Here is a 57,671-nt window from a genome sequence, read left to right on the forward strand (position 1 = left end):
GGGCGATCGATGTGGACACGGTGCAGAATCCGTACATCTCCGGTAGTGGTGCGGTGTATCCGCCCAATGGTGCGCCGTATGTCGATCGGTCGCAGGCGTTGCCGGGGATGATCCATGCGGGTGATGTGGCGGAGCGGGCGTTCACCACTCGGGGTTGGACGTGGGGTGGGTCTTGGGACACCCCGATCGATTACCAGCACTTCGAGAAGCCCTGACACCAGCGGGCGACGCGCCCGGGATCGCCGGCGGCGGTTCCGGGCGTGGTGTCCGCGCGGGTGGGGTGCCGCCGTGTCAGACTGCCCGGCGATGCACACCCCAGCCGATCTCGCCGACCTGCTCGAATGTGAACACCGCAGCGTCCTCAAGCAGGCCGCGGACCTGCCCGGCGCGCCTCGTCCCGTGCAGGACCCGGCCGCCGGACGGCGGGGCCGTGCGGCCGCCCGGGTGATGCTCGCGCGCCTGCGTGCCGAAGGCCGCGACGTCTTCGAGATCGACACCCGGGACCCCGTCGCCGCCGCCGAGACCACCGCCGCGGCGCTGTGGTCGGGCGCGGCGGTGATCCACCAGGCCGTCCTCCACGACGCGGACTTCTCCGGCGTCGCGGACTTCCTGATCCAGGACGGCGAAGGCCGCTACGAGGTTCATGACGCGGAGCCGGCCCGGCAGGCGAAACCCGCGGCCGTGGTCCGGCTGGTCGCGTTCGCGGACGCGCTGCGGCGGGCCGGCTGGCCGACCGGTCCGCACGTGCACCTGCGGCTGGGCGACGGCGGCACCCGGACGCTGCGGGTCGAGGACTTCCGGCCCCTGGTCGACCGGCTGCGCGCCCGGCTGCGCGACCGTCCGACGGTGCTGCCGGTGCCGGTGTGGGCCGACGAACGCCCGGCCTGCGCCGGCTGCGGGTACGCCCGCCACTGCGCGTCGGCCCGCGAGGCCGACCGCGATCTCCTGCTCGTGGCCGGGATGCGCGGCGACCAGCGCCGCAAGCTGACCGCGGCCGGGCTGGGCACCATCGAGGCACTCGCGGCGGCGACCCCCGGCGACCGGCCGCGGGACCTCTCCGCCACCGCGTTCACGACGCTGCGGGCACAGGCCGCGCTCCAGGTGCGGCAGGACACCACCGGCGAGGTCAGCTACGAGATCGTCGACCCCGACGCCCTGGCGGCCCTGCCGGCGCCCGCGCCGGGCGACGTCTTCGCCGATCTCGCGGGTGATCCGCACGCGCTGGCCGGCGAAGGGCTGGAGTTCCTCTTCGGCGCGCTCACCCCGGGCGGCGAGCAGCGGTTCACCCCGTTCTGGGCGCACAGCCGCGCCGAGGAGAAGCGGGCCTTCGAGGAGTTCGTGGACTTCGCCGCGGCGCGGGTCGCCGAGCACCCCGGCTCGCACGTCTACCACTACGGGCCGTACGAGGTCACCGCGATCAAGCGGCTCGCCGCCGTGCACGGGACCCGCGAGGAGACCGTCGACCAGCTGCTGCGCGGGGGCGCGCTGGTGGACCTGCACACGGTGGTCCGCAAGGCGTTGCGCGTTTCGCAGCGGTCCTACTCGATCCGGCACCTCGAGCCGCTCTACCGTCCCGGCACCCGCGAGGGCGACGTGAAGACCGCGCTGTCGGACGTGGAGGCCTACGAGGAGTACCTGGTGCTCGCGCGGTCGGCCGAGCCCGGCCGGGCCGAGGAGGTCCTGCGCGGCATCGCCGGGGACAGCGAGGAGGACTGCGTCTCGGCGCTGCGGCTGGTCGAGTTCCTCCACCAGGTCCGGGCGGACGCCGGCATCGAGCTCGCGGCGCCGGCCGAGGAGTCCGCCGAAGACGCGCTGCTGCGCGAGGCGGAGGAGGACGTCGCCGCCGAGCGCCGGGCCGAACGCGCCGAGCGGCTGGCCGCGCTGGTCGACCCGCTGCTCGACGGGCTGCCGGACGACCCGGCCGAGTTCACCGGCGACGAGCGGGCCCGCGCGCTGCTGGCGGCGGCGGTCGGTTACCACCGCCGCGAGACCAACCCCGCGTGGTGGGAGTACTTCCGCCAGCTGGCCGCCCCGCTCGGCGACCTCGAGGTCGACACCTCGTGCACCGTGCCGGTTTCGCTGGAGGCGGGGGAGTGGGTCCCGCCGGCCGGGCGCGTCCGCACCGCGAAGCGGACCCTGGTCCTGGCGTGCGACCCGGACCGGCCGCACCCGTTCGCGCCGGGCGACGAGGTGCGGCTGCGCTACGCCGGAACCACGCGGGACGCCAAGGTCGCGGCCGCGTCGGCGGTGGAGCTGACCCTGGAGGAGAGCTGCCCGCCCGACGCGACCACCGCCGACCGGCCGGTCGCGGTGCTGCCCGGCAGCCCCGTGCGGCCCTCGCCCAAGGACGAGGCGGTCGCCGACCTCGCGCAGCTGGTCGGCGACGCCCTCCCGGCGCTGCCGCGGCACCCCGGTGTCGACCTGCTCCGGCGGACCCCGCCGCGGCTGCGTGGCGGAGCGGACCTGCCGGAGCCGGGGGCGGACCCGATCGCCGCGGTGATCGACGCGGTCGAGGCACTCGACGGCTCGACGCTCGCGGTCCAGGGGCCGCCGGGGGCGGGCAAGACGTTCCTGGCCGGCAAGCTGATCGCCCGCCTCGTGCGGGCCGGGCGCACCGTCGCCGTCACCTCCACCAGCCACAAGGCCGTGGAGAACGTGCTGAGCGCGGCGAAGAAGAGCGCGCCGGAGCTGCCCTGCGCGAAGCGCGCGAAGCGGACCCCGGACCCGGCCGCGCCGTGGGACCAGCCGAAGAGCAACCCGGCGCTGGTGAAGTGGCGGGAGGAGCACGACACCGGGCACCTGGTCGGCGGCACGGCGTGGACGTTCGCCAACGCCGCGGTCCGCGAGGAGCCGTTCGACCTGCTGATCATCGACGAGGCCGGCCAGTTCGCCCTGGCCGACGCGCTGGCGGTGTCGATGTGCGCGAAGAACCTGCTGCTGCTGGGCGACCCGCAGCAGCTCCCGCAGGTGGTGCAGGGAACCCACCCGGCGGGCGCGGAGGCGTCGGCGCTGGGTCACCTGATCGGCGAGGCCGACATCATGCCGGCGGCGCTGGGTTACTTCCTCGACGAGACGCGGCGCATGCATCCCGCGGTGTGCGAGCCGGTGTCGAACCTGTCCTACGCCGGGCGCCTGCACGCCCACCCGTCGGCCGCCGAGCGTGCTCTCGAGGACGTCCCCGCCGGGCTCTACCTGGCCGAGGTCGACCACCACGGCAACACCACCCGCTCGGTGGAGGAGGCCGCGGCGGTCGTCGACATCGTCGCTTCGCTGGTCGGTCGCCGGTGGACGGACCACGCCCCCGGCCGCCCGCTGGCGGACACCGACATCGTCGTGGTGGCCCCGTACAACCTGCAGGCGCGGACGGTGACGCGGGCGCTGGCGGACGCCGGTTTCCCGGGCGTGCGGGTGGGCACGGTCGACCGCTTCCAGGGCCAGGAGGCCCCGGTGGTGATCACGACCATGACGTCGTCCTCGGCGGTCGACCTGCCCCGCGGCCTCGACTTCCTGTTGTCCCGCAATCGTTTGAACGTCGCGTTGTCGCGGGCTCAGGTCCTGGCGGTCCTGGTGTGCTCGCCGAGGCTGGTGGAGGCGGACATCCGCACGGTGGAGCAGATGCGGCTGGTGGCGGGCATGATCGGCTTGCTGGCCGGGGCCCGGCCCTGGCCAGGTGATCTCCCGCCCGCCGGACAATGACCGGGCACCCCGGTGCTCAACCGGCGGCGGTCAGGGTGCGCAGCTGCTCGAACGACTGGCGAATGGCGTCGCGCAGGTCGAGGTCGTCGTCGGCGGCCCACCGTTCGAACGCGACCCGGTACACCGCGGCGCCGGCTTCGGCGGCCAGGACCGCTTCGGTGTCGTCGACCCCTCGACGTCGAAGCCCGTCGGCGAGGGCGGCCGACATGTGGGCGAGCTTGATCAGTTCCCGTTCGCGGAGGTCGGCGTTGGCCATGATCACCGCGTGCCGCTGCCGCGCGCGCTCACGATCCCGCCCGACCAGGTCGGCCGCGGCGTCCAGCGCGGCCGCGACGACCGCCAGCGTCGACGCCGTGGCGGGCGCGGCTTCCAAGGCGGCCAGCGACTTCTCCGCCATCTCGCCCGCTTTGTCGAAGAGGACCTCGCGCTTGTCGGCGAAGTAACGGAAGAAGGTCCGGGCGGTCACGCCGGCGCGGTCGGCGATGTCGGCCACCATGGTCTGGTCGAAGCCGTGTTCGAGGTACAGGGCCAGAGCGGCCTCGCGCAGCCGGTCATCGGCTCCCGGCTCCCATCGTCCCATGCCGGGAGTGTAGTTCCGGCGCTCAGTGATGTCATCTGATGACATCGCCGTGCTAGAGTCATGTCATCAGATGACATCACTGCTGGAGGACGGATCATGTCGGCTACATCCACGTTCATGGTGTTCGCGACCCTTCGGGACGACACGGACTTCGCCGAGTTCGCCGCGCTGAGAGACGACGAGCAGAAGCAGCTGGAAGTCCTGCGCGCGGAGGGCAAGATCGGCGCCCACTACGTTTCCCCCGCCCGGCGCGCGACGTTCGTCGAGGTCATCGCCGCCGACGAGCAGCAGGTCGCGCAGACGCTGGCGACGCTGCCGTTCGCCCGGTTCTTCGACGCCGACGTCTACCCGACCACGCCTCCGGACGCGGCCGAGGCCGCCCACCGGGCGCGATCCTGAGCCCGCGGGCTCACCGGCGCACGAGTTCGCGGCCCAGGTCGTCCCGCAGGTGGACCTCGATGAACACCCGCAGGTAGCGGTCCTTCGCCAGCTCGTCGAAGGCGTCCACCAGGGACCGGTCCGGTTCGCCGGTCAGGTGCACGATGCGCCAGAGGTTGAGCGGAGCGTCCTCCGGGCCGGCGACGGAGTGCTCGACGTGGAAGATCGGCTGGCCGGCGCCGGCGGTGAAGACGCGGCCGTCCGGGGCTTCGAAGCGTTCTGCGCCGATGAAGAACGCGCGCCGGTTCTCGTGGTCGAGGCGCACGTGCTCGATGATCGTGGCGAACCGGGCGGGGTCGGCCCACCGGCGCTGGTCCGACACACGCGTGAAGTCCTCGAAACGGCCGTGGCGCACGCTCGGGAACTTCTCGGCGCTGCCGGCCTTCACGACCGTCGGGATGTACTTGTCCGGTGCCGCGGCCTTGCGGACCTCCATGTCCCACAGCTGCGCTCCGGTGTAGGCGAACGGTGGCCGCACGTCGTAGCGCTCGCGCAGGACGTCGTTCACCGGGATCGCCGGCAGCTCGACCGAAGTCGTTTCCGGCGCCGCCCACGCCTGCTCGAAGATCTCTTCGTGGTTCACGCCTTCTCCTGTCCGGTAACGGTTTCGTGGATCCAGCCGGTGACTTCCGCCCAGACCGGGTGGCCCGGCCGGACGACGTCGAAGTGGGTGCCGCCCTCGACCTCGACGTAGCGGGCGGCCCCGCCCTCGTCGGTGACCTGCCTGGTGTAGCGACGGCTCCACTCGGCGGGCACGGCTTCGTCGGCGGTGCCGTGCACGGCGAGGACCGGGACACCCGCGCCCGCCAGTTCCAGCGGGGAGGTCCAGGCGTAGTGCCCGGCCACCAGCAGCGGCACGATCCCTTCGCCGACGGCCTCCGCGACTCCCGCCCACGCTTCGGGGCGCGCGGGCTCGGGGGCGTCCTTCGGCGGCTCGGCGTCCGGGTCGGCCAGGACCTTCCCGAAGCCGGCCGCGTCGGCCGCTTTCAGGTCGAGCGCGCCGGCCAGCGAGACCAGGCCGATCGGCGTGATCTTCGGGCGGGCACCGGGAGCTTCGGGCGGAAGCGCGCCGCGGTGGGCGGCCCACGCGGCGAGGTGCCCGCCCGCGGAGTGACCGAGGAGCACGACGCGGGCGGTGTCGAGCGCCGGGTCCATGCTGTCGAGGGCGTCGACGGCCGCGGCGACGTCGAGGAAGGTGCCCGGCCGGCCGCCGCCGGGCTCGCCGATCCGGCGGTACTCGACGTTCCACACCGCGTAGCCCCGGGCGACGAGGTCGTCGGCGACGCCGGTGATCTGGCGGCGGTCCCAGACGGCCGTCCAGTAACCCCCGTGGATGAGGGCCACGACGGGGAACGGGCCGTCGCCCTCGGGCAGGTACAGCTCGCCGACCTGCGACGGCTCGGGACCGTAGGCGACGGTGCGGACCCGGCGGGAGCTGTCTTCGGCGTCGTCGTAGCGCACGCCGCGCTCGGCGCCGACGAGGCCGCCGATCGTGGCGAAGAAGGCCGCGATCGCGGGCCGGTTCCCGCCCTTGGCCTTCGACTCGTCCCACGCGGCGTCGTCGGTCCACTCGACGAAGTCCAGCCACGTCCGCTCGTCGAGACGGACCAGGCGGGCGGCGAGGAAGCCGCGCCGGTCCTCGCGGAACGCCGCCACCATGCCCGGGCGGGCGGCCAGCATCGCCGCGGTGTTCTCCGGTGCCACGGTGAAGGTGGTCAGCTCGATGACCGACATCGTCAGCTCCTCGTGCTCGGTCGATTGGTCCAGATTTATGATAGTCACAAAACTTGACTAAGTCTGCCGCTGTGGCCCGCGACACGCTAGGTTCGGCGTGTCCCTGACGCCTGCCCGGACGGAGATGCCGATGCCCACCATCACGACCCCCGACGGTGTGGAGATCTTCTACAAGGACTGGGGAACGGGTCAGCCGATCGTCTTCAGCCACGGCTGGCCGCTGACCTCCGACGACTGGGACACCCAGATGCTGTTCTTCGCCGGGCAGGGCTACCGCGTCATCGCCCACGACCGGCGGGGCCACGGCCGCTCGTCCGACGTCGCCGACGGCCACGACATGGACCACTACGCCGACGACCTGGCCGCGCTGACCGCCCACCTCGACCTGCGCGACGCGGTCCACATCGGACACTCGACCGGCGGCGGCGAGGTCGTGCACTACCTCGGCCGGCACGGCGAGGACCGGGTCGCCAAGGCCGCCATCCTCGCCGCGGTCCCGCCGCTGATGGTGCAGACCGACGCCAACCCGGGCGGCCTGCCCCGGAGCGTCTTCGACGACCTGCAGGCCCAGCTGCTGGCGAACCGGTCCGAGTTCTACCTGTCGCTGGCGGCCGGCCCGTTCTACGGCTACAACCGGCCCGGCGCCGAGCCGTCCGAGGCGATCATCCGCAACTGGTGGCGCCAGGGCATGATGGGCGGCGCGAAGGCGCACTACGACGGCGTCGTCGCGTTCTCCCAGACCGACTTCACCGCCGACCTCGAGAAGATCACCGTGCCGGTGCTGGTCATGCACGGCGACGACGACCAGATCGTCCCGTACGCCGACTCGGCGCCGCTGTCGGCGAAGCTCCTGCGCAACGGCACGCTCAAGACGTACGCGGGCTTCCCGCACGGCATGCCGACCACCCACGCGGACACCGTCAACGCCGACCTGCTGGAGTTCATCCGTTCTTGATCACGCGGAACGCACGCGGCGACCGTCAGAGCAGCCCGGCGGTGGCCGCGTGCGCGGCGGCCGCCGCGCGCGACGACACCCCGAGCTTGCCGCGGATGTTCGACACGTGGCGGTGCGCCGTGTGGGCGCTGATCCCGAGCCGGCGGGCGATCTCCTGGTCGCTCAACCCTTGCGCGACCAGGCGAAGCACGTCGAGCTCGCGTTCGGAGAGCTCGGGGCGCGTCGAGTCCGCCCGGCGGGCTCGACGCCCGGCGCCGAGGAACTCCCGCACCGGGCGGACGAGCGACTCCACGTCCCCGCGCCACGGCAGGTGGTCGGTTCCGTCGAGCGGGACGAAGCCGGCGCCCGGTATGCGGGCGGCGACGTCCTGGCCCAGGGTGAACGGGATCGCGCGGTCGTCGCGGCGGTGCAGCACGAGGGTCGGGACCTCGATCGCGCCCAGCCGGTCCCGGACGTCGAACTCGTACACGGCCGCGAGCGAGCGCACCGCTTTCTCCGGGGTCAGGCCGGCGCGCTGGAACCGGACGAAGTCGTCGCGCTCGGCCGCGGTCGCGGTCGGCAGGAACAGGTCGGCGAGGATGCGGGAGCCCACGCCCCAATGCCGTCCGACGAGCGCAAGCAAGGAATCCCGAGCTTCCGCCGGAGCGATCTCGGCGCCGCGCGCGTAGCTGCCGTACAGGACGAGCCGCTCCACGCGGTCCGGGTGGGCCGCCGCGTACGCCATCGCGGCGCAGCCCCCCGACGATCCACCGAACAGGCTCACCTTCTCGCCGGTCGCGTCGACGACGGCGCTCAGCGCGGCCACCTCGTCGGCGAGCGAGGTGACCAGCGGCCCGGCGGGGTCGGACATGCCGACGCCGGGCCGGTCGTAGCGGACGAGCGTGAACCGGTCGCCGAGCAGCCCGGCGAACCGCCGGAACAACGGGTCCCGCCAGTCCAGCTCGAGGTGCCCGCTCCACCAGCCGCCGACGACGAGGGGCGGGCCCTCGCCCACGGTGGCCCAGGCGATCGCGCGATCGTCCGGGCCACCGGTGAACCGCACGACTTGGTCCTGCCCCGGCATTCCCCGAGCGTAGGCGGTTTCGCGGGCCGGCGTGGCCGGTTCGGGCCAGTGCCCGGAATGGCACGAGCGGGTGATGCGGCGGGCGGGCCGTGGCTGGTGTGCTGTGGCCCATCGGCGGTGCGAAGGAGGCTCGATGACCGGAGGGGACAGCGTGGGGGTACGGGACGGGCTCGGCGAACGGTTCGGGGCGGCGCTGTACGAACCGTTCCTGCGCCGGGGGGAGCGGCTGGGGCTGGCCGGGCGGCGCGCGGAGCTGCTGCGGCGCGTGCGCGGGCAGGTGGTCGAGATCGGCGCGGGGACCGGTCTCAACGTCCGGCACTACCCGCCGGCGGCCGAGGTCGTGCTGACCGAGCCCGTCCCGGCGATGTACCGGCGGCTCGAAAAGAGCGTCCGGGGCCGGGCCGGGATGCGGCCGGTGCGGGCGTCCGCCGACGCGCTGCCGATGGCGGACGCCAGCGTCGACACGGTCGTGTCGACGCTGGTCCTCTGCACGGTGCCCGACGTCGATCGCGTGCTGGCCGAGCTGGTGCGGGTACTGCGGCCCGGCGGGCGCCTGCTGTTCTGCGAGCACGTCCGCGCCGAGGACCCGAAGCTCGCGCGGAGGCAGGCGCGGTTCGCGGGGCCGTGGGCGGCGTTCGCGCAGGGCTGCCGGTGCGACCGCGACACCGTCGCGCTCGTCAAGCAGCGGTTCGACATCGAGGACCTGAGCACGGCGCACTGGCGCGGGATGCCTTCGGTGGTCCACCCGCTGATCATCGGGACGGCGACGCCGGCCCGGTGACGCCGGGCAGGCCCGGTGACGGCTCGACGGCGCGATCGCGATGGCCCGGACCGCCGCCGACCTCGTCGGCCTCTCCGGCCTTCGAACGGGCGCCGCGGCTCCGGCGAACTAGTGTGGTGGGCATGGCACGGCATGAGGTAGCCCGCCGTGGATGAGCGGACCGCGACGGAGCTGATCGAGCGAGCCCGGGCCGAGACGGCGCGCTTGGCGGAGGCGCTGGCGAGGCAGCGGGACGAGATCGTGGCGGCATCGGAGTTCACCAGCGCCGACGACGAACACGACCCGGAAGGCGCGACGATCGCCTTCGAGCGGGCGCAGGTCCAGGCCCTGCTGCGGCAGGCCCAGGACGAGCTGGCAGCGCTCGCCCAGGCCGCCGACCGGGTGCGCGCGGGAACCTACGAGGTGTGCGAGCGCTGCGGCGGCCCGATCGCCGAGGGCCGGCTGATGGCCCTTCCGGCGACGCGGAGGTGCATCAAGTGCGCTGACCGGAGGTGACGGCGAGCGCGGCGGTCGGCCCTATCTCCGACGCTCGCGGCTCTGCCGGCGCCATCAGCCGGGACCCTCGCCGGTGGGGGAGGGCGCGCCGAGCATGCGGGCGGCCAGCTCGGCGTACGACTCGCCGAGAGCCTCGGGGGAGTCCGCGCCGTCGAGGCGGTACCAGCGGACCAGGTCGATGCCGAGCGACAGGATCGCGCGCACCGCGCGGTCGATGTCGGGCACGTCGAAGACGCCCTCCCGGGCTCCGCGTTCCACGGCCGTCCGCAGCATCGCCGAGAACTGCTGGCGGAGGTCGAGAACCTCGCCGAGGTGCTCCGGGGCGAGCGCCGCCAGCTCGTACTGGCAGACCCTCGCCACGGTGTGGTGGCGGGCGTGCCACGACACGTGCCCGGCGACCAGCCGCCGGACGTGGCTCCGGGCGTCGCCGTCGTCCTGCTGGGCCGCCAGCACCGCGAGCGCGCGCTCGTGACCGGTGCGCGCGATGTGGAACAGCACCGCCTCCTTCGAGGCGAAGTGCACGTACAGCGAACCGGGACTGAGGCCGACGACGGCCGTGATGTCGCGGGTCGTGGTGGCGTGGAAACCCTTGCGGGCGAAGCACTGCACGGCCGAGGACAGCAGCGCGCGGGCCACCGGGGAGGTGTGCTCACCCCAGAACTCGCCGGGGATCGACTCGGGGCCGAGGTCGGTCGTCAGCTCCATCGCGGCCGCCACCGGATATCTCCCGCCGCCGCGACGGCGCTCTGTCCCTGACATCCCGGACCCCTCCCGATGCCGGACTTGACACGTCCCGGCCCCGCGGTCATGGTAACTGTGCGCTCAGTTAGCGAAAGGGTGAGGCCGGGATGGGACGAGCACAACCCGCCGTGGTGGTCGAGGGCTTCTCCTACCTCGAATGCCCGAGGTGGCACGACGGCCGGCTCTGGGTGTCGGACTTCTACACCGAGCGGGTCGTGGCGATCGACGGCCGCGGCGGCACCGAAGTCGTCGCCGAGGTCCCCGGGCAGCCGTCGGGGCTCGGCTTCCTGCCAGACGGACGCCTGCTCGTCGTGTCGATGCGCGACCACCGCGTCCTCGTGCGCGACGGATCGGGGCGGCTGACCGAGAACGCCGACCTGTCCGGCGTCGTGTCCGGGGTGCTCAACGACATGGTCGTCGACGACCGCGGCCGCGCCTGGGTGGGCAACTTCGGCTTCGACCTCATGGGCGGCGCGCCTCTGCGCTACACGACGCTCACCCGCGTCGACCCCGACGGGAGCGTCTCCGTCGCCGCCGAGGACCTCGGGTTCCCCAACGGCATGGTGATCCTGCCCGGCGGCGTACTGGTCGTCGCCGAGACCTTCGCCGGGCGGCTGACCGCCTTCGACATCGGCGAGGACGGCGAGCTGAGCGGGCGCCTTGTCTGGGCGCAGTTCGGCGAGACGCCGCGGACCGACGACGTCGGCGAGGCGGTACAGCGGCTCGAAGTGGCCCCAGACGGCATCTGCGCCGACGCCGAAGGCGCGATCTGGGTGGCCGACGCCGTCCACAACCGCGTCCTGCGGGTCGAGGAGGGCGGCCGGATCCTCGACGAGGTCGACGCCGGCACCGGGGTCTTCGCCTGCATGCTCGGCGGCGACGACGGGCGGACGTTGTTCCTCTGCGCCGCACCGTCTTTCGCCGAGCACGAACGCCGTCCCGTGCGCGAAGCCCAGCTCCTCGCGGTCGACGTCGAGGTCCCGCACGCCGGCCTGCCCTGATCCGCCGAGCCGAACGGAGGACCTCATGGAGGTCTCCTGCGCTTTCCCGACGGCACTGGACTCGCCGGAAAACATCGTCGTGGCCGAAGAACTGGGCTACGCGCGGGCGTGGGTCTACGACACGCCGCAGCAGAGTCCCGACGTGTGGATGACCCTCGCGCTGGCCGCCGAACGGACCGAGCGGATCGGGCTCGCCCCCGGCGTGCTGGTGCCCAGCCTGCGGCACCCGATGGTCAACGCCGCGGCGACCGCCACCCTCGCCGCGCTGGCACCCGGCCGCGTCGCGGTTTCCTTCGGCACCGGGTTCACCGGCCGCCGCGCCATGGGGTACCGCGCGATCCCGTGGTCCTACATGGAGTCCTACATCCGGGCCTACCGCGGTCTCCTGCGGGGCGACGTCGTCGAGTGGGAAGGGGCGCGGATGCAGATGCTGCACCCCGGCGGGCACGCGCCGGCCCGGCCCGTCGACGTCCCCGTCCTGATCGGGGCGCTGGGCCCGAAGGGGCACCGGGTGGCCAAGGAGCTCGGCGACGGGCTGTACGTCACGCTGCAGCTGCCCGGGTTCGCGACCGAGTACTCGTGGGTGCCCTACCTCGTGTGGGGCACGGTCCTCGACGAAGAAGAGACGACCGAAACCGAGCACGCGCGCCAGGCCGCCGGACCCGGCTGGGCCCTGGCCTACCACGGCGCGTACGAGTTCGGCGGCCCCGACGCCGTGCGCGCGCTCCCGGGCGGTCCGGAGTGGATGGACGTCGTGGAGCGGACGCCGCCGGAGCGGCGGCACCTGGCGGTCCACACCGGTCACTGCGTGGAGCTGGGGGAGGCCGACCAGGCGGCCTGGAACGCCGGCGGCCACCGCATGGTGCGGGACGTGACGATGAGCGGAACGCGCGAGCAGATCCGGCACCGGCTGGACGAAGCCGCCGCCCGGGGCGTCACGGAAATCGTGTTCCAGCCCTGCGGGCCCGACATCCGGGGCGAGCTGGAGCGGTTCTTCGACGCCGCGAAGAGCTAGCTAAGCGGCGTTGTACCGGCGCGCCGCGGGGGTTTCTTCGAGGGTGACCCGGCCGAGGTGGGCCAGGACGTCCAAGTGGGCCTCGATCTCCATGACCGCGGACAGCTGGTGTTCCAGCTGCAGCGCGTCGAGCTGCCTGCGGTGCCGGGTCCACGGCAGCCGCCGCGCGACCTCGTAGGCCGTCGTCGCGCCGGCCACCAGCAGCTCGTTGACTTCGTCGAGCCGCTCGCGGTGGTGGTCGAGCAGCTCCCGCACGCGCGCGTGGGTGCTCGGGCCGACCGCGCCGTGGGCCGGCAGCAGGACCTGGTCGGGCCGGCCGAGCAGGAGCTTCAGGGACGAGATGTACGAGCGCAGCGGCGCCGGCTCGGGCGCGACTTCGAAGCCCAGCGACGGCGTGATCCTCGGCAGCACGTGGTCGCCGGCGAACAGCACGCCGGCCGGGGAGTGGGCGTAGACGACGTGCCCGCGCGTGTGCCCCGGGGTCGCGATCGCTTCCAGCTCGCCGGCGGCCAGCGGGATCCGGTCGTTGTCGCGGAGCCAGCCGTCGGGTGGGCCGTAGGGCGTCTCGGCGCCGGACATGTCGATCGCGAGGACCCGCTCGGCCAGCTCGTCGGCGCCGCAGCGGGCCAGCAGCTCCGGGTGGTTGGGGAACGGGTTGGTGGTGTCGAAGCCGTCGATGCTGAACCGCTCGTTCTCACCGATCAGCAGCCGGACGCCCAGCGGCTCACGCCACGCGAAGGCCTGCGTGTAGTGGTCCCAGTGGTGGTGCGTCGCGAGGCAGGTCCGCACGTCGCCGAGCCGGTGGCCCAGCTCGGCCAGCGCCGCCGTGACGGCGTGCTCGTTGGCGGGGCTCGCCCAGCCCGGGTCGATCAGCACCAGGCCGTCCGGGCCTTCGAGCACGTAGGCGTTCACCGTGGACAGGCCGGCGATCGGCAGCGGCAACGGGATGCGGTGGATGCCGGGCGCGACCGCGTGCGCCCCGGGCGTGGTCCAGTCGTCCGGCTGGTCGATCGCGTTCGCGGGCATGCGCCTGTCCTGGTCGGTTGTGAAGCGTACGCAATGACTTTAGTGGCTGATCCCGCCCGCGCACCTGTGACATATCTCGTCGGGAATCGCCCGATCAGGGTGCGTCGTAGCGCGGGACGACGGCGAACACCTCGAGGTCGCCGGGCGCGCCCTTCGCGCGGAACTTGCGCCGCCGCCGGACGGTGAACCGGGCGGTGTCGACCTTCGCCAGCACGTCACCGGTGACGAGGACTTCGCCGCCGGCCGCCGCGTCGGCGACCCGGGACGCGATGTTCACGTCGACGCCGAAGTAGTCGCGGCCGACCTTGCGCGGGTGCCCGGTGTGCAGGCCCGCCCGCAGCCGGGGCCGGTAGCCGCCGAGGTCGATCGCGCTGACCGCGCCACACGTCTCGTACGCCGCCTCGACCGCGGCCGCCGGATCGCCGAAGACGGCCATCAAGCCGTCGCCGAGGCCCTTGACGACCCGGCCGCGGTGGCGGGCGATCGTCGCCTCGCTCGCCGTCGACACGGCGCGCAGCAGCTCGAGCGCCCGCGCGTCGCCGACGTCGAGGGCCCAGCTGGAGAAGCCGACCAGGTCGGTGAACACGATCGTCGTCTCGCCGGTGTCGCCGTCGCGGCCCTGGGCGACGGCCTGCCAGACCTGGACGGCCGCGAGCCCGAGCTCACGCATCGCGCTCGGCTGCTCGGCCTTCGCTTCGGCCAGCAGCCGGGCGACCCGGTCCGACGGGTGGCCCGCGGTCGTCGACAGCGCGTCACCGAGGTCGCGGTCGCCGGGGATCAGGCGCCGCACCGCCCGCGCGGAGCGGACCAGGCCCGGGCGCTGGTCGGCCGCCCGCAGCCGGTCGACGAAGCGGGACACCTTCCGGGCACGGTCCGGCCGGTCGTCGTGGCTGTCGGTCACCGGCCGCATGCTACCGGCCGGTGTGGACCACGGACCCGCGAAGGCAACGCGGGTCACGTGCCCGGTGGGGCGTCCACAGTGGAGGAATCCGCCGGCTCCCGAACCGGCGGCGGGTATGAGCGGGGACGGTCCGCGAGACCGGATATTCCACGGAAAACGCCGGACGGCCGCCGGGCGGGCATCCCAGCGGTGTCCCACGGGGGTGGCGTTCCCGCTGGTCCGGCGGGGTGGGACTGTCCCGGCGTCCCGAGTCGGGCGTCGACCCGAGACCGGCCGGGCGACCACTGCCAGCCTCCTCGCCATGCGAAAACTCGCTCTGGCCGTCGCGGCGCTGCTGGTGTTCCCCACCGCGTCCGCGGTCGCGGCCGAACCCGTCGCGGTGTGCGGACACACCACCGCCCAGCCCACCCTGAAGCAAGGGTCTTCCGGCGCCGAAGTAGCCGAGGCCCAGTGCGAACTGAACCTGGCCACCAAGGCCGGCCGGTACACGCCGATCGGCGCGGACGGCTCCTTCGGCCCGGCCACCGACGCCCGCGTGCGCGTGTTCCAGCGGTGCGCCGCGCTGAGCGTGGACGGCCAGATCGGGCCGAACACCTGGGCCGCGCTGAACTCGTGGTCCGCGCGGCCCCGGAAGTGCGCCACCCAGGGCACCTCCGACGCCGCGCAGAGCGTGGTGTGCGGTCTGTCCACCGCCCGCCCGACCCTGCAGAGCGGGTCCACCGGCGTGGACGTCAAGGAACTCCAGTGCCGGCTGAACCTCGCCATGGAGCCGGGCCACTACCCGCCGCTGACGGTGGACGGCAACTTCGGCGACGGCACCCGGAACCGGGTGATCCAGTTCCAGCACTGCGTCAACGCCAGTGCCGACGGCGTCGCCGGGCCCACGACCTGGGCGAAGGTGACCGACTGGTCCAGCCGCAACACCTACTGCACCCCGCCGAAGCCCGCCGGGCACCCGATCGACGGCGTGGACACGGCGAAGTACCAGCACCCCGGGGGCGCGCCGATCAACTGGGGCGCGGTGAAGGCGTCCGGGGTCGAGTTCGCGACCGTCAAGGCGACCCGCGGCCTCAACACGACCGATGAGTACCTCGCGACGGACCTGCCCGCCGCGCGTAACGCCGGCCTGGCCGTCGGGCCGTACCACTTCTACACGGGTACCGCGGCCAACACCGGCGCGGCGCAGGCGGACCGGTTCATCGCCGCGGTGAAGGCCACCGGGTACACCGGCAAGCGCGCCGGCGACCTGCCGCCCGTGTTCGACCTGGAGTGGAAGGACGACGGCTCCGGCGGCTGCCCGCCCTTCGTCACCGTCGCCGACGCCAAGGCGTGGCTGGACAAGGTGCAGGCGGCGTTCGGCCGGACCCCGATCATCTACACCCAGAAGTCGTTCCTGGACGCGTGCCTGGGCGGCACCACGGCGCTTTCCGCCTATCCGATGCAGCTCGCCGACTACCGCCAGTCCGTCACGCAGCCGGCACTGCCCGCCGGGTCGAGCACCTGGCTGATGTGGCAGTACACCGACGCGGCCATCCCCGACGGCATCCCCGCGCCCGCGACCGGGGACGTCTTCAACGGCACCCAGGCCGCTCTCGACCAGCTCGCCAACCGCTGAATCCCCGCTAGGAAAGGACGACAATGAGTCTCCCCATGAGCCGCCGCACGATGCTCCGCAGCGCGGTGGTGGTCGGCGCGGCCGCGGCGGTCAGCCCGCTGCTGCTGTCGGGCACCGCCCAGGCGTACACGTGGTCCCGCACCCTCGTGCAGGGCAACACGGGCGCCGACGTCACCGAACTCCAGATCCGCGTCGCCGGCTGGGCGGCCGACTCGGCCAGCCACAGCCGGGTTTCGATCGACGGCGAGTTCGGCCCCGGCACGGCGGCCGCGGTCCGCCGGTTCCAGGCGGCCTACGGCCTCGGGGCCGACGGCGAGGTCGGCCCGGCCACCCAGTCCGCGCTCAACGCGCTGGAGCAGAGCGACGGGTCCACCGCGCACTTCAACTTCAGCGAGTTCACCGACCGGGTGAGCGGCACCTTCAACGGCGGCAAGGTCAGCGCGGCCACCGCCAAGGAGAACGCCCGCCGCTGCATGTACAAGCTGGAGGCCGTGCGCAAGAAGCTCGGGAACAAGCCGATCACGGTGAACTCCGGGTTCCGCAGCATCGCGCACAACGCCGAGATCGGCGGCGCCAGCGACAGCATGCACATGTACGGCACCGCCGCCGACCTGGACGTGCCGGGCGTGGCCAACAAGACCGTCTACCAGAAGGCCGAGACCAGCGGCTTCTCCGGCCTGGAGACCTACAACACCGACCACCAGCACGTGGACAGCCGGGCCGACCTCGGCCGCGCGTGGTGGTGGGAGAACGGGACGGTCTGACTGGCGACTGGGGGTCTGACGCCGGAAACCCAGCCCTCGGGGGTTTCCGGCGTCAGCCGTTCCCGGACAGTGCCGCGAAGCCCGCGCCCTCGGCCCCTTCCCCGGGGCCGCCACCTCGGAGGGCGCGGGCTTCGCCCTCAGTGCGACAGCGGGTTCTCCAGCGCCGCCGAGCAGGACGGCCAGTCGTGGAAGTCGTGGTGCGCGCTCCACAGGCGGTGCGCCGCGTCGATGTTCCAGGCCGGGTCGAACGCCTGTCGCGGCGTGCCGCCGAGGTCCAGCAGGCGGGCGTCGGAGATCTGGAACACGCCCCAGTTGCGGCTGCCGTTCGTGTTCGGCAGCACCCACAGCGGATCGAGGAACGAGGCGCAGCGGGCGATCGCGACCGCGGTGTCCGGCGCTTCGGTGAACACGGCCCGGACCCGCTGTTCCACCTGGTCCGCCGACCAGCCCGCCAGGCTCGTCCGGTGGTCGTAGAGCGCGGTCTTGGTGGCCTCGTCGACGACGCCGCGCGCGGGCAGGCCGGCCAGCACCTGGAACGCGGTGACCCGGCGCAGCGTCTCCGGGCCGAACGAGCCGTCGACCGAGAGCCGCCCCTGGGCCGAGACCAGCAGGTTCTGCACTTCGGTGACGCACTCGTCGTGCTGGCCCATGCTCACCGGCGGCTGGCAGCCGGGGGAGAACAGCACCCGGTCGGCGTACCGGCCGGGTGCCTGCTCGGACCCGTCGGCGGTGACCCAGACCAGGCCGCCGGCCAGCAGGGCCGCGGTCGCGACGGCCACGGCGTACCAGCGCCGTCGCGGCGACCGGGCGACGTCTTCGCCGGTCGTCCCCGGGGTCTCGGCGTGCTCCGGCGGCGCCTCGTCGACCCGGCCGGCATCGGCCAGCGCCCACAGCTGGTGCAGCTCGCGCAGTTCCTCCGCGGACGCGCCGCAGACCTTGGCGAACGAGTGGACCACGCGGTAGTCGGCGGGCACGCTCTTGCCCGAGCAGTACCGGTGCAGGCTGGAGCCGCTGGCCCCGGCCAGCCGGCCCAGACGTTCGTAGCCTTGCCCGCTGCGGTCCTTCAACATGCGCAGATAGGCGGCGAACTTGTCCATGTGCGGTGTCACGGTGACGGGACCACCTCGCTCCGGGCAGCGGATGAGGGACGGAAGTTAACACCGTCCCGCCCCCAGCCGGGCGGAAACCGACGGATTGCTCCACTCGGCGGCTCACGGCCCGGCCGAGTGGTGGCAACGTGCCGTCACACCAACGCTTTCCCGGCGGCACCGGGGTGCGGTGGTCTCCGGTCAGCGGCGGCCGGTGGCGAGGATGACGAGGAACTGGCCGCCGCCCGGCTCGACGGCGGCGGTCACCGGCAGGTCCGGTACCAGCCGGGAGAACCGGTCCACCAGCCAGTCCGCCGCCTCCTGGGCGTCCTGGCGGGTCGGGGAGCGCGCCACCATCTCGCGGCCGCCCTTGCGCTCCAGCCTGCCGGCCACGGTGATCAGCGGCGCGGGTTCGGCGACGTGCAGGCGGTCCGGCCAGGCGATGACCACCTTGACCGCGCCCTTGCGGGTGTTGCAGCCGCGGTGCGCCAGCCGCTCGGCGACCTTGGCCTTCCGGTCGGCGGTCCGGCTGTCGACGCTGGGTCCGCGCGGGTCGTTCACCGACATGCCGGGGTCGACCGGCTCGTCGCACACCCAGCACCGCCAGCCGTCGCGCTCGGCCACGTCATCGAGGAGGCTCACCCGGGCAAACTAGCCTGCCCGGGCGCCGGCACTGTCCCCGGGCACGGTGATCCACGGAACACCCGCGGGCGTCCGGGAGTTGTGCGTGGCATGAGCCAACTCGTGGACCGCACGATCACCGCCCTCCGCTCCGAGCACGACGCGCTCGCCGCCCTCGTCCGCACCCTCACCGACGACCAGCTCGCCGTCACGAGTGGCGCGTCGGAATGGACCGTCGCCCAGGTCCTTTCCCACCTCGGCAGCGGTGCCGAGATCGGCCGTGCGCCGATCGCGCGGGCCGCCGGCGAGACCGTGGCGGCCGAAGACAACCAGACGATCTGGGCCCGCTGGGACGGGTCCACCCCGCGCGCGCAGGCCGAGGGCTTCCTGGAGCACAACGGCCGCTGGCTCGAAACGGTCGAGGCGTTCACGCCCGAGCAGCGTTCGTCGCTGACCGTCGACCTCGGCTTCCTGCCGGAGCCGGTCCCGCTGGCGACCGCCGTGGGCATGCGCCTGTCCGAGGTGGCCAACCACTCGTGGGACGTGCGCGTGGCGTTCGACCCGGACGCCGGGGTGGACGCCGGCTCGGCCGCGGTGCTCGTCGACCTCCTGGCCGGGCCGGTCGGGTTCATGCTGGGCTTCCTCGCCAAGCCGGCCGAGCTCGAGAAGCCGGTGTCCCTCGCGACCCCGGGCGGCGGACTGGTGATCGACGACGGCGTCACCGTGGTGGACCACCTCGAGGCGCCGTCCGCGACGTTCACCGGGCCGGCGGAAGCGCTGGTCCGGTTGATCAGCGGCCGGCTCAAGGCGCCGTACGACCAGGGCGTCACCGTCGAGGGCAGCGTCTCGCTCGACGACCTGCGCCGGGTGTTCCCCGGTTTCTGACCGGCCCGGGGCAGCGGTCAGGACAGCGCAGCCGCCTTGCGCAGGAGCACCGAGCGTTCCTGCTCGTTGGTGCACAACCGGGCCGCCAGCTCCAGCTCGGCACGTGCCTCCGGGTGCCGGCCGAGGCGGGTCAGCAGCTCGCCTCGCACCGTCGGGACCAGGTGCGACCCCGGGAGCCGGTCCGCGGCGATCAGCTCGTCCACGATCGCCAGGCCGTGCTCCGGACCCGACGCCATCGCCACCGCGACCGCCCTGTTGAGCTCGACCACCGGTGAGGGCGCCACCCGGCCGAGTGCCTCGTACAGCACCACGATCCGGTCCCAGGCGGTCGCCTCGACCGAGGGCGCCGACGCGTGGACGGCCGCGATCGCGGCCTGCAGGCCGTACGGGCCGAGGCCGCGAGGCGACGCCTTGGCCAGCGCGGCCAGCCCGCGGTGGATCGCCGAGAAGTCCCAGCGGCGCCGGTCCTGGTCCTCGAGCAGGACCGGCGCGCCGTCCGGGCCCGTCCGGGCCGGGAAGCGCGCGGCCGTCAGCTCGCACAACGCGAGCAGGCCGTGCACCTCCGGCTCGTCCGGCTGCAGCGCGGCCAGCGTGCGGGCCAGCCGGATCGCCTCGTACGCGACGTCGGGGCGCAGCAGCCGGTCGCCCGACGTGGCCGTCGACCCCTCGGTGAAGATCACGTAGAGCACGCTGAGGACGCCGCCCAGCCGCTCCCGGCGCTCGCCGGCCGCCGGCAGCTCGAACGGCACCCCGGCCGCCGCGATCGTCTTCTTGCCCCGGGTGATGCGAGCCTGCACCGTCGGCACGGGCACGAGGAACGCGCGCGCGATCTCCTCGCTCGACAGGCCGGCGACCACCCGCAGGGTCAGCGCCACCCGGGCCTCGGGGGAGAGCACCGGGTGGCAGCTGATGAACATCAGGGCCAGGACGTCGTCGTCGATCCGGTCGGGGTCGGCTTCCGCGCCGGCCTCGGCCTCCGGGCCGGCCGCCAGCAGGGCATAACGGTCCTGGAGGGCGGTCCGGCGGCGGATCGCGTCGATCGCCCGCCGCCGGGCGGTGGCCCGCAGCCAGCCCGCCGGGTTGGCCGGCGCGGCGACCGGCCACGACACCAGCGCTTCGGCCACCGCCTCCTGGGCCGCGTCCTCGGCCAGCCCGAAGTCGCCGGTGAACCGGGTCAGCGCGGCGACGATCCGCGCCGACTCGATCCGCCAGACGGCCTCGACATCGGCGGTGTCCATCAGCCCCGCTCGGGCATCTCGTCGTCGCCGGCCACGCGGCGGACCTCGATCTTGGACCCGCGGACGGCCGGCATCCGCTTGGCCCACTCGACCGCTTCCTCCTTCGAGGCGACGTCGAGCATGAAGTAGCCCCCGAACAGCTCCTTGGTCTCCCCGTACGGCCCGTCGGTGACCACCGGGGTCTCGGCGCCGAAATCGACCACGACGCCGCGGCTCGGCAGGTCCAGCCCCTCGGCGGCGAGCAGGACGCCGGCCTTGAGCATCTCTTCGATGTACTCGCGGGTCGCCGCCATCGACTCCTCGATGGCGTCCAGCATCGCCGCGTTCGAGTGGTCGGTGCCCCGCATGATCAGCATGTACTTCGACATCGTGTTCTCCTCGTCCGCGTGGCCGCCTCTCGGCCTTCGCCCCCTTGTGTCGAACGGGCGGCGCCCGGATCAACACGGCGGCGGAAAAACTTTTCGCCGCGGCGCCGCCGGGTCTCGCTCACCCGAGTTCGCCGAGCAGCCGGCGCGCGGCCTCGGCCGCTCCGTCGGTGCGCATCGCGGCGCCCAGCGCCGCCGCCCGGCCCCGGGTCTCGGGGGCGAGCGCCGTGTCGAACGCGGCGCTCAGGGACTCGACGGTCGCCGTCGGGCCGTCGAGGGCCGCGCCGACTTCGCGCGCCGCCACCTGCCCGGCCCAGTACGGGTTGTCCGCCAGGCGGATGGGGACCACCACCTGCGGGACGCCCGCCCGGGCGGCCGTCTGCGTCGTGCCCGCGCCGCCGTGGTGGACCACCGCGGCCAGCCTGCCGAACAGGCGCTGGTGGTTGACGTCGCCGATGGCGAAGCAGTCGGCCACGTCGAGGTCCGCCCAGCCGCGGGAGACGAGGACGCGGTGACCGCGGGCCCGGGCGGCCTCGACCGCCCAGCGGGCGATGTCCGGTGACGGGCGGATGCTGCCGAAGCCCACGTAGACCGGCGGCGCGCCGGCGTCCAGGAACGCCACCAGCTCGGCCGGCAGCGGGCGCTCGTCCTCCTGGGTCCACGCCCCGGTCTGGACCACTTCGAGGCCCGGGGTCGCCGGCCACGGTCCCAGCACCGGGTCCGCGGCCAGCCACGGCCGCTCGGAGTAGACGTGGCCGCGCACGTCGTCCACCGGCGGCAGGCCGAGCGCGGCCCGGTGACCGTTGAGCGGCTCGCGGAACTGCTCGTTGACCCGGTGGGCGTCCCGCTCCCAGCGCGTCCCGTTGTCGGCGTCCGCCGGCTCCGGCCAGCCCGGCCGCGGGGGCGGCGCGTGGTGCGGCGACGGCAGGTTGACCGCCGCATAGGTCACGTACACGTAGCGGATGCCCGCGGCTTCGGCCACGGACCGCGCGGCGACCTGTGCGAGACCGGCGGCCACCAGCGCGTCGCATCCGGCGGCCGCCGCGGGGAAGACGTCGAACTGCGTGTCGAGCAGCTCGGTCCGGTACCGGGCCAGCTCGGCCGCCGACGGCGGCGCCGTCGCGCGCATCAACGCCCGCACCGGCGGCCCGACCGGCACCGGCTCGATCCCGAGGCCGCCCAGCCGGTCCGCGAACTCTTCGTCCGGCGGGACGCACATCCGCACGTCCGCGCCGAGCGCCCGCAGCCGCACCGCGAGGGCCACCAGCGGATCGACGTCGCCCCGTGTCCCGTACGTCGACAGCAGCACTCGCATTCGCGCCCTCTTCGTTCTCTTCGCAGACGTTTCGGCCGTGCCGCGGGGAGTCTAGCGGCCGCCCCGGTGATCGACTGCCTCTCGCGCCGACCCGTCTCCGGTGACTACTGTCAAGGCGCATAAGGGCTCCTGACCGTCAACAGAACTTGAGGGCCACTCGATGCCTGTTTCGTCCGCCCCCACGCCCGATGTTTCGATCATCCTGCCCTGTGCCGGACTGGGAACGCGTTTCGGAGCGCCGTACGCGAAGGAACTGCATTGCCTGGCGCCCGGGGTCACCATCCTGGACCGCAGCCTGGAAGCCGTCGTCGAACTGGTGAAGAGCGGGCTCACCGTGCGCGTGGTCGTCGTGTTCGGGCCGCACAAGCTGGACACCGTGAAGTACCTCGCGCGCTACGCCGGGACTTTTCAGCTGGTCTTCGTCTACCAGGACGACGCGTCCGAGCCGGGGCTCGACGGGGCGATCCGGTGCGCCTTGCCCATGACGCGGGGACCGGTGGCCCTCGTGCTACCTGACATCGTTGTCAGCGGGGTGGGCAGCTTGCTCGGCGCCCTGCGCCAGACCGAGGTGGCGGGCTGGAGCGTGGTGGCCGCCGAGGAGTCGGATCCCGGCACGCTGCGGCAGATGGGCGCGCTGAGCGTGGCCGTCTCGCCGGATGCGGTCGTGACCGTCGCGGCGGCCGCGGAAAAGCCGGCGGATCCTTCGGGCTACAACGCGCTTTGGGGCATGGTGGCGGTCGCCGAGGACCAGGCCCACCGGCTGCCGGACGTGGCGCGCAGGGACGCGGACAGCCCGCTCGCCGGCGCCGTCGCCCTCATGGTGAAGCGGATCGTCAACTACAACACCACCGACGGCTGATCGTCCACAATGGACTTTGCGAGGAGAAGCATGCTCGACGACGTGATGACGGCGCTCGACACGGTCCTGCCCCGGCTGGCCGCGGTCACCGGCACCCCCGGGGTCGCCGTGGCGGTGGCGACGAGCGACGAGCTGCGGACGGCCGCGACCGGGTTCGCCGACCTGGCCGCGAGGACGCCGATGACCGCCGGGACGCCGGCGCCGGCGGGCTCGCTCACCAAGCCCGTCACGGGACTGGCCTTCATGCAGCTGGCCGAGGCGGGCGCGCTCGGCCTGGACACGCTCGTCGACCAGGTGCTGCCCGCCGGGCTGCGTGGTCCCGGCGCGGCGCCCGTCACCACCGCCATGCTCGCGGCCCACGAGGCCGGCTACTACAGCGACATCGTCACCGCCACGGCGCACACGGCGCCGGCCGAGCCGGTCCTCGACTACGTCCGGCGCCGCCACGAGATCGGGCGCGCCGTGGAGTACGGCGGGGTGCTGCCGCTGGTGACGGCGCCGGGGTCGTACTCCTATTCGAGCTTCGGCGTCGGGGTCCTGGGCGGCGTGGTCGAGCACGTGACCGGCGAACCGTACGGTGCCCGCGTCCACCGGGAAGTGTTCGCCCCGGCCGGAATGGCGGACACGAGCATCGACGACGGCACGCGGAACCCGTGGGCTCCGAGCACCGGCGGCGCGACCGGGTACCTGGCGTTCGGCGACTGGTGCCTGCCGAGCCCGCCCCTGCGCACCTCGGCGTACCCGGGGGTCGGGATGTACACGAGCGCCACGGATTTCGCGCGGTTGCTGCAATCGTTGCTGCGCACCGCCCGGGGCGACCGCGGGCTGGTCGAGCCGGAGTCGCTCGCGGCGATGGTGACCCCGCGGACGGCGCGCCCGAGCCCGCACGGCGTCCGGTCGTTCTCCGGCTTGACGCTCGAGCTCGCCGACCCGGACCTGGGCGACGACTGGTGGTGGGGGCACACGGCGGCGTTCCCGTGGGGATTCTGGTGGGAGGCGCGGGTGTGGCCGCACCGCGACCTGGCCGCGGTCGCGGTGGGCAACCGCTGGGACATGGCCCGGTTCCACAACCCGGCGACGCGCAGCGCACCGGGCCTGGCCGTCGAGTGGGCCGGCCGCTGGGCGGCGTCCGGCGCCCCGGCGAAGCTGCCGGACATGGACGGCCGGCCCCGCTGGACCGGCCCCCGGCCGACCCCGGAGAGCTCACGCTGGATGGGGGTGCTGACCGGCGAACGCACCCACGGCCTGCTCGCCGTGGCCGACCCGCTGCCGGTGAAGACGCTGACCGAGGGAGCGCGATCTCTGGGGGATGGGGATGCGGGTGGCTGGGACCCGGAGGCGTTCGCTCGCGGTGTCTCGCAGGCACGGGCGGTGGCCCCGGACCCGGCGGCGCTCGGGGCGCTGGGCCGCGAACTGGGCCCGGCGGCGGCGCTGTGGATGCTGGAGTGCGGAGCTTCGAGCGCGGACGTGACGATGCCGGTGGGCTTCTACGCCCACGCACCACGGTGAATCAGGGCTGAGGGCGGCCGGCGGCAGCGGGTGCGCCTCCGCGGGTGGTGCCACCGCCGGGGCGCACGCGGCGGGGCTCGGAAGGCCTGTTGGCCGATCTTCAGCGCCTCGATGTGGCGCGTCGGGTGCGTAGCGCGCACCCAACGCCACCTCGGGTGCTCGGGGCCGGGACAGGGCGGAGCGGCGGGAAAGCGCGTGACCGGCCCGCCTCAGTGCAGCCGCACCTCCAGCGCGACCCGGTGCCGCCCCCGGGGCAGCCGCACCCATTCCGGCTCCGCCACCGGCCGCACGTCGGGAAAGCGGTCGAACAAGCCCCGCAACACCACCTCGGCCTCCACCTTCGCCAAGGCCACCCCCAGGCAGAAGTGCGGCCCCCAGCCGAATCCCACGCTGCCCTCGCGGCCGCCGTGCTCGGCTTGCCAGCGGATGTCCGCCTGGTGCGGGTGGGTGAACTGGGCAGGGTCGCGGTTGGCCGCTCCCAGCACCGCCTGGACCGCGTCGCCCGCGCTGATCTTCACCCCGCCCACCTCCAGATCCGTTGCGGCGTAACGGAGCCGGGCCAGCTGGACCGGGCCGTCGGTGCGGACCAGCTCGCGGACCGCCGCCGGCCACAGCTCCGGCTCCTCGCGCAGCAGCTCCCGCTGGGCGGGGTCGCGCATCAGCGCGAGGGCCCCGTTCGACAGCATGTGCGCCATCGTCTCGTGCCCGGCGAGGACCAGGAACACCACGAGCGCCACGGCGTCGACGTCGGTCAGGTCGTCCTGGGCGACCACCTGGCTGAGCAGGTCCTCCCGCGGCTCGGCCCGGCGGCGGTCGACCAGCGCATGACAGTAGGCGAACATCTCGCCCAGCGTCGGCGTGATCCGCGCCGGGTCGCCCTCGACGAGCACCTTGCCCCAGCGCCACCAGTCCGCCCAGTCCGCTTCGGGTACTCCGACCAGCTCGCACACCACCGCCATGGCCAGGGGGTAGGCGTACTCGTCGATCAGGTTCACCGTGCCCGGCGCCGCGCCGAGGTCGTCGAGCAGGCCGTCGACGATCTCCCGCACCCGGGGGCGCAACGCTTCGACCCGGGACGCGCCGAAGGCGTGGCTGATGCTGCGCCGCAGCCGGGTGTGCTCGGCGCCGTCGAGGCTCAGCAGGCTCGCCCGCAGGTACGGCAGGTGCTCCGGCGGCGTGCCCAGCGCGAGGAACGCCTCCTCCTGCGTCTGCGCGCCCTGCCCCGGCAGGCCGGTGGGATCGTTGCGCACGGCCGGATCCGACAGCACCGCGCGGACGGCGGCGCTCCCGGTCACCAGCCAGCCCTCCTCGCCGTTCGGCAGCCGGGCCCGGCAGACCGGCGATTCGGCGAGGATGCGGTCGTAGCCGCGCATCGGGTCGTCGAGGACGGCCGGATCACGCAGGTCCACCACGGGTTCGGACGACATGGATCTCCTGTCAGCCTTTGAGCGGGCCGCCGTTGATGGCGACGCGGTGGCCGAAGCGGGTGTACGGGTAGTAGTCGTACGTCGCGTGGTGCTGGACGCAGCGGTTGTCCCAGAACACCAGCGTGTTCGGCTCCCACCGCACCCGGCACGCCAGCATCGGCCGGTTCGGCACGACCGAGAACAGCAGGTCGAGCACCGCCTGGCTCTCGTCCGCCGACAGCTGGGGGATGCGCGAGGTGTAAGCCGGGTTGACGTACAGCAGCGGCCGGTCGGTTTCCGGGTGCCGCACCACCACCGGGTGCTCGCTGACCGGCGGCTCGTACCCTTCCGGGATCTTGTGGCCGCGGAAGGCGTGCGCGCCGTCGTGGATCGCGGTCAGCCCGGTCAGCAGTTCCTTCAGCTTCGGCGAAAGCATGTCGTACGCGAGGTGCATGTTCGCGAAGAGCGTGTCGCCGCCGCTGCCCGGCTCGGGCATCCGCGTGATGTGCAGCATCGAGCCCAGCGACGGCTCGGCGTCGGCGGTGCCGTCGGCGTGCCAGCCGTTGCCGAACACGGTCGCCGACTCGGGGGCGGTCGCGACCTCGAGGATGTACGGGTTGCCGTGCTCGGGCGGCGGGTTCACCGGCCGCAGCTCGCCGAAGCTCGCGGCCAGGCGCTGGTGGTCGTCCGGCGTGATGTCCTGGTCGCGGAACACCAGCACGTGGTGGTCCAGGAAGGCCGTCTTCAGCTCGGTGAGCTGCTCCTCGGTCAGCTCCCGGGTCAGGTCGAGGCCGGTGACCTCGGCGCCGATCACCGGGGTGAGCCCCCGCACCGCCAGGGTCCGGTGGTCGCGCGCCGGTCGCGTCGTGATCCGCTTGACGGCGTCGAGTTCGTACTGCTCCATGGTTTCCTTTCCTCCCGTGGGTCTCACAGTCCGATGGCCGCGGCCACCGCGGTGACGTGCGGTGCGCGCACGATGCCGTAGTGGGTCGCGGGCAGTTCGTGCCACTGGCTCGGTTCGGGCAGGAGCGCCCGCCAGCCGCCGCGGTCGGCGACCGGCAGGCCGGGTTCGGGTTCGGCGGCGAGCCAGACGTGGCTGGGTGTCGCGCGCAGGTGCGGCAGTTCGTGCCCGGCCATGCTGCGCAGGTTGGCCCGGCACGCGCGGGCGAGCCGCCGGGCGTGCTCGCCCGCGGCACCGCCGGAGGCACCCAGCTCGCGTTCGAACACCGTTTCCAGCTGCGCGTCGCTGTAGTCCGCGGCGCTCGCGCCGGGTGGCGGCGGGTCGATGAGGTGCAGCGCCCGCACCGGCTGCCCGGCCGTCTCGGCCTCGGCGGCCATGCCGGCCGCCACCCAGGCGCCGAACGACCAGCCGGCCAGCTGCCGGGTGTGGCCGGGGAACCGCGCTCGCAGGGCCGCGTGGTAGCGCCGGGCCCGGTCCGCCACCGGCCAGCCGGGCGGTTCCGGCCGGCTCAGCGCGGGATCCGCGATCACGCAGACGCCGAGTTCGGGCGCCAGGGCCTCGACGAGCGGGCGGTACGCGTGGACGTCCCCGCCGACGGGGTGCACGAGGCACACGACTTCCCGGCCGGCCCCTTCGCGCCAGACCTGCACCACCACTTCGCCGGTGTCGGCGGCTTCGGACAGCTTCGCCAGCAACGCGGCCATCGTCACCTCCGGGCCGAGCCAGGCGAGGTCGAGGTCGACGCCGAAGAGCCGTTTCGCCGAGTCGACGACGTCCAGCAGCGTCAGTGAGTCGGCGCCCAGGTCGTAGAGCGGCACGTCCGGGTCGAGCTCGGCGACGCCCAACAGGGCACGCACTTCTTCGGCCAGCTGGGCTTCGGCGTCTTCGGCCGGTTGCGCGGTGCCGGTCGTGGTGTCGCGCTGGTGGAAGTCGCGGGCGGCGTCGAGCCCGGTCGTCGCGACCAGCAGCTGCGGCAGCCCGGAGGCCAGCGCGCGGGCGAAGGTGCGGCGGCCCTCGTCGACGCTCAGGCCGACGGCCAGGTGCGCCTGGTGCCGTGCGTCGGTTTCCAGGGCAGTGACGGCCATGCCGCTGTCGCGCCAGACGTCCCAGCCGATGGAGAGGCGGGCGGTCGGGCCGTCGCGGTGGGCGAGTGCGTCGAGGAACCCGTTGGCGGCGGCGTAGTCGAGCTGGCCGGTGCCGCCGAACTGCGCGGACAGCGACGAGCAGTAGACGGCGAACGCGGGCCGGTGGCGTTCGACGAGCCGCTCGGTGAGGAGGGCGCCGGCGAGCTTGACGGACTGGGTGTCTTCGCCGCGGGTCGCGATGAGGCCGCCGCCGGGGGTCCCGGCCGCGTGCACGATCCCGGCGAGGGGCGCGCCGATGCGGACGTCGACCTCGTCGGCGGTGATCTTCGTGAGGTCGGCGGCGAGGAGGTCGACGCGGTCGGCCCACGGCTCGAGCGCTTCGGGCAGGTGGGGCTCGCGCGCGAGCAGGACGACCCGGCCGGTGGTGCGGGTCAGCAGCTCCGCGGCGACGGCGGTGCCGATGCCGCCGGTGCCGCCGAGAACCAGGTGGGTCCCGTCGATGGCCACCGGCTCGCCGGCCGGGACCGGTGCGCTGTCCTGCGTCCACCAGAACCCGGCCCGCAGGGCGACGCGCTCGGGCGGGGGCGGGCCGGTGAGCAGGCCGGCGAGGGGATTCAGGTCGGGGCCGGGCAGGTCGACCCAGTGGCCGGGCACGCCGGTTTCCTGCGGGCCGACGGCGGTGATCCCGGCGAGCAGCCCGGCTTCGGGCCGCGTGACGGCGGTGTTCGCGGGCGCGGCCCCGGCGGACACCCACCACGTCCGGAGTGGACGGTCGTGGCCGGCCCGCAGGAGAGCGGCGGGGGTGTCGACGCACGCTCGGCGCGCGTCGTCGAGGGACGCTTCGGTGACGGGCCCGGTGATGCCGAGGGGGAGGGTGTGGAGCCAGTCGATTCCGTTGTGGGGCAGGGCATCGAGGACTTGGCGCAGGTCCGCGGGGTCGGCGGGGTCGGCTTCGAAGGTGTCGGGGCCGAGGCGGGCGAACGCCGCCGCCGCGTGCACGCGCACGACCCGCGGGTAGACGGCGTCGAGGGCGGGTGCGGTGAGCGGGCCCTCGCCGGAGATGACCAGGACGCGGTCGGTCGGGGTGGTGGCGACGGTGGCGGCGGCGGCCCGGCGGTGGCGGACCCAGGTGGGCTGGTGCAGCCACTCGCTTTCGGGTCGCCGCGAGACGGAGTCGCGACGAGGGAACCCGAACTCACGGACGGCGAAGGCAGGCGGCGGAAAGTCCCACGGCGCGGGGGCGGGGGACTGGCCCCAGTCCACGGAGGCTCCCCCCACCCAGGCGGCCGCCAGCTCGGCGGCCCCAGAGACGGAGCTTTCACGCGAGAGTGCGGAATCGGCGGCTGCGTTTTCGCGGAGAGGTGCCACCGGGCCGGGGGCGGCGCTCTCCCGTGAAAGTGCGGTAGCGGGGGTGGCGTAGCCGCGGCGCGGTGCCGCGGAGCCGGAGCTTTCCCGTGCAAGCTCCGCGTCGGGGATCTCCTGTGGCTCGGCCGTGCGCAGCCACTCGACCGCCGCGGCCGCGTCCTCGCACGCTGCCGCCATGCGCCAGCGTTCCTCCGGGCGGCCCGACTGCAGGTGCCGGAGTACGTCCACATAGGACGACGGCCGCGCCGTCAAGTAGTCCGCCACCCGGGCCGCCTCCCGGCGCAAAGCCGAGGCGCTGCGGGCCGAAAGCACCAAGCACCGCGCCGGTTCCGGGCGCGACGGCGGCATCGGGCGGACCGACTCCAGCACCACGTGGGCGTTCGTCCCGCCGATGCCGAAGCTGCTCACCCCGGCCACCCGCGGCCCCGCCGGCCACGGCTCGGCCCGCGTCGGCACCCGGAACGGCCCCAGGTCCAGCGCCGGGTTGGGCGCGCGGAAGTCGACCGTCGGCGGGAGGACGCCGTGGTGGACCGCCAGCGTCGCGCGGATCAGGCCGACGACCCCCGCCGCCGCGCCCAGGTGGCCGATCTGGCTCTTCACCGAAGAAAGCGCGCACGCGACGACGTCGGGCATCGCCTCGCGCAACGCCGCCACCTCGATCGGGTCGCCCAGCCGCGTCCCGGTCCCGTGCGTCTCGACGTACCCGACGTCGGCACCCGTGCGGCCGGCTCGCCGCAGCGCCGCCTGGATAGCCGAGCGCTGCCCGGCCGGGGACGGCGCGCTGTACCCCTGCTTCACCGCGCCGTCGTTGGTCAGCGCCGAGCCCGTGAGCACCGAGTACACCGTGTCGCCGTCACGACGCGCCGCCGAGAGCCGCTTCAGCACCACCACGCCGACGCCGCTGCCGCCCACCGTGCCGTCCGCGTCGTCGCTGAAGGGGCGGCAGTGCCCGTCCGCCGAGAAGATGTGCTGCGGCCGGTACCGATATCCCTCGGCGAGGGTGACGTCGACGAGCACCCCGCCCGCCAGCATCACGTCCGCCTCGCCGCCGCGCAGCATCCCGGCGGCCTGGTGGACGGCGACCAGCGAGCTGGAGCACGCCGTCTGGGTCGTCAGCGCCGGGCCCGTCAGGTCGAGGTGGTAGGCGACCTTCGTGGCCAGGAAGTCCTTCTCGTGGTGCAGGGCGAGCTGGAAGCCGTCCGGCAGCGCGGCCGGGTCCGCCTCGCGCAGCATCTGCTGGAAGTACGTGTTCTCCCCGCAGCCCGCGATCAGCCCGACGCGGCCCGTCGCCCCGCCGGCGTGGGCCAGCGCTTCGACGCACGCCATCAGCAGCTGCCGCTGCTGCGGGTCCATCAGCGCCGCGTCGCGGTGGCTGATCCCGAAGTACTCCGGGTCGAAGTCCAGGGGCCCGGCCAGGAGACTGCGCGCGCCGACCAGGCCGTCGGCGGCCGGGAACTCTTCGATCCCCCGGCGGCCGGTGACGACCAGGTCCCAGAACGCCGCCAGGTCCGGCGCGCCGGGCAGCCGGACGGCCATGCCGACGACGGCCACCGGCTCGTCGGCCGCCGCCTCGGCGGAAGCGCGTGCCGGGGTCGGGCCGCTTTCGAGGTGCCGAGTCAGGTCCCGGAGCGTGACGTGCTCGAAGAGGTCCGCCACGGTGAAGCGGTACCCGGCTTCGGCGCAGCGCAGGTGGAACCGCATCAGCGACAACGAGCTGGCGCCGGCGGCGAAGAACGTCTCCTCCGGCCCGATCGGCGTGCCGGTCACCTCTTCGAACAGCGCCGCCAGCTCGCTCGAGGGACGCGGGGACGTCCGCAGCAGATCCTCGCCCGGCGTCGCGGAAACCGCGTCCCGGTCGAGCTTCCCGCTCGGCGTGCGCGGCAGGGCGGCGACGACGCGGAAGCGGTCGACCCGCGCGTGCGGCGGCAGCAGCGGCACGAGGTGCTCGCTCAGCTCCGCGGCGGCCGGCGTCCGGCGGCATTCGAGGAACGCGGTCAGGCGGTCGCCTTCGGCCGCGACGACCGCGTTGACGACGTCGGGGTGCCGCAGCAGCGCCGCCTCGACCTGCCCCAGCTCCAGCCGGTGCCCGCTGAGCTTGACCTGCCGGTCGGCCCGGCCGTCGAAGTGCAGCAGCCCGGCGCGGTCGAAGTGCGCGAGGTCGCCGCTGCGGTAGTACAGCTCGGGCAGTTCGGCAAACTTCTCCGGCGCCGCTTCGCCCAGGTAGCAGCGGTTCGCCGCGAGACCACCGATGAGCAGCTCGCCGACCTGGCCCGGCGGCAGGGGCGCGCCCGCGGCGTCGGCGACCCGCAGCACCGCGTTCGCCACCGGACGGCCGATGGCGGGCCGGTCCGGCCAGTCCGCGGGATCGCCGTCGAGGGTCAGCGCGCTGACGACGTGGGTTTCGGTCGGGCCGTAGTGGTTGTGCAGGCGCGCGCCGGGCAGCCCGGCGAACCAGCGGCGGATCGCCGGCGTGCACACCAGCTGCTCGCCGGCGGTGATCACGTCCCGCAGCCGGGACGGGTACCGGCCGAGCCGGACGCCGTGCTCGGCGAGCAGCTGCAGGGCGACGTACGGCAGGAAGATCCGTTCGACGCCGGCGGTTTCCAGCTGCGCCAGCAGCGCGGGGACGTCGTGGCGCCATTCCGGGCGGACCAGGTGGAGCCGGCCGCCGCCGCACAGCGTCGTGAAGATCTCCTGGAACGACACGTCGAACGACAGCATCGAGAACTGCTGGGTCGCCGCGGGCGGTGCGGCCTGCCACTGCAGCAGGTTGGCCAGGGTGCGGTCCGGGACGCGCACGCCCTTGGGCACGCCGGTCGAGCCCGAGGTGAACAGCGTGTAGAGCGGCCGTCCGGCGTGCCGGGCCGGGACGTCCGGCACCGCGCCGTCGGAAAGCGTGACGAACCTCTGCTCGACGTCCATGCCGAACGTTTCCCCCGGCGCGAGCAGGACGCAGCGCGGCCGGACGCGGTCGAGCATGGCGTGCAGCAGTTCCGGCGGGTACGCGGGGTCCAGGGGGACGGCGGTGATGTTCAGCCGGGCCAGGGCGAGGAGCGCGACGACGTGCTCGGCCGACGGCCGGAAGTACAGCGCGATGTCCGTGGCGTCCGCGGGCAGGGTGGCCGCGAGCCGGGCCGCGTGCGCGTCCAGCTCGGCGTAGGTCAGTGTCGTGTCGCCGGTGAGCGCCGGGGCGTCGGGCGTCAGCGCGACCTGACGCGCGAACCCGTCCGCGATGGTCTCCCACGTCAGGTCCGCGGCGGCACCCCGGCCGTGGTCGCGGTGGTCCGGAATCCGGGCGTCGCCGTGCAGGGCGCGGTCGAAGACTTCGCCGAGGGCGGTCGCCTCGGCTTCGGTGAAGTGGCCTTCGCCGTATTCCCACAGGCAGTCGAAGCCGTCGGCGCGTTCCACCACCGACAGCGTGAGCGCGCACTTCGCCTCGGCCGCCTCGATCCACTGTGGACTGGACGAGCAGCCGGGCCGCCGCAGCGCCCCGAAGTCGGTGTTCTCCAGGACGAACAGGTAGTCGAAGGCCGCGTACCCGGGGTCGAGGTCGGCGAACGCGACGTCCTGGTGATCCAGCGCGGCACCCGACGCTTCGCCGAGCCGGCGGAGCTGGGTGTCGAGGTCTTCGTCCGGGTCCACGGTCAGCGGCACCCGCACGGTGTTGGCGAACATGCCGACGCTGTCTTCGAACGCCCGCACCGGCCGGTTCGCCACCGGCGCGGCGATCCGGGGCCGGGCCCGCCCGGTCACCGCGTACAGGCTCCACGCGAACACGCCGAGCAGGAGCTGGAACCGGGTCAGGCCCAGGTCGCCGGCCCACTCGTCGACGCGCTCGCGTCCGATGCGGGTGGTGTGCAGCCGGCCGGCCGGGGAAGCTTCGCCGAGCGGCTCGGCGTCGTCGGAGCGGTCGGTCAGCAGGGCGCGGTAGCGGGGGGAGGCGAACCACCGGGACTGCCACGCGGCGAAGTCGAGCGGCGTGTGCGCGTCCGGCCGCGGCGAGGCGCCGGACAGCTCGCGGAACAGGATGTTCAACGACCAGCCGTCGACCGCGATGTGGTGCAGGCACAGCAAGAACGTGCCGTCGGCCCGCCAGGCCGCACGCAGCATCCGGCCCGACGCGAGATCGAAGGGCGCGGTGAAGAAGTCGTCGCCCGGCTCGGTCCACGGGTCGTACGGCGCCTTCGCGACCTGCCGCAAGCCGCCGGGGGTGGCTTCGAACGCGGTGCGCAGCGCCGGGTGCCGCTCCACCAGAGTGCGTACGTCCCGGCGCAGCGCGTCGACGTCCGGGGCGCCGGTGACCTCGAACGCGAGCGGCACGTGGTAGGCCGTGGAGGCCGGGTTCCGTTGCTGCAGCAGCCAAAGCCGCTGCTGTTCGCTGGTGGCCGGTGCCGTGGTCGCGGTCGTCGGTGGGCTCGGCTCCGGGTACGCCGCCCGCCCGGCCGCGGAGACGGCGGCGGCGAGATTGGCGAACGTCCCGCGCTGGACGACCGAAGGCGCGAGGTCCGCGCCCCAGCGTTCGCGGATCGCGAACCGCAGCCGCAACGCCTTGAGCGAGTCGCCCCCGGACCGGAGCCACGTGTCGCCGGGATGCAGGCCCGGGATGTCCAGCGTCTCGGACACGACGTCCAGGACTTCGCGCTCCCACGCGGTCGCCTCACCACCGGTCTCCGGCCGCCACGGCGCGAACCCACCGGCCAGCAGCGCGGCTTCGTCGACCTTCCCGTTGGCGTTGCGGGGCAGCTCGCCGACGCGGAACACGTGCTGCGGCCGCATGTAGGCCGGCACGGTCTCGCCCAGGTGCGCTTCGAACGCGTCGAAGGACAGGTCGCCCGCCACGATGAAGGCGAGCAGCTCGGCCGTGGCCACGTGCCGCACGGCCACGTGGACCTGCCGGATCTCCGGGTGCGCGAGGAGCCGCTGCTCCAGCTCGCCCGGCTCGATCCGGAACCCGCGGACCTTCACCTGCCGGTCGGTCCGCCCGGCGTAGGCGAAGCGCCCGCCCGGCAGCACGCGGACCAGGTCACCGGTGCGGTAGAACCGCGCGCGGCCCTCGTCGAGCCACGGCAGCCGGACGAACCGCTGCCCGGTCTCCGCGGGCAGGCCGCGGTAGCCGAGCGCGACGCCGGCGCCCGACAGGTACAGCTCGGCCAGCTCGCCTTCGGCGGCCACGCGCTCGTCCGCCGTCACCGCGACCGCGCCGGTGCCGGGCAGCGGGCGGCCGATCGGCACGACGTCGCCGTCGAAGCCGCGCGGAATGGCGTAGCTGAGCGCGAACGTCGTCGTCTCGGTCGGGCCGTAGCCGTTCTGCAGCCGCGTCGGCGCGTCCGGGTTGGCCCGGTACCAGCGGCGGATCACCGGCGCGTTGAGCTGCTCACCGCCGATGACGACCCGCCGCACGGTGGCGAAGCTGTCCGGTACGGTCTCGGCGACCGCGTTGAACAGCGTCGCGGTGACGAACATCGTGTCGACGCGCTCGCGGACCAGTGCGTCGGCGAACGCCCGCGGGTCCCGGACGGTGTCGTCGTCGAGGATCACGCACGTGCCGCCGGTGAGCAGCGGCACCCACACCTCGAAGCTGATCGCGTCGAACGCGGGGTTGGCCAGGCAGGCGTACCGCGTGCCGTGGTCGAGCCAGCCGGGCTCGGCCAGCCGCAGGACACCGGCGTCACGCACCTCGACGCCCTTGGGCCGGCCGGTCGTGCCGGAGGTGTAGAAGAGGAACGACGCCGGCGCGGGTTCGGCGGGCACCCCGGCCCCGGCGGTTCCGGACAGCAGCTCGGCCGGCGTGACGCCGGGCCCGTCGTCGCTGACGACGGCGGCCGCGCCCGCGTCGGCGAGGATGACGTCGCGGCGCGCGGGCGGGCTTTGGCGGTCGAGCGGCACGACCTGGCCGCCGAGGCGCAGCACGCCCAGCATGACCTGGACCAGCTCCGCCGAGCGCGGCAGGCCGACGGCGACCGCGTCACCGGGACGAACACCCCGGCGCGACAACGATTCCGCGACGGCGGCGGCGCCCGCGTTCAGCTCGGCGTAGGTGAGCAGCCGGGCCCCGTCGGACACGGCGACGGCGTCGGGGTGCCGCAGCGCCCGGTCGTGGACGCGGCGGGCGATCGAGGTCATCGGGCCGCCAGCTCGGCGCTGATCAGCTTGGCGACCAGCGGCAGGGCGTCGCTTTCGAGCATGTCCCAGTGCCCGCAGTCCGCCGGGACCACCTCGAACTCGCCGCGGGCGCGGCGGCGCCAGAACTCCACCGAAGCGGACACGGTGCCGGGGTCCGCGCCGTCGCCGACGGCCTGCACGAACACGACCCGTGCCGCCGTCCCGCCGGGATCGTGCTCGCGCGCGGTCAGCCGGTTGTGGTTGTACGTGCGGTGGTAGCGCTCGATCTGCGCGTCGTCGATCCCCGGGTACATCCCGTTGAAGCGCACCAGCTTCTCGCGGAACTCGGCCACCGGCACCGGCTCGATCGCCGCCCTCGCGGCCGGGTCGTCGGTGGCGGTGGTGTCGAGCAGGACGACGCTGACGCGCGGGTGGTGCTCCGCGAGCCGGCGGCCCATCTCGTGGGCGACCAGGCCGCCGTACGACAGTCCACAAAGGACCAATGCTTCATCGGCGCGCGGGTCCACGAGCCGCAGGTACTCCTCGGCCATCGCCTCGACGCTCGGCAGCGGCTCCTCGCCGGCGTTGAGCCCGGGGGACTGGATCCCGAGGACACCGGTGTCTTCGGGCAGCAGGGCGCTGAGCGGCAGGTAGCAGAACGCGGTCCCGCCGGCCGGGTGGACGCAGACGACGCGCGCCGCGCCGCTGCCGCGGCGGAACTCGATCAGGCTGCCGCCTTCCGGCGGGCGGTCCGTGCGCAGGAGCGCGGCCTGCGCCTCGACGGTCGGGTGCAGGATGACGTCCCGGATCGGCAGCTCGCGGCCGAACTCCGAGCCGATGGCGTGGGCCAGCTTGATCGCCGAGATCGAGGTGCCGCCGACGTCGAAGAAGTCGTCGGAGACGCCGATCGCGGTGTGCAGCAACAAGGTTCGCCAGATTCGCAGCAGGGCCAGCTCGACGTGGTCGCGCGGGGCGGCGGTGTTGACCGGGTCGTTCGACGCGCCGGCCCGGGCGTGCGCCAGGACGGCGTCGCGGTCGAGCTTGCCGCTGCGGCTCAACGGAAGCCGGTCGAACTCGGCGAACACGGACGGGATCATGTAGTCCGGCAGCCGACCGGCCAGCGCCGCGCGCCACTCGTGCGGGGTCCGGCCACCGCCGCCCGCGACGCCGGCGACGAGCCGGGGCTCGCCCTCGCGGTCCACCAGCACGGCGGCCTCCCGGACCCCGGGCACGGCCAGCAGCGCGGCCGTCACCTCGCCGGGTTCGATGCGGAACCCGCGCAGCTTGATCTGGTCGTCGCGGCGCCCGGCGTACTCGGCTTCGCCGCCGGGCAGCCACCGGGCCAGGTCACCGGTGCGGTACATCCTTTCGCCGGGCGCGAACGGGTCCGCCACGAACCGCTCGGCGGTCAGGCCCGGCCGGTGCAGGTACCCGCGGGCCAGGCAGTCGCCGGCCAGGAAGACCTCGCCCACCACGCCCGGCGGCACCGGGCGCAGCCGCTCGTCCAGGAGGTACAGCCGCGAGCCGGGCAGCGGCCGCCCGATCGGCGCCGGACGTTCGGACGGCCGGGGGTCGAAGTGCGCGGTGGCGTAGAGCGTGGCCTCGGTCGGTCCGTAACCGAAGCAGATCCGCAGGCCGGGCAGCGCCGCTTCGAACCGCGCGAGGGCGGCGTCGAGCAGCGGTTCGACACCGGTGAGGACCTGCCGCAGCGCGAGCCCGGCCACCCGGGCGGGGGCCTCGTCGATCCACCGGACGTAGGCGGGCGGCAGGAACGCCTGGACGACACGGTGTTCCCGCAGCCACGCCATCAGCGCCGCGGGATCGGGCCGGACGTCCTCGGGCACGACGTGCAGCACGGCGCCGGTGGTCAGGGGGAGCAGCAGTTCGTGCACCGAGGCGTCGAAGCCGATGCTCGACCACGCCGACGTCGCTTCGCCGGGCGTCGCGCCGAAGCGGTCGAGCCACTGGTCGAACAGGGCGAGGACGCTGTGGTGGGTCACGGCGACCCCCTTCGGGCGCCCGGTCGACCCCGACGTGTAGATGACGTACGCCGTCTCGCCGGAGCCGGTCGTGACCGAGGTGCGGGCCTCGTCGCCTTCGGTTTCGAGAGCCGCGATGTCGTCGGCCAGTACCAGTACCGGCCGCGCGTCCTCGACCATCGCCGCGCGCCGGGCAGCGGGCTGGGCCGGGTCGAGCGGGAGGTAGGCGGCGCCGGTCTTCAGCACACCCAGCACGGCGACGACCAGCTCGGCCGACCGTCCACTGAGGACGGCCACGACCTCGCCCGGCCCGGCCCCGCGGGTCCGCAGGGCGTTCGCCAGCTTCGTGCTGCGGCGGTCCAGCTCGCCGTAGGTGAGGGTCCGGCCGTCGCACACGAGCGCGGCGGCGTCCGGGGTGGCGTCGGCGTGGCCGGTGAAGCGCTCGACGAGCCCGCCGGGACGCCGGTTCGGCCGGGGCCCGGTGCTCCAGGCGGTGAGGATCTCGTGGCGTTCGGCGTCGTCGAGCAGTTCGTAGCTCGCGATGTCCGCGTCCGGGCGGGTGGCCAGCTGGTCGAGCAGCCGGACGAGGTACCGGCCGTACCGCTCGGCGGTCGCGTGGTCGAAGAGGGCGACGGCGTAGTCGAGGTGCCCGGTGACGCCGTCGTGCTCGTCGGCGAGGCCGAGGGCGAGGTCGAACTTCGCGGGGGCGTGCTCGACCTCGAGGGGTTCCGCCGCCACACCCGGCAGCTCCAGGAGGTCGTGCTGGGTCGGCACCCAGGCGAACATCGTCTGGAACAGCGGCGTGTGCGCCGGGCTGCGCGGCGGGTTCACCAGCTCGACGACCCGCTCGAACGGCAGCTCGACGTGCTCGATCGCGCCCCGCAGGGCCGCCCGGACCTGCTTGAGCAGGACGGCGCCGGTCCGCGGACCCGGCAGTTCGGCGCGCACGGCCAGGGTGTTGACGAAGAAGCCGATCGTGTCGGGGTACTCGCCGCCGGCGCCGCGGTTGGCGGTGGGGACGCCGACAACGATGTCAGTTTGCGCGGAAAGGCGGGACAACAGGATGAACCAGCAGGTCAGGATGGTGGAGTAGAGCGTGACGCCGTGCTCGCGGGCCACCGCCTTCAGCCTCGCGGTGAGGTCGGGCCCGAGGGAGACCGGCACCCGGGCGCCGCGGTGGTCCTGCCGGGCGGGGCGCGGGCGGTCGGCGGGCAGCTCTAGCACCGGCGGCACACCGTCGAGCCGGTCCTGCCAGTACGCCTCGTGGGGCGCCGGGCCGGCGCCGGTCAGCCAGTCCTGTTGCGCCCGCGCGTGTTCGCGGTAGGGCCGCGCCGGCGGCAGGTCCGCCGGTTCGCCGCTCACTTGAGCGGCGTAGAGCAGGCCCAGCTCGCGCAGCAGCAGGCTGCGGGACCAGCCGTCGAAGACGACGTGGTGGACGGTGATCAGCAGGACGTGGTCCTCGTCGCCGTCCGCCAGCAGCCGGGCCCGGGCCAGCGGCGCACGCGTCAGGTCGAACGGCTCGAACGGGTCGGTGCGCCGCAGCTCGGCCGCTTCGCCCGGCCGGCCGGCGACATCGGTGAAGCCACAGGGAAAGCCGTGACCGGCGGGTTCGACGATCTGCACGGGCGCGCCGTCTTCGACGACGATCCGGGTGCGCAGGGCTTCGTGGCGGTCGGCGAGTGCGTCGAAGGCCCTTCCCAGCGCCTCGCGATCCAGCGGGCCCCGCAGGGTGAAAGCCATGGTCTCGTTGTAGGCCGGTCCGGCCCCGTCCAGCTGGGAGACGGTCCAAAGGCGCTGCTGACCGGACGACAGCGGTGCGGACACTCGCATCGAGGGCATGCCTTTCCGGGCGTGGCGGGCGAACCGGTACCGCGGTGTGCCGTCGCAGCCGAGGTCGGGGAAACGCTCTCTGTCTGTCCGGACAGTTAACACCACACCATCGGGTGAGGACGAGGGGTGACGGAAGTTTGCCCGGAAGTCCCCGCGGTGGCAGCCGCAAGGGCCGGCGTCAGATCTTGCGGTACCGGCTTTCGAACAGCGCGAACACCCCGAAGACCGCGATCCCGGCGGCCAGTGCCAGGAGGAGGAACTGCCCGTACGGCTGGACCGCGAGCGTCCGGAGCGCGGGGTCCAGGCCGCCGGCCTTGGCGGGGTCGTACTCGACGGCGGCGACGACGAACATCGCGCCCACGGTGCCGTAGGCGACCGCCATCGCGCACCAGCCGACCTGGCCGAGCCGCTCCGTCGACCGCCGCACCGCCGGGGACGCCCCGCCGAAGTCGAGGTCGTGGACGAACTTCTTCCGGAGCCCGCGGTAGCCGAGGAACGCGGCCACGGCGATCACGGCGCCACCGGCCGTGATCACCGCGGCGGCGCCCCACGGTTCGGCCAGCACCGTGGCGACGATCGAGCCGGCCTTGCCGGAGCCGCCGGTCGCGGTCTTCGCGGCGCTGTAGGTGACGAGGCCGTACAGGACGACCTCGACGCCGCTGGTCGCCCGCCGCACCCACCGCCGTCGCGATGGGGTGTGCCGGTGGCCCGCGATCGTCTCCGTGAGCTGCCACAGCGCCAGCACGCCGGTGCCGGCGGCGATCAGCCACAGCAGCCACGCACCACCGCCCGAGGCGACGATCTGCAGCGCGCCGGCCTTGTCGGCCTTTTCGTTGTCGCCCAGCGCGACCTGCGCCGCCAGCCACGCGACGACGAGGTGGACGAAGGCGTAGCAGGTCAGGCCGATTCGGGCGAACAGGCTGAATCTTCTGATGTCGGGCACCCGGGAATCCTGGTCCACTCCGGCCCGCTTGGCCAGGGCCGAGCCGGAGGGAGGGGTGCCGGGTCTGTCACAAGAAGCCGCGGGACCCGCCGGTCACCGGTGACGTCGAAAAGCCGTACGGCGCCGGACACGATCAGCGGCGCGTCCGACCCGCCGCTCTCCCGGGGCGCGAACCGGCCGACGGGGAACCTCGGCGAGGAGGCCGGCGGCCGGGCGGGACCGTGCCCGGCCGGCCCCGGCGCGGGCTCATTTTCCCGCCTGCGGCCCGATCATCGAGTTCACGTCGATCGACTTCGGGATGGCACCGAGCTGCAGCAGCAGGTCCGGGACCCGTTGCAGGCGCCGCGAATCCAGCGTCGAGCCGTAGCCCGGCAGGGTGAGCAGCTTGGCGGTGTCCTCGTCGATCTTCGCGAACCGCACCAGCAGCGGCTCGACCTGGGCGCGGTCGTTCAGGGCTTCGTGGGTGCCCTTCTGCATCGCGCGCTGGAACGCGGCCAGCGTCTTCGGGTTGTCGTGCACCCACTTCCTCGTCGCGCCGTAGCCGGTCAGCGGGAAGTCCTGGGTCGCCCCGGTGTTGATGTCGATCACCGGGATCGCGCCCGCCGTCTTGGCGGCCTGCGTGATGTACGGCTCCGGCAGGTACGCGGCGTCCGCCTCGCCCTGCTGCAGGGCCGCGGCGATGTTCGGCAGCGGGATCAGCACCCATTTCACCTTGCTGAAATCCACGCCGTGATCTTGCATCACCGAGCGGGTGAGGAGATCCGAAGCGGTGTTCTTGGCCGTGATGGCGATCTTCTTGTCCGCCAGGTCGTAGACGGTCTTCACCGGGGAATTCGGAACCGTGACGATCGCATTGGACTTGGCGTTGACCGAGGTCGCGTCGGCGACCAGCTGCATGTCGGCGGCGCCGGTGCTCTTCGCGGTGAAGAACGGGGGGTAGGTCGAGAACGCGATGTCGGCTTCGCCGGAGATCGACTTCGTCAGCGACGCCTGGCCGCTGGCGGCGATGACGGAGTCGACGCTGAGGCCTTCGGCCTTGAAGTAGCCGTTGTCCTGGGCCAGCCAGAACGGCGCGAGGTCCGTGGTGGGCAGGATCGAGACCTTCAGCGTGGTCTTCTCCAGACCACCGCCGCCGGCTGGAGAACTCGTGCTGGCCGAACCCAGTGCGCCGCAGCCGGTGACGGCCAGGAGGGCGGTGACGGCGAGAGCGGCTTGACGAGCGCGAACACGGCCACCGCCGTTGGTGATTCCAAACAAGACCTTGCTCCTCGAAGGAGGTGACGGTTGATCTACCGATCGAGGGAAGATCCGTGAATCATTCCCCAGTTCCTGTCAAGCAGGCCACTGTAGGCACCCCTAGATCGGTTGACAATGCAAGATGCACACTGCAACGGGGGTTTCACCAGAATGGCGGCACGAATACTTGATCGATGATCTTGGTTCGATCGCCGAATCGTGCGGAATTCTGCGGATCGGGGCGGCAGGAAGGGGGGTTACTGCTGAATCCGGGTGGCGCGGCGGCCGGGATCACGGATTCGACGGCACTGGTCCGATCGGGGACGGAGGGGGCCTAGTTTGCGATTAATCGGAAAACCCGCGTGTATCCGGTGTGGACAGTTGTGCGGGCCCGGCTCGTCGTGGCCGGCGCTTCGGAGATCGGATTCGGAAACCGGCCGGTCGCGCGCCTCGCCGGCCTGCGGAAAACGTGGCCCGGCGGGCACCGGGCAATGCAAAAGACATTTGATCGACGCTCGCGTGCCCGGCGCCCGCGGGCCCTGGCGAATTCATCTCATCGAAATCAAATGGTTGCCATCGTTGTTGCGTTCGGCACGGTATAATCGTCGGCTTGAGCCAATTGTGGGGACGCTCGCGGAGGGGTCGGCGAGGTGGTCGCGGCGGCACTGTCGAAATCTTCGAACGGCTCCGCCGTGGACGCGAAACGGCCGCAGCCGGGGAAGTGACCCGGCTGCGGCCGCGGGGGCGGATACCCTCAGTTGTACCCCATTTCGTCGGGTGAAACCCGGATCTCCCCGCTTTTGTCCGGGCTGGGGACGCTGATGGACTTCGAAACCGTGCTGGCGCTGCCCGCGGCGGCCGCCGCGGAAGCACCCGGGATGCTGACAGTGAAGACGCTCAACGCGACCGCGGCGCCCAGGGCGGCCGCTCGATGAACCCGCATCATTCCTCCGGTGGTCGATCGTGCACGAATGACTGTTCGGGATGGCGGACCTTTTGTGGTGCCGGAGCGACCGGCGGCCGGTGGGCAGATGATGCCCTGTCAATGCCGGGTGGTGGAATCACGCTGTGATCACAGAACGGGAAAATTCATCGAAATGGACGGTTTCCGGAGGGGCTGCGGCTGCCGATCCGGGCTGCCCAAGCATACCTCTTGTTGGGTAACGTTTTTCCTTCTATTATCGCCGGTGTGCGACCGCTCACGGACGGTTCCGAGCTTCTGGTCGGTCGGGATGACGAGCTGTCCCGGCTGGCCGCCTGGATTCGTGAAGCGGTCCAGGGCCGTGGCCGCGCGGTGCTGGTGGACGGCGAGCCGGGCATCGGAAAGTCCGCACTGGTCCGCGCTTCCGTCGCCGTGGCCGAGGAGGCCGGCTGCCAGGTGTTTTGGGGAGCCGGTGACGAGCTCGGGCAGGCGCTGCCGCTGCTGCCGCTCCTGGACGCCCTGCGGATCGCGCCGGTGACACGGGATCCCCGTCGTGACGCCATCGCCGAGCTGCTGGGCGGCGAAGCCGTCGCGGGCAAGGGTGCCGACCTCGCCGCCGCGGCCGCCGAGCAGCTGATCGCGCTGGTGGACGAGCTCTGCCAGGCCGGCCCGGCCGTGCTGGTCGTCGACGAGCTGCAGTGGGCCGATCGCACGACGGTGGCGGTGTGGGCCCGGATCGCCCGCTCGGTCCGGCGGCTTCCGCTGCTCCTGGTCGGGGTGCTGCGTCCGGTGCCGCGCCGCGACGACCTCCGGTCGCTGTTCCGGGTCGTCCCCCCGGCCGAGCGGCTGCGGCTGGGCCGGCTGGCGGAGCCGGCGGCCCTCGAGCTGGTGGCGGAGCTGGCCGGCGGCAGACCCGGCACCCGGCTGGAGGAGCTCGCCGCCGGCGCCGCCGGGAACCCGTTGTACCTCACCGAACTGCTCGACGCGCTGTCCCGGAGCTCGTGCGTGGAAGTCGACCCGGCGGGCGTCGCGGAGCTGACCGGCACGGCCACGCCGGACTCCCTGCCGGAGGCGATCGCGGACCGGCTGGGCTTCCTGTCCGAGGCGGCGCGGACCGTGCTGCGGGCGGCGGCGCTGCTCGGGGACGGCTTCTCGGTCGCGGACCTGGTGACCGTGACGAACAGCTCGCTCGCCGACCTGATGCCCGCCCTCGACGAGGCCCGTGCCGCCGGCGTGCTGGTCGCGGCCGGGGACGACCTCGCGTTCCGGCACACGCTGATCCGCCGGGCGTTGTACGACGAGATGCCGACGGCGGTCCGGATCGCCTGGCACCAGTCCGCCGCCTGGGCGCTGGCCGAGGCGCGCGCGCCGGTGGAGCGGGTCGCGCGGCAGCTGCTGCCCATGGTGTCCACAACGGACAGTCGCGTGCCGGTGCCCGCCTGGGCCGTGAAGTGGCTGCTCGACGTGGCCACGCCGCTGATCGGCCAGGCTCCCGTGGCCGCCGTCGCGCTCCTGCGCCGGGCGGTGCGGGACGCCCCGCTCGACGACGCCGTGACCGGCGCGCTGGCCTGCCGGCTGGCCGACGCGTACTACCGGGTGGGCAACGTCGCCCAGGCCGAGCGGATCGCCTGCCGCGCACTGGACCGCGTCCGCGACCCCGACGTGGTCGTCGACCTGCACACGACGGTCGTGCAGTGCCACGGGATGACCGGCCGCTCCGCGGAGTCCCTCGCCACGCTGAACGAAGCCTTGGAGCAACCGGGCCTGGAAGCCCGGCACCGGGCCAGGCTGCTGGTGCTCATCGCGCGCACGCACCGCGACCTCGGCGAGGTCGACACCGCGGGCCGGGTCGCCACCGCGGCGCTGGCGGAGCTCGGCGCGGTCGAAGACCGCTGGGCGACCGGGTGGGCGCTGCACGTGCTGAGCCTGGTCGCGATGATGCGCGGCGACTGGACGGGCGCGTTGCCGCTGTTCGAGCGCGCGATGGTCATCGTGCGGGGCGACCCGGCGCTGATCGACCTCACCCTGCTGCTGCGCATCAACCAGTCGGTCACCTTCGGCGCGCTCGACCGCTACACCGACGCGCTCGCCGCGGCCGGGCGGGCGCGGGAGCTGGCCGACCGCACCGGCAGTGCCGTGCGGCTGAACCAGGTCCAGAGCGCGCTCGGGCAGCTGCTGCTGGGGGCCGGCCGGTGGGACGACGCACTGGCCGAGGTCGACGTCGTCCCGGACGAGCGCAAGGACCCGAGCGTGGTGTGCTGCGACCACGGCGTCGCCGCGATCATCCACTTCCACCGCGGCGAGACGGCGGCGGCGCTCAAACACCTCGAAATCGCGGAGCCGTACTCGGAGCGCATCGGCGACCGGGTCGTGGAGCCCCTGGTGCGGGCCCGCTGTCTCGCCTTCGAGCACGCCGGCGTGCCCGAGCAGGCGCTCAGCGTGCTGACCGACGTGCTGACCGGCGAAGACGCGGGGGAGGACCTCCTGGGCGACGCCGCGCGGCTGGCCACGGCGATCGGCGACCGGGGAACGGCCGCGGAGATCGAGGCCAGGGCCCGGGCGATCGCCGACGGCTCCACGGTGCCGCACCGGCTGGCGCTGGCCCTGTACTGCCGAGGTCTGCTCGAGCAGGACCCGACGGCGTTGCTGCGAGCCGCCGACGGCTACCGCGACGCGGGCCGGCCGCTGTCCCGCGCCAAGGCGCTGGAAGCGGCCGCGTTCGCCTTCGCGAGCGCCGAGGCCGAAGACCGCGGCCCGGCGCGGGCCGCCTTCACCCACGCCGTGGACCTCTACGCGGAGCTGGACGCCCAATGGGACGTGGCGAGGCTGCGCGCCCAGTTCCGGGTGTTCGGCATCCGGCGCGGCCCGACGGCGAAGCACCGGCAGGCCACGCACGGCTGGGACAGCCTGACCCCGACCGAGGGCAAGATCGCCGCGCTCGTGGTGGAAGGCCTGTCGAACCCGCAGATCGGGGGCCGGCTCTACCTGTCCCCGCGCACGGTCGGCACGCACGTGTCGCACATCCTGACCAAGCTCGGGGTGAACTCGCGCATCGACATCGCGCGGGAAGCCGGCCGCAACCAGACCGCCTCGGGCTGAGCCCGGGGCGGTCCGGTGTCCTAAGTGGATGGTCAGGCGGCCTCCGGCGCGCTGTCGTGGGGCCGCACGGTGAGAGCGCGCGGCACCGGCGCCGCCGGCGTCCGGCGCGTCACCGCGACGTGCCCGCTGACGACCTGGCCGAGCAGGATCGCCAGCACCAGCAGCAACGGCGTCCGCCAGGTGCCGGTGAACGTGTGCAGCCACCCGCAGGCCAGCACCCCGAACCCGGCGATGACGTAGCCGACGCCCTGGACCACCGCGGACAGGGCGAGTGAGCTGCCCTTGCTGCGCAACGAGATCGTCGTCAGCCCGAACGCGAGCGCTCCCATGCCCGTGCCGGTCGCCGCTGCCCACAGCCAGGGCGCGGCCGCCGGGGCGAGGAGCAGGCCGGCGACGCCGATGACGTTGGGCACGGCCAGGGTGACGACGAGCAGGGTCTGGTTGCGCCACCGGCGGGTCCAGCCGGGGACGAGCCACATCATGGGCAGCCCCATGGCCATCGACAGCGCGAGGCACGCACCCGCGGTCGCCGGCGGGACTCCCGCGCTGCGCAGGATGCCCGGGAGCCAGCCCATGACCAGGAACGTCACCGTCGAGATGAGCCCGAAGTGGATGGTCAGGGCGGAGGCGGGCACCCACCCGGAGGCCGCTCGCGGCGACACGAACTCGCCGGGGGTGCGCCGCCACACCTGCTGGGCCAGCAGGGCCACGACCGCCCAGAGGCCGAGGCCGATCCGCCACGAAGACGACAGCACCACCGCGGGCGTGACCAGGGCGCCGGCGGTACTGCCGAGCCCGAGTCCGAGGGTGAAGGCGGCGGATCCGTTGGCCAGCAGCGGGAGCATGGTGCCGAGCACGGCGATGGCCAGGCACGCGAGCGCGGTCCCGACCAGGAGAGGTATCGAGCCGCCGAGCACCCGGCCGGCCAGTGACAGCACCAGTCCGAGGAGCGCGACGGTGACGGTCCGGTGCGTGCCCAGGCGGCCGCACAGCCACGGTGTCGCCCAGCCGCCGAGGCCGATCGCCCACAGGGGCAGCGCGACGAGCACGGCGGCGACGAGGGCACTGGCGACGGAGATGTCCGGGAGGGCCGCACCCAGGCTGGTCACGGCCGGTCTCAAGTTGATGGCGAGGACGAAAATCACGGCCGTGGAGACGGTCGTAGCACGGAACATCGCTCCTCCTCGGGGGTGGAGGTCCGGAGCGGCGTACTCCGTAGAGCAATGCTTCTTTACACAGGTAAAGGCAGACATCCGTCACCTGACGGATGTACGAAGTTCTGTTGCGACGCAACGGTTGTGAGGAGTTTCGGGCGCCCGGCGAATGGGCGTGCATCGGCACGGCCGGACGAAGCCCGCACTCGGGAGTGGTGTGGTTAAAACACGCTGGATCGCCGGGATCAGTGGAAGATTCCACCCTCACTTCCGCCGTAACGCGCACTTAGAGTGACACGCGCACCGAGCGCCGGGCCCCGTCTCCGGGGCCGGACCCGCCGACCGAAAGAGCCGAACATGCCTGAACAAGCGCGCGTCCCCGGAGCCGCTCGCGGAGGCGACGCCGTGCACGGGCTGATGCAGCCGCGGCCGCTCACGATCGCGCACATCCTCGACCGCGCGGAGCGGCTTTTCGCGCACAAGCCCGTCGTGACGGCCGGTTCCGAGCGGCTCACCTACGCCGAAGTGGCCGCCAACGCCCGGCGTCTCGCCACCGCGCTGGACGCCCTCGGCGTCCCGGCCGGCGCCCGGGTCGCCACCTTCGCGAGCAACAGCCGGCGTCACCTGGAGCTCTACCTCGCGGTACCGGCCACCAAGCGGGTGCTGCACTCGATCAACATCCGGCTGCCGGCGGAGCACCTCGAGTACATCGTGAACCACGCCGAGGACGACGTCGTGTTCGTCGATCGCGGGCTGCTGCCGCGCATCTGGCCCAGCGCCGACCGGCTGCCGCCGGTGCGGCACTGGGTGGTCCTGCCCGACGGCACCGACACCGCGATCCCGGCGGACCCCCGGATCTCCCACTACGACGAGCTGATCGCCGCGGCCGAGCCGTTCGAAGGCTCCTTCGAGGACGCGTTCACGCTCGCGGACGAGAACCTGGCCTCCGGGCTGTGCTATACCTCCGGGACGACCGGGCCGCCGAAGGGCGTGCTCTACAGCCACCGCTCGACGGTCCTGCACTGCCTGGGCACGCTCGCCGCCGGTCTCATCGGCCTCAGCGAGAGCGACGTCGTGCTGCCGATCGTGCCCATGTTCCACGCCAGCGCCTGGGGCCTGCCCTACGGCGCGATGATGGCGGGCGCCGCCCTGGTCCTGCCCGGCGCGTCGGCGGACCCGGACCACCTGCTGCGGCTGATGGCGGCCGAGCGGGTGACCGTCGCCGGGGCCGTGCCCACCGTCTGGACGAGCCTGGCCCCGCGGCTGGCGGCCTACGACCTGAGCGCCACGCGGTTCCTGCTCGGTGGCGGCTCCGCCGTCCCGCCGGCGCTGTCGGAGACCTACCGCACCGCGATCGGCGTGCCCATCACCCATTCCTGGGGGATGACGGAGGTCAGTCCCGTCGGCGTCATCGGGGGCACGCGCACCCAGCACCGGGACGCGAGCGAGGCGGAACAGCTGGCGGTGCGGGCCGCCCAGGGCCAGCCACTGCCGCTGGTGAACGTGCGGGTCGTCGACGTCGAGACGGGCCAGGAGCTGCCGCGCGACGGCGAGGCCGTCGGCGAGCTGCAGGTGGCCGGCCCGTGGGTGGCGGGTGCCTACTACCGCGTGGACTCCGAAAGCAGCTTCACCGGCGACGGCTGGCTGCGCACCGGAGACCTGGCCACCCTCGACGCCGAGGGCTACCTGCGGCTCGTGGACCGGATGAAGGACCTGATCAAGTCCGGTGGCGAGTGGATCTCGTCGGTCGAACTGGAAGGTGCCATCGCCTCCCACCCCGACGTCGTCGAGGTCGCCGTGATCGCCCGGCCGGACCCGCGGTGGATGGAACGCCCCGTCGCGTACGTCGCCCTGCGCGAAGGCAGCGCGGCGACGGCCGAGGACCTCCTGCGGCACATCACGCCGATGGTCGCCAAGTGGTGGCTGCCCGACGAGTTCGTCTTCCTGGCCACGCTGCCCAAGACGGGCACCGGCAAGCTCTCGAAGATCGCCCTGCGGGACTCGGCGCGGATCGCCTGAGGCGCTTCACGATCGCGTGCTCGCCCGCAGCTGGTGCAGCCGGAGCCCGAGCCGCAGCTCCAGGTCGTTCTCGCGCCGCCAGTCGAGGCCGAGGACGGTGCCGGCCCGGTCCAGCCGCTTGAGCAGGGTGTTGACGTGCAGGTGCAACGCCCGGGCCGTCGCCGCGACGTTCGCGTGGTGGACGTAGTAGGCGCTCAGGGTGTCGACGAGGCCGGTGCCCCGCCGCCGGTCGTAGTCGAGGAGCGCACCGATGGAGCCGGCGAGGAAGCCGTCGAGCTCGCCGGCCCGCTCGGGGTCGAAGACCATGGCGTACAGCGCGTACCGGCGCGTGGTGGTGCCCAGGTCGGTGTGCCCGAGCGCGCGCACCACCGCGCCGCAGCGCCCGGCGAGGGAGAAGGCGCGGGACCAGTCGTGGTCGACCGCCCGTTCCCCGATGACGACGAGCGGGCCGCCCAGGGTGCGTCGCAGTCCACTGTGGACTTCCTCGGCGGTCCGCTCGTCGTCCCCGCCGGGGAGGACCAGCGTGGCCCGGCCGAGGTGCTCGCCCGCCAGTCCGCCGCGGTTCCGGGCGATGTCGTGCAGGTGGCGCGCGAGGTCGGTCGCCGCGACGGTGGGGGAGTCCGCGACGAGGACCAGGTCCAGGCCGTCGACGTCGATGTTGCGGGCCCGGGCGCGGGCGCGCTGCGCCGTGCTGATGCCGGGCCCGCCGACCATGAGCTCGGTCAGCAGCTCGCCGCTCAGCCGCTCGCCGGCGTCGGCGACGGCCCGCTCCTTGAGGATGAGCAGCCCGAGGATGTGGGTGGCGCGCTCGAGGGTGCGCAGGTCCATCGCGTCCGGGACGTCCTGGCCGTCGGCGGGTTTCCGGTTCCAGGCCAGCGCGCCGAGGTAGCTGTCGCCCGCCTGGATCGCGGCGACGCTGAGGGCGGCGCCGCCGGCACCGGCCGCGAAGGTGCAGCGGCCCGAGCGCCGCGCGTCCTCGACGGCGCCGGAAAGGGCGGCCTCCGACGGGCCAGGGCACGGGCTCGACGCCGAGTCCCGGCGGGCGACCGCGGCGCCGGTGTGGTCGAGCAGCGTGACGCTCCCGCCGAGCTGGTCGGCGAGGAGCTGCGCGACGTCGCCCGGCGTCCCGCCGCCCAGCACGGCACCGGTCAGTGCTTCGTGGATCGCTTGCGCCCGTTCGCTCTTCCGGTACGCGACCTGGAGTTCCTGCAGCGCGGTCCGGCTCTCCTCGTAGAGCCGGGCGTTGTCGAGGGCCACCGCGGCGTGATCGGCGAACGCGTTCAGCAGCGCGATTTCGTCGGCCTGGAACGACCGCTCGGAGCGGTCCGCGGCGAACAGGGCGCCCACCGCCTCGCCCCGGATGACCAGCGGCACCCCGAGCAGCGCGACGAGCTCCTCGGTCGTGACCAGGCGGTCGAAGTCGGGATCGTGCTCGATCAGGGTCGACGCGGCGTAGTCGCGCACCCAGTGCGGGCTCCGGGAGGCCAGCACCTTGCCGCCCAGCCCCACCCTCGTCGGGATGGCCGCCGCCAGGAAGGTGGGGGAGACCGTGCCCTCCGCCGCACGGGCCGACAGCCTGCCGTCGGCGCCGACCAGCGAGAGGTACGTGAAGTCCGTGCCGATCAGGTCGTGGGCGTGGTGGACGATCGACTGCAGGACCTCGTCGAGGCCGCCCAGCGCGGTGAGCGACTTGACGGTCGCGTACAACGACGCCAGTTCCCGCTGCCGGCGTGTCTCCGCCGTACCGGATCCGTTGGCCACAGTGCTCTCCAGGTTCGGATTCGGGTGGACGAAAGCGCCACCGATTCGGGGGCAGGAGTGGGTGGTCCACACCTCAACCCCAGCGTAACGGGCGCCCTAACATGACCGCCATCACCGGGCTGCGCTCAACGACGAAGGCGGCATCCATGACAGTTCCCCTCACCCAACCCGAAGGACAGCCCGGCCACGCCGACGCCGGTTCGTCCCCGGTTCGGCGCCGGGCCTTCCGCAAGCTGCTGGCCGCGGGGCTCGTCGGCAGTTCGATCGAGTGGTACGACTTCTTCCTCTACGGCACCGCGGCCGCCCTGGTGTTCCCGAAGGTGTTCTTCCCGCACTCTTCGGCGCTGACCGGGACCCTGCTCGCCTTCAGCACGTTCTGGGCGGGCTTCGTCGCCCGGCCGGTCGGCGGGGTGCTCGCCGGGCACCTCGGCGACAAGTACGGGCGCAAGCCGGTCGTCGTCGCCTGCCTGGCGGTGATGGGGGCCGCGACCTTCCTGATCGGCTGCCTGCCCACGGCGGCGTCGGTCGGTGCGCTGGCCCCGACGCTGCTGGTCATCCTGCGCTTCATCCAGGGGCTCGCGACCGGCGGCCAGTGGGGCGGCATCGTGCTCCTGCTCACCGAATCCGCCGGGCCCAAGCGACGCGGCTTCGCCGGGACGTTCGGCCAGACCAGCGTTCCGGTCGCCGTGATCCTGTCGAACCTGATCTTCGTGGCGGCCAGCGGCCTGATGCCGGACGCCGCGTTCCTCAGCTGGGGCTGGCGGATCCCGTTCCTGCTCAGCGTCGTGATGTTCTCGGTGGTCCTCTACATCCAGGCCAAGGTCGAGGACACGCCGGAGTTCCGCGAGCTGCAACGGGAAGCGAAGTCCGACGGCCCGGCGGGCCGGGCTCCGCTGGCGCAGGTCCTGCGCAGCAAGTGGGGCACCATCCTGCTCGGCTGCGGGCTCCTGTCCGCCACCAACAGCCTGTTCTACGTCAGCATCTCCGGGCTGTTGAGCTACGGCACCGGTTCTCTGGGGCTCAAGCGCAATTCCCTGCTCGCGGTCGTGCTGCTCGCGTCCGTGGCGATGCTCGTGGTCATCCCGTGGTCCGGCCACCTCTCGGACAAGGTGGGCCGCCGGCCGCTGATCCTGATCGGCGGGCTGGGCGTCGCGGTGTGGGCCTTCCCGTACTTCGGGCTCGTCGGCACCGCCTCGCTGCCGCTGATCTTCGTCGCGGTGACGGTGGGTTTCATCTTCCAGACCCTCACCTACGGCCCGATCGCGAGCTTCCTCGGCGAGCTCTTCGCACCGGGAGTCCGCTACTCGGGTGCGTCGCTGGCCTACCAGCTGTCCGCGATCATCGTCAGCGGCGGCACGCCGTTCCTGATGACCGCGCTCATCGCGGGGACCGGGAACACCCTGGCGGTCGCCGGCTACATCATGCTGATGGGGCTGGTCACCTTCGCCAGCGCGTGGTTCCTGCCGGAGACGAACCCCGCCGAGGTCCGTGCCGATCCGCACGCCGTCCCCGGCACGCACCTCTACTCGGCGAAATGAGGCAGGAGTGAAAAGGACAACGCGCCGGCTGGCCCTGCCGGTGATGACGCTCCTGGTGGCGACCGCGGTGGCCGGGCCGGCGTCCGCGACGACGACGGTGGTGCCGGGGTGCGCCGCGCTGAACCAGCTGAAGATCCCCGCGTCGGTGATGAGCCTGCCGACGACCGGCGGCCGGGTCACGGCGGCGGTGGACACGACCGCCGTCGTCAGCGGCAGGACGATCCGGTTCTGCCAGGTCGACGCCGACCTCTTCCCCGTCGACCCGGCCGCGCCCGCCATCAAGATGCGCCTCGACCTGCCGTCGGAGTGGAACCACCGTGCGCTGATGTTCGGTGGCGGCGGCTACAACGGCACGATTCCCGATCCGGCGTCGAACGTGCCGTTCGGCCCGGCCGACCAGCCGGTGCCGCTGGCCCGGGGGTACGCGACGTTCGCGAGCGACTCCGGCCACCAGCAGAACCCGGCGTCCCCGCCGTCGCTGGACGGGTCGTTCGGCGCGAACGACGAGGCCCTGGTGAACTTCGCGGCCGGTGACGCCCTCAAGAAGACCCTCGACGCGAGCCGGTTCCTCATCCGGCGCGGTTACGCGGCTTCGCCCGCGGAGGTGTTCTTCTCCGGCGGATCGACCGGCGGCCGCGAGGCGCTCAACGTGGCCCAGCGGTGGCCGACCGCGTTCGACGGGGTGATCTCGGCCTTTCCGGCCTGGAACAACATGGCCGAGATCCTCGACCTGGGGTACCTGGTGCAGGTCCTGTCGCGTCCGGGAGCGTTTCCCGGGGTGGACAAGCAGACGTTGCTCTACACCAGCGTCATCTCCGCGTGCGACGGGCTGGACGGCCTCCGGGACCAGGTCGTCTCGAACCCGGGTGCGTGCCACTTCGATCCTCGTTCGCTCCGCTGCCCGGGCGGTACCGACGCGGGTCCGGCGTGCCTGTCGGATCCGCAGATCGCGGCGGTGACCGCCATGTCGTCGCCGTTCCGGTGGCCGTACCGGATCGCCAGCGGCGAGACGCAGTACCCGGGCTTCCCGTTCCTGTCGGGGGCGGACATGCGGACGCCGTTCCTCGGCTTCGGCACCACGGCACCGGCCAATCCCATGCCGGTCACGAGCGGCTACGGGATGCAGTACTGGGACCAGTGGGTCAAGTACTTCCTGACCAGGGACCCGCGGTACAACTCGCTCGACGTGGATCCCCGGCACCCGGGGAAGTGGCTCGACCGGATCAGCGCACTGTCCACAACAGAGGACCGCAACAACGCGGACCTGCGCCCGTTCGCCCGGGCCGGTGGCAAGCTGATCCTGCTCCACGGCGCCGCGGACGAGCTGGTCTCGCCGTACTCGACGACGGACTACTACCAGCGGGTGCGCGAGACGGTGGGCCCGCGGGCGACCGACGCCTTCCTGCGGTACTACGTCGTGCCCGGAGCGAACCACGCGAACTTCGGCACCCCGGCGGTGGCCGCGGCGTGGGATTCGCTCTCGGCGCTGGAGCGCTGGGTCGACCGGGGGCAACCGCCGGCGAACCCGGTCGTGACGGATCTCAGCCACGCTCGGACCCGGCCGCTCTGCGCGTACCCGGAGTGGCCCCGGTACCGCGCCGGCGATCCGAACCTGGCCTCGAGTTTCGTCTGCACGCGCTGAACCCGGCCCGAGCCGGGGAGCGAGCCGTTCGCTCCCCGGCTCAGGCGTCGGCTTGCTCGTCGGTGATCGAGTCGAGGATCTCCGCCGCGATCGTGCGGGCCGCGGGCCTCAGTTCCTTGCTCAGCGCGTAGAACAGCTCCTGCGCCGGCTCGGCGGGCCAGTCCGCCGGCAGGTGCTCGCGGGGCAGCCGCGGGTCGTCGCGGATGGTCTGCAGCCAGTCGGACTCCAGGAGCAGGTCGCGGGCCAGGCTGTCCGGTGCCTGGGACTCCGGGTCCTGCCAGCGCGCCAGGAACGCCCGGTAGCGCGCGGCCAGGCCGTCGGTGTCCCAGGCCTCCCGGACGATCCCGGCGACCTCGGTGGGCGGCAGCGCCCGGGCCTGGAACACCTTCACGTGGGCGTCCGCGCCGAGGCCGTCGAGCAACGGGACCGGGTCGACCTCGCCCGGGGCGATCCACAGGCCGCCCTGCAAGCTCCCGAAGCCGGCCCACAGCAGCCTCGACCGCAGGGCGTGCCGCTGGCGCTGCCACGACTCGGGCATCGAAAAACCGAGCAGCGTCCAGGTGCCGTCCCACTGCCGGTTGACCGCGCCGGCGCGCCAGATGCGCAGCTCGCCGTCGTGCAGGATCGCGCGTGACCGTTCGGTGAGGCCGAAGTAGACGTGCCGCCCGCGGCGCGCCCGGTGCAGCAGGCCGCGCCGGGCCATGCGGCTCAGCGTGGACCGGGTGGCGTGCTCGGAGACGCCGACGCGCTCGAGCACGTCGAGCACGCTCGCGGTGGCGACGTGGATCCGGCGGTCGAGGACGTGGCCGCCGAAGAACGTGAGCAGCAGCGTCTGCGGACGCGGGGTGTCGGCGCCGATGCCCTCGGCGGCGGAGACGGCCGGATCACTCACGTCGCGAGCATAAGCCCCCAGCCGATGTTGGGCAGTGTCTTGACGGTGGTCACCAAAGTGCTTAACGTTCCTCGCGGCGTGACGTGGGTCACGTGGGGTCGGCGACGAGGCAGGATGCGATGGCGGACAACCTCCGATCGCGGGCGCAGCTGCGCCGCGCGGTGCTCTCCAGCTACTTCGGCAGCGTGATCGAGTACTACGACTTCCTCCTCTACGCGACCGCGTCGGCGGTGGTGTTCAACAAGGTCTTCTTCTCGAACCTGGATCCGGTGCTCGGCACGGTCGCCAGCCTCGGCACCTTCACCACCGGTTACCTCGCACGGCCGATCGGCGGGATCATCTTCGGGCACTTCGGCGATCTGCTGGGGCGCAAGCGGATGCTCGTGATCACGATGACGATGATGGGCGTCGCGAGCACGCTGATCGGCGTCCTGCCGACCTACGCGCAGATCGGCGTGTGGGCGCCGGTGCTGCTGATCGTGCTGCGCGTGCTGCAGGGCATCGCCGTCGGCGGAGAGTGGGGCGGCGCGGTGCTGATGTCGGCCGAGCACGCGACCAGCCGCCGCGGCCTGTGGGCGAGCTTCACCAACGCCGGCGCGCCCAGCGGGATGGTGGTCTCCACGCTGCTGCTCACGCTGATGGGCGCGGTGACGACCGACGCGCAGTTCCTCGCGTGGGGCTGGCGGGTGCCGTTCCTGCTCAGCGTCGTGCTGCTGGCCATCGGCCTGTTCATCCGGCTGAAGGTCGACGAGACCCCGGTGTTCGCCGCGGCCGACCGCTCCGCCGGGGCGCCGCTGCTGGAGGTGCTGCGCCGCCACCCGAAGAACCTGCTCCTGGCCATCGGCGTGGGTTTCGGTGCGTTCGTCGCCCAGGGCACGCTCACCACGTACGTCCTTTCCTACGCCGTCCACGCGGGATTCACCCGCCAGACCGTGCTCAACGCGATCACGGTGTCCTCGGTCGGCGCGGTGGCCGGCATCATCGGCTTCTCGGCGCTGTCCGACCGCGTCGGGCGGCGTCCCGTCGTCATCGCCGGGGCGCTGGCCACCGGCGTCGTCGGGTTCCTGTTGTTCCCGCTGATCGACAGCGGTTCGGCCGGGCTGCTGACGCTGGCCCTCGTGCTGGGGCAGTCGATCGCGCACCCGGCGATGTACGGGCCGCTGGCCGCGCTGTACACGGAGCTGTTCGCCACCCGCACCCGCTACACGGGCGCGTCCCTCGGCTACCAGATCGCCGGGCTCGGCGCGGGGATCGGCCCGGTGGTGTTCGCGGCCGTGGCCGGTTCGGGAACGGGGGTGATCTCCGCGGTGATCGCGGCCTGCTGCCTCGTCACGGTGCTGTGCGTGCTCGTGCTGCGCGAAAGTCACCATGTCGACCTGGCGGACCCGGCCGGGGTACCGGTCGGGAGCGCGTGATGGGGGTTCGGATTACAGTCGGGTCTGTTGCGCGGCACCGCCCGCCGCCTCCGAGCGAAGGAGTTCGCATGCAAGGCGTAGACCCCTCGGTACCGCCCAGCGGCACGGGCTGTGCGGACTGCGACGCCGCGGACCCGCAGGGCTGGTGGTTCCACCTTCGCCGGTGCGGGGAGTGCGGCCACATCGGGTGCTGCGACTCCTCGCCCGGTCAGCACGCGAGCGCCCACGCGGCGGCCGCGGGGCACCGTTTCGTGCGCAGCTTCGAGCCCGGCGAAGAGTGGTTCTGGGACTACGGCGAGCAGGTGATGTACGAGTCCGGCCCGGAGCTCGCCGCCCCGGCGCACCACCCGCTCACCCAGACCGCGCCGGGGCCGGCCGAACGGGTCCCGGAGGATTGGCCGCAGCGCCTGCACCGGTGACCGGGCGTCCCGGTCAGCCGGTGTTGTCGGCGTAGTTCACCGTGACGTTCTTGAAGCCGAGCGACTGCAGCAGGCCGACCAGCATCGCCTTCGTGTTCCGCTCCGCGTCGGCGATCAGCGTGCTCTTCGCGGCCGCGCCCTCGATCTGCTTCTGGGCGAGCTGGTAGAGCGCCTGCTGCGAGTTCGGGTTCCCGCTGAGGAAGTCGTTGATCCGGGTGAACAGGCCCTGCTGCTGCGCGTAGACGTAGGACTCCTTGGTGTCCAGGGTCGCCGGCTCGAGCTGGGCGTGCGCCAAGGTGATCGTGGCGGACAGGCGGTCGTCGGAGACCTGGACCGCGTTGCCCTTCAGCCGCGAAAAGTCCACGTAGGCGTTGTCCGTGCCGACACCGATGAACAGCGTGTCGCTGCCCGCGAGGAAGCTGGGCAGGATCGAGCTGGTCTTGATGTCCACGACCACCTGGAACGACCCGCTCGCCGCCTCGTAGCGCGACAGCTCGACGATCGACTGCAGCAGCACCGGACCGGAGCGCTCTTCGGTCTTTTCGGCGAACGGGTTGCGCAGCTGGGGTAACAGGTGAACCGCCGACGCGACGAGTACCGCCACGGCCAAAAGAACCACTGCCGCCGCGATCGCGACCAGTCGTCTGCCCCATGCGCCCATGGCGGGAAGGTTACCCACTCCGCTGCGCGGTCAAGCGGGCGCGGCGGTACCGTGATCGGCCTACGTGGTCGGATCTCCGAGAAGGGGAAGCTTCGTGCGCAAGTCCGTGTGGCTGTGGGTCCTGCTGGTCATCCTCGCCATCCTGGTGCTCGGACTGATCTTCGGCGGCTATCGCAAGGGTGAGAAGCTCGGTGCGCCCGATGTCCACAGTGGATATTCGGATTCGGTTGTCCTGCCGCACAGTTCCGCAGGAGTTCGGCTCTCGCCTCGCTGAACGTCCTCGATCAGCGAGGCGCGGAATCCGGGAACGGGCCGTCGCCGAGGATGCCGGAGCGGTCGGGCACGCCGGCGGCGACGCGCATCCGGGCGAACTCGACGGCCAGCGCCCGGGGCGGGAAGTGGGCGTTGAGGCCGCTGGGGTTGGGCACGACCCACACGCGCGCGCCGCCGATCGTCGCGTCCTGCGGGCCGAGCCGGGCGCGCGGGAGCCCGAACGCCGCCCGGTAGCCGGTGACGCCCAGCATCGCCAGCCACCGCGGCCGGATCGCCCCGACGCG

At 73.2% G+C, this 57,671-nt stretch carries 43 protein-coding genes (1 of these 43 running past the window's edge); 20 read left to right on the forward strand and 23 right to left on the reverse strand.

Annotation, left to right across the window (positions count from 1 at the left end; all coding sequences use genetic code 11):
• Positions 1-215, forward strand: a 215-nt coding sequence (locus ABZ342_RS24995; RefSeq protein WP_360477350.1) for a M15 family metallopeptidase, incomplete at its 5' end; no start/stop codon positions are given.
• A 91-nt stretch (positions 216-306) separates the two neighbouring features.
• Positions 307-3,696: a TM0106 family RecB-like putative nuclease gene (locus ABZ342_RS25000; protein ID WP_360477353.1), complete on the forward strand. Its 3,390-nt coding sequence runs from the start codon at positions 307-309 to the stop codon at positions 3,694-3,696.
• Positions 3,697-3,712: 16 nt separating this feature from the next.
• Here ABZ342_RS25000 and ABZ342_RS25005 read toward each other — a convergent pair whose 3' ends face one another.
• Positions 3,713-4,276 carry a helix-turn-helix domain-containing protein gene (locus tag ABZ342_RS25005; RefSeq protein WP_360477356.1) on the reverse strand — a complete coding sequence of 188 codons (564 nt, stop codon included), beginning with the start codon at positions 4,274-4,276 and terminating at the stop codon, positions 3,713-3,715.
• A gap of 96 nt (positions 4,277-4,372) precedes the next feature.
• Here ABZ342_RS25005 and ABZ342_RS25010 point away from each other — a divergent pair, with 96 nt between their 5' ends.
• Positions 4,373-4,675 carry a muconolactone Delta-isomerase family protein gene (locus tag ABZ342_RS25010; RefSeq protein WP_360477359.1) on the forward strand — a complete coding sequence of 101 codons (303 nt, stop codon included), beginning with the start codon at positions 4,373-4,375 and terminating at the stop codon, positions 4,673-4,675.
• A gap of 10 nt (positions 4,676-4,685) precedes the next feature.
• Here the strand turns inward: ABZ342_RS25010 and ABZ342_RS25015 are convergent, their stop codons facing one another.
• Both ABZ342_RS25015 and ABZ342_RS25020 read right to left on the reverse strand, forming a co-directional pair.
• A complete protein-coding gene (locus ABZ342_RS25015; protein ID WP_360477362.1) occupies positions 4,686-5,297 on the reverse strand; it encodes a hypothetical protein in 612 nt (203 codons plus the stop codon).
• Entirely contained in the window at positions 5,294-6,448 is a 1,155-nt protein-coding gene (locus ABZ342_RS25020; protein ID WP_360477365.1) for an alpha/beta hydrolase fold domain-containing protein, read from the reverse strand. The genes ABZ342_RS25015 and ABZ342_RS25020 overlap by 4 nt, the downstream gene beginning before the upstream one ends.
• Positions 6,449-6,578: 130 nt before the next feature.
• On the opposite strand from ABZ342_RS25020, the gene ABZ342_RS25025 reads away from it, so the two are divergent.
• Entirely contained in the window at positions 6,579-7,403 is an 825-nt protein-coding gene (locus tag ABZ342_RS25025) for an alpha/beta hydrolase (RefSeq protein WP_155546932.1), read from the forward strand.
• 25 nt (positions 7,404-7,428) lie between these two features.
• On the opposite strand, the gene ABZ342_RS25030 is transcribed toward ABZ342_RS25025, so the two are convergent.
• Positions 7,429-8,466 (reverse strand): alpha/beta fold hydrolase, encoded by a 1,038-nt coding sequence (locus ABZ342_RS25030; RefSeq protein WP_360477368.1) that lies wholly within the window; start codon positions 8,464-8,466, stop codon positions 7,429-7,431.
• A gap of 133 nt (positions 8,467-8,599) precedes the next feature.
• Here ABZ342_RS25030 and ABZ342_RS25035 point away from each other — a divergent pair, with 133 nt between their 5' ends.
• Both ABZ342_RS25035 and ABZ342_RS25040 read left to right on the forward strand, forming a co-directional pair.
• Positions 8,600-9,247 carry a class I SAM-dependent methyltransferase gene (locus tag ABZ342_RS25035; protein ID WP_360477371.1) on the forward strand — a complete coding sequence of 216 codons (648 nt, stop codon included), beginning with the start codon at positions 8,600-8,602 and terminating at the stop codon, positions 9,245-9,247.
• A gap of 147 nt (positions 9,248-9,394) precedes the next feature.
• Entirely contained in the window at positions 9,395-9,742 is a 348-nt protein-coding gene (locus ABZ342_RS25040) for a TraR/DksA C4-type zinc finger protein (RefSeq protein ID WP_360477374.1), read from the forward strand.
• 54 nt (positions 9,743-9,796) lie between these two features.
• On the opposite strand, the gene ABZ342_RS25045 is transcribed toward ABZ342_RS25040, so the two are convergent.
• Positions 9,797-10,501 carry a TetR/AcrR family transcriptional regulator gene (locus ABZ342_RS25045; RefSeq protein ID WP_360477377.1) on the reverse strand — a complete coding sequence of 235 codons (705 nt, stop codon included), beginning with the start codon at positions 10,499-10,501 and terminating at the stop codon, positions 9,797-9,799.
• Positions 10,502-10,590: 89 nt separating this feature from the next.
• Here ABZ342_RS25045 and ABZ342_RS25050 point away from each other — a divergent pair, with 89 nt between their 5' ends.
• Positions 10,591-11,484 (forward strand): SMP-30/gluconolactonase/LRE family protein, encoded by an 894-nt coding sequence (locus tag ABZ342_RS25050; RefSeq protein ID WP_360477380.1) that lies wholly within the window; start codon positions 10,591-10,593, stop codon positions 11,482-11,484.
• Positions 11,485-11,509: 25 nt separating this feature from the next.
• Positions 11,510-12,499, forward strand: a complete 990-nt coding sequence (locus ABZ342_RS25055) for an LLM class flavin-dependent oxidoreductase (protein WP_360477383.1) — start codon at positions 11,510-11,512, stop codon at positions 12,497-12,499.
• On the opposite strand, the gene ABZ342_RS25060 is transcribed toward ABZ342_RS25055, so the two are convergent.
• A complete protein-coding gene (locus tag ABZ342_RS25060; protein WP_360477386.1) occupies positions 12,500-13,525 on the reverse strand; it encodes an MBL fold metallo-hydrolase in 1,026 nt (341 codons plus the stop codon).
• Between the two features lie 94 nt (positions 13,526-13,619).
• Positions 13,620-14,426 carry an adenylate/guanylate cyclase domain-containing protein gene (locus ABZ342_RS25065; RefSeq protein WP_360477389.1) on the reverse strand — a complete coding sequence of 269 codons (807 nt, stop codon included), beginning with the start codon at positions 14,424-14,426 and terminating at the stop codon, positions 13,620-13,622.
• A 301-nt stretch (positions 14,427-14,727) separates the two neighbouring features.
• Here ABZ342_RS25065 and ABZ342_RS25070 point away from each other — a divergent pair, with 301 nt between their 5' ends.
• Both ABZ342_RS25070 and ABZ342_RS25075 read left to right on the forward strand, forming a co-directional pair.
• Positions 14,728-16,041 (forward strand): GH25 family lysozyme, encoded by a 1,314-nt coding sequence (locus tag ABZ342_RS25070; protein WP_360477392.1) that lies wholly within the window; start codon positions 14,728-14,730, stop codon positions 16,039-16,041.
• Between the two features lie 35 nt (positions 16,042-16,076).
• The gene (locus tag ABZ342_RS25075) at positions 16,077-16,805 is read left to right on the forward strand and encodes a D-Ala-D-Ala carboxypeptidase family metallohydrolase (protein ID WP_360477395.1); all 729 of its coding nucleotides are present in this window, start codon (positions 16,077-16,079) and stop codon (positions 16,803-16,805) included.
• 137 nt (positions 16,806-16,942) lie between these two features.
• On the opposite strand, the gene ABZ342_RS25080 is transcribed toward ABZ342_RS25075, so the two are convergent.
• Together ABZ342_RS25080 and ABZ342_RS25085 are read right to left on the reverse strand one after the other, a co-directional pair.
• A complete protein-coding gene (locus tag ABZ342_RS25080; protein ID WP_360477398.1) occupies positions 16,943-17,914 on the reverse strand; it encodes a helix-turn-helix domain-containing protein in 972 nt (323 codons plus the stop codon).
• Positions 17,915-18,094: 180 nt separating this feature from the next.
• Positions 18,095-18,535, reverse strand: coding sequence for a hypothetical protein (locus ABZ342_RS25085; RefSeq protein WP_360477401.1), 441 nt, complete (start codon positions 18,533-18,535; stop codon positions 18,095-18,097).
• Positions 18,536-18,625: 90 nt separating this feature from the next.
• On the opposite strand from ABZ342_RS25085, the gene ABZ342_RS25090 reads away from it, so the two are divergent.
• Positions 18,626-19,399 (forward strand): maleylpyruvate isomerase family mycothiol-dependent enzyme, encoded by a 774-nt coding sequence (locus ABZ342_RS25090; protein WP_360477404.1) that lies wholly within the window; start codon positions 18,626-18,628, stop codon positions 19,397-19,399.
• A gap of 17 nt (positions 19,400-19,416) precedes the next feature.
• Here the strand turns inward: ABZ342_RS25090 and ABZ342_RS25095 are convergent, their stop codons facing one another.
• The 3 genes from ABZ342_RS25095 to ABZ342_RS25105 form a co-directional block, all read right to left on the reverse strand.
• The gene (locus ABZ342_RS25095; protein ID WP_360477407.1) at positions 19,417-20,637 is read right to left on the reverse strand and encodes a sigma-70 family RNA polymerase sigma factor; all 1,221 of its coding nucleotides are present in this window, start codon (positions 20,635-20,637) and stop codon (positions 19,417-19,419) included.
• Positions 20,637-21,005, reverse strand: a complete 369-nt coding sequence (locus ABZ342_RS25100) for a YciI family protein (RefSeq protein ID WP_155546946.1) — start codon at positions 21,003-21,005, stop codon at positions 20,637-20,639. The genes ABZ342_RS25095 and ABZ342_RS25100 overlap by 1 nt, the downstream gene beginning before the upstream one ends.
• A 118-nt stretch (positions 21,006-21,123) precedes the next feature.
• Positions 21,124-22,317, reverse strand: coding sequence for a glycosyltransferase (locus ABZ342_RS25105; RefSeq protein ID WP_360477411.1), 1,194 nt, complete (start codon positions 22,315-22,317; stop codon positions 21,124-21,126).
• Positions 22,318-22,477: 160 nt separating this feature from the next.
• Between ABZ342_RS25105 and ABZ342_RS25110 the strand changes: the two genes are divergently transcribed.
• Both ABZ342_RS25110 and ABZ342_RS25115 read left to right on the forward strand, forming a co-directional pair.
• Positions 22,478-23,176, forward strand: coding sequence for a hypothetical protein (locus ABZ342_RS25110; RefSeq protein ID WP_360477414.1), 699 nt, complete (start codon positions 22,478-22,480; stop codon positions 23,174-23,176).
• A 30-nt stretch (positions 23,177-23,206) separates the two neighbouring features.
• Entirely contained in the window at positions 23,207-24,685 is a 1,479-nt protein-coding gene (locus ABZ342_RS25115; RefSeq protein WP_360477417.1) for a serine hydrolase domain-containing protein, read from the forward strand.
• Positions 24,686-24,894: 209 nt separating this feature from the next.
• Here the strand turns inward: ABZ342_RS25115 and ABZ342_RS25120 are convergent, their stop codons facing one another.
• The 6 genes from ABZ342_RS25120 to ABZ342_RS25145 form a co-directional block, all read right to left on the reverse strand.
• Entirely contained in the window at positions 24,895-26,112 is a 1,218-nt protein-coding gene (locus ABZ342_RS25120; protein WP_360477420.1) for a cytochrome P450, read from the reverse strand.
• Between the two features lie 10 nt (positions 26,113-26,122).
• Positions 26,123-26,995, reverse strand: coding sequence for a TauD/TfdA family dioxygenase (locus tag ABZ342_RS25125; protein ID WP_155546951.1), 873 nt, complete (start codon positions 26,993-26,995; stop codon positions 26,123-26,125).
• Positions 26,996-27,018: 23 nt separating this feature from the next.
• Positions 27,019-35,625 carry an amino acid adenylation domain-containing protein gene (locus tag ABZ342_RS25130; protein WP_360477423.1) on the reverse strand — a complete coding sequence of 2,869 codons (8,607 nt, stop codon included), beginning with the start codon at positions 35,623-35,625 and terminating at the stop codon, positions 27,019-27,021.
• Complete coding sequence (locus ABZ342_RS25135; protein ID WP_360477426.1) at positions 35,622-39,422, reverse strand: amino acid adenylation domain-containing protein; 3,801 nt, start codon at positions 39,420-39,422, stop codon at positions 35,622-35,624. Before ABZ342_RS25135 ends, ABZ342_RS25130 begins: the two co-directional genes overlap by 4 nt.
• Positions 39,423-39,591: 169 nt before the next feature.
• Positions 39,592-40,356: a DUF1206 domain-containing protein gene (locus ABZ342_RS25140; RefSeq protein ID WP_360477429.1), complete on the reverse strand. Its 765-nt coding sequence runs from the start codon at positions 40,354-40,356 to the stop codon at positions 39,592-39,594.
• 246 nt (positions 40,357-40,602) lie between these two features.
• Positions 40,603-41,613 (reverse strand): ABC transporter substrate-binding protein, encoded by a 1,011-nt coding sequence (locus ABZ342_RS25145; RefSeq protein WP_360477432.1) that lies wholly within the window; start codon positions 41,611-41,613, stop codon positions 40,603-40,605.
• Positions 41,614-42,781: 1,168 nt separating this feature from the next.
• Between ABZ342_RS25145 and ABZ342_RS25150 the strand changes: the two genes are divergently transcribed.
• Positions 42,782-45,613: an AAA family ATPase gene (locus ABZ342_RS25150; RefSeq protein ID WP_155546955.1), complete on the forward strand. Its 2,832-nt coding sequence runs from the start codon at positions 42,782-42,784 to the stop codon at positions 45,611-45,613.
• A gap of 32 nt (positions 45,614-45,645) precedes the next feature.
• Here the strand turns inward: ABZ342_RS25150 and ABZ342_RS25155 are convergent, their stop codons facing one another.
• The gene (locus tag ABZ342_RS25155; protein WP_360477435.1) at positions 45,646-46,722 is read right to left on the reverse strand and encodes an MFS transporter; all 1,077 of its coding nucleotides are present in this window, start codon (positions 46,720-46,722) and stop codon (positions 45,646-45,648) included.
• 402 nt (positions 46,723-47,124) lie between these two features.
• Between ABZ342_RS25155 and ABZ342_RS25160 the strand changes: the two genes are divergently transcribed.
• The gene (locus ABZ342_RS25160) at positions 47,125-48,786 is read left to right on the forward strand and encodes a long-chain fatty acid--CoA ligase (RefSeq protein ID WP_360477438.1); all 1,662 of its coding nucleotides are present in this window, start codon (positions 47,125-47,127) and stop codon (positions 48,784-48,786) included.
• Between the two features lie 6 nt (positions 48,787-48,792).
• Here the strand turns inward: ABZ342_RS25160 and ABZ342_RS25165 are convergent, their stop codons facing one another.
• Positions 48,793-50,547, reverse strand: coding sequence for a GAF domain-containing protein (locus ABZ342_RS25165; RefSeq protein ID WP_360477441.1), 1,755 nt, complete (start codon positions 50,545-50,547; stop codon positions 48,793-48,795).
• 146 nt (positions 50,548-50,693) lie between these two features.
• Between ABZ342_RS25165 and ABZ342_RS25170 the strand changes: the two genes are divergently transcribed.
• The gene (locus tag ABZ342_RS25170; protein WP_360477444.1) at positions 50,694-52,085 is read left to right on the forward strand and encodes an MFS transporter; all 1,392 of its coding nucleotides are present in this window, start codon (positions 50,694-50,696) and stop codon (positions 52,083-52,085) included.
• Positions 52,086-52,092: 7 nt separating this feature from the next.
• A complete protein-coding gene (locus ABZ342_RS25175) occupies positions 52,093-53,727 on the forward strand; it encodes a tannase/feruloyl esterase family alpha/beta hydrolase (protein ID WP_360477447.1) in 1,635 nt (544 codons plus the stop codon).
• A 40-nt stretch (positions 53,728-53,767) separates the two neighbouring features.
• On the opposite strand, the gene ABZ342_RS25180 is transcribed toward ABZ342_RS25175, so the two are convergent.
• Positions 53,768-54,619, reverse strand: coding sequence for a PaaX family transcriptional regulator C-terminal domain-containing protein (locus ABZ342_RS25180; protein ID WP_360477450.1), 852 nt, complete (start codon positions 54,617-54,619; stop codon positions 53,768-53,770).
• Positions 54,620-54,738: 119 nt separating this feature from the next.
• On the opposite strand from ABZ342_RS25180, the gene ABZ342_RS25185 reads away from it, so the two are divergent.
• A complete protein-coding gene (locus tag ABZ342_RS25185) occupies positions 54,739-56,034 on the forward strand; it encodes an MFS transporter (RefSeq protein WP_360477453.1) in 1,296 nt (431 codons plus the stop codon).
• A 68-nt stretch (positions 56,035-56,102) separates the two neighbouring features.
• The gene (locus ABZ342_RS25190; RefSeq protein WP_360477456.1) at positions 56,103-56,453 is read left to right on the forward strand and encodes a UBP-type zinc finger domain-containing protein; all 351 of its coding nucleotides are present in this window, start codon (positions 56,103-56,105) and stop codon (positions 56,451-56,453) included.
• A gap of 13 nt (positions 56,454-56,466) precedes the next feature.
• Here the strand turns inward: ABZ342_RS25190 and ABZ342_RS25195 are convergent, their stop codons facing one another.
• Positions 56,467-57,114, reverse strand: a complete 648-nt coding sequence (locus ABZ342_RS25195; protein ID WP_196425666.1) for a DUF4230 domain-containing protein — start codon at positions 57,112-57,114, stop codon at positions 56,467-56,469.
• 94 nt (positions 57,115-57,208) lie between these two features.
• Here ABZ342_RS25195 and ABZ342_RS25200 point away from each other — a divergent pair, with 94 nt between their 5' ends.
• The gene (locus tag ABZ342_RS25200; protein ID WP_360477460.1) at positions 57,209-57,388 is read left to right on the forward strand and encodes a hypothetical protein; all 180 of its coding nucleotides are present in this window, start codon (positions 57,209-57,211) and stop codon (positions 57,386-57,388) included.
• Between the two features lie 10 nt (positions 57,389-57,398).
• On the opposite strand, the gene mug is transcribed toward ABZ342_RS25200, so the two are convergent.
• Positions 57,399-57,671, reverse strand: partial view of a G/U mismatch-specific DNA glycosylase gene (gene mug, locus ABZ342_RS25205; RefSeq protein ID WP_360477463.1) — the 3' end only. It continues 303 nt past the right edge of the window; the window shows 273 of its 576 coding nt (coding positions 304-576); its start codon lies off the right edge, out of view — the gene reads right to left on this strand; its stop codon occupies positions 57,399-57,401.

It is taken from the genome of Amycolatopsis sp. NPDC005961 (assembly GCF_040629235.1).
Taxonomy (GTDB): domain Bacteria; phylum Actinomycetota; class Actinomycetes; order Mycobacteriales; family Pseudonocardiaceae; genus Amycolatopsis; species Amycolatopsis camponoti.

Coding starts and splice junctions, on each gene's coding strand:
- ABZ342_RS25000 (WP_360477353.1), top strand. CDS start 307: ATGCACACCCCAGCCGATCTCGCCGACCTGCTCGAATGTGAACACCGC.
- ABZ342_RS25005 (WP_360477356.1), bottom strand. CDS start 4,276: ATGGGACGATGGGAGCCGGGAGCCGATGACCGGCTGCGCGAGGCCGCT.
- ABZ342_RS25010 (WP_360477359.1), top strand. CDS start 4,373: ATGTCGGCTACATCCACGTTCATGGTGTTCGCGACCCTTCGGGACGAC.
- ABZ342_RS25020 (WP_360477365.1), bottom strand. CDS start 6,448: ATGTCGGTCATCGAGCTGACCACCTTCACCGTGGCACCGGAGAACACC.
- ABZ342_RS25025 (WP_155546932.1), top strand. CDS start 6,579: ATGCCCACCATCACGACCCCCGACGGTGTGGAGATCTTCTACAAGGAC.
- ABZ342_RS25030 (WP_360477368.1), bottom strand. CDS start 8,466: ATGCCGGGGCAGGACCAAGTCGTGCGGTTCACCGGTGGCCCGGACGAT.
- ABZ342_RS25035 (WP_360477371.1), top strand. CDS start 8,600: ATGACCGGAGGGGACAGCGTGGGGGTACGGGACGGGCTCGGCGAACGG.
- ABZ342_RS25045 (WP_360477377.1), bottom strand. CDS start 10,501: ATGTCAGGGACAGAGCGCCGTCGCGGCGGCGGGAGATATCCGGTGGCG.
- ABZ342_RS25050 (WP_360477380.1), top strand. CDS start 10,591: ATGGGACGAGCACAACCCGCCGTGGTGGTCGAGGGCTTCTCCTACCTC.
- ABZ342_RS25055 (WP_360477383.1), top strand. CDS start 11,510: ATGGAGGTCTCCTGCGCTTTCCCGACGGCACTGGACTCGCCGGAAAAC.
- ABZ342_RS25060 (WP_360477386.1), bottom strand. CDS start 13,525: ATGCCCGCGAACGCGATCGACCAGCCGGACGACTGGACCACGCCCGGG.
- ABZ342_RS25070 (WP_360477392.1), top strand. CDS start 14,728: ATGCGAAAACTCGCTCTGGCCGTCGCGGCGCTGCTGGTGTTCCCCACC.
- ABZ342_RS25075 (WP_360477395.1), top strand. CDS start 16,077: ATGAGCCGCCGCACGATGCTCCGCAGCGCGGTGGTGGTCGGCGCGGCC.
- ABZ342_RS25090 (WP_360477404.1), top strand. CDS start 18,626: ATGAGCCAACTCGTGGACCGCACGATCACCGCCCTCCGCTCCGAGCAC.
- ABZ342_RS25095 (WP_360477407.1), bottom strand. CDS start 20,637: ATGGACACCGCCGATGTCGAGGCCGTCTGGCGGATCGAGTCGGCGCGG.
- ABZ342_RS25100 (WP_155546946.1), bottom strand. CDS start 21,005: ATGTCGAAGTACATGCTGATCATGCGGGGCACCGACCACTCGAACGCG.
- ABZ342_RS25105 (WP_360477411.1), bottom strand. CDS start 22,317: ATGCGAGTGCTGCTGTCGACGTACGGGACACGGGGCGACGTCGATCCG.
- ABZ342_RS25110 (WP_360477414.1), top strand. CDS start 22,478: ATGCCTGTTTCGTCCGCCCCCACGCCCGATGTTTCGATCATCCTGCCC.
- ABZ342_RS25115 (WP_360477417.1), top strand. CDS start 23,207: ATGCTCGACGACGTGATGACGGCGCTCGACACGGTCCTGCCCCGGCTG.
- ABZ342_RS25120 (WP_360477420.1), bottom strand. CDS start 26,112: ATGTCGTCCGAACCCGTGGTGGACCTGCGTGATCCGGCCGTCCTCGAC.
- ABZ342_RS25125 (WP_155546951.1), bottom strand. CDS start 26,995: ATGGAGCAGTACGAACTCGACGCCGTCAAGCGGATCACGACGCGACCG.
- ABZ342_RS25130 (WP_360477423.1), bottom strand. CDS start 35,625: ATGACCTCGATCGCCCGCCGCGTCCACGACCGGGCGCTGCGGCACCCC.
- ABZ342_RS25135 (WP_360477426.1), bottom strand. CDS start 39,422: ATGCCCTCGATGCGAGTGTCCGCACCGCTGTCGTCCGGTCAGCAGCGC.
- ABZ342_RS25160 (WP_360477438.1), top strand. CDS start 47,125: ATGCCTGAACAAGCGCGCGTCCCCGGAGCCGCTCGCGGAGGCGACGCC.
- ABZ342_RS25170 (WP_360477444.1), top strand. CDS start 50,694: ATGACAGTTCCCCTCACCCAACCCGAAGGACAGCCCGGCCACGCCGAC.
- ABZ342_RS25185 (WP_360477453.1), top strand. CDS start 54,739: ATGGCGGACAACCTCCGATCGCGGGCGCAGCTGCGCCGCGCGGTGCTC.
- ABZ342_RS25190 (WP_360477456.1), top strand. CDS start 56,103: ATGCAAGGCGTAGACCCCTCGGTACCGCCCAGCGGCACGGGCTGTGCG.
- ABZ342_RS25195 (WP_196425666.1), bottom strand. CDS start 57,114: ATGGGCGCATGGGGCAGACGACTGGTCGCGATCGCGGCGGCAGTGGTT.